General features: G+C 36.3%; 54 protein-coding genes, 3 pseudogenes and 1 other annotated feature (1 of these 58 only partly in view). Of the genes and pseudogenes, 36 read left to right on the top strand and 21 right to left on the bottom strand.

Annotated features, from left to right (window positions below; all coding sequences use genetic code 11):
• A protein-coding gene (locus ADM90_RS20010) for a gamma carbonic anhydrase (RefSeq protein WP_053996656.1) crosses the window boundary here: on the bottom strand, window positions 1-92 show its start. Its footprint begins 421 nt before the window's first position; only the first 92 of its 513 coding nucleotides appear in the window; its start codon is at window positions 90-92; the stop codon falls past the left edge of the window.
• Between the two features lie 135 nt (window positions 93-227).
• Here ADM90_RS20010 and ADM90_RS20005 point away from each other — a divergent pair, with 135 nt between their 5' ends.
• Both ADM90_RS20005 and ADM90_RS20000 read left to right on the top strand, forming a co-directional pair.
• The gene (locus tag ADM90_RS20005) at window positions 228-1,034 is read left to right on the top strand and encodes an alpha/beta hydrolase (protein WP_053996655.1); all 807 of its coding nucleotides are present in this window, start codon (window positions 228-230) and stop codon (window positions 1,032-1,034) included.
• Window positions 1,035-1,159: 125 nt separating this feature from the next.
• On the top strand, window positions 1,160-2,698 hold the full coding sequence (locus tag ADM90_RS20000; RefSeq protein ID WP_053996654.1) for an alanine/glycine:cation symporter family protein: 1,539 nt from the start codon (window positions 1,160-1,162) through the stop codon (window positions 2,696-2,698).
• 81 nt (window positions 2,699-2,779) lie between these two features.
• On the opposite strand, the gene ADM90_RS19995 is transcribed toward ADM90_RS20000, so the two are convergent.
• A complete protein-coding gene (locus ADM90_RS19995) occupies window positions 2,780-3,370 on the bottom strand; it encodes a class I SAM-dependent methyltransferase (RefSeq protein ID WP_053996653.1) in 591 nt (196 codons plus the stop codon).
• A complete protein-coding gene (locus tag ADM90_RS19990; protein WP_053996652.1) occupies window positions 3,367-4,323 on the bottom strand; it encodes a TIGR01212 family radical SAM protein in 957 nt (318 codons plus the stop codon). The genes ADM90_RS19995 and ADM90_RS19990 overlap by 4 nt, the downstream gene beginning before the upstream one ends.
• Window positions 4,324-4,495: 172 nt before the next feature.
• Between ADM90_RS19990 and ADM90_RS19985 the strand changes: the two genes are divergently transcribed.
• From ADM90_RS19985 to leuS, 4 genes are all read left to right on the top strand, one after another.
• Window positions 4,496-5,674 carry an MDR family MFS transporter gene (locus ADM90_RS19985; RefSeq protein ID WP_053996651.1) on the top strand — a complete coding sequence of 393 codons (1,179 nt, stop codon included), beginning with the start codon at window positions 4,496-4,498 and terminating at the stop codon, window positions 5,672-5,674.
• Between the two features lie 219 nt (window positions 5,675-5,893).
• The gene (locus ADM90_RS19980; RefSeq protein WP_053996650.1) at window positions 5,894-6,241 is read left to right on the top strand and encodes an ArsR/SmtB family transcription factor; all 348 of its coding nucleotides are present in this window, start codon (window positions 5,894-5,896) and stop codon (window positions 6,239-6,241) included.
• A 56-nt stretch (window positions 6,242-6,297) separates the two neighbouring features.
• Entirely contained in the window at window positions 6,298-8,040 is a 1,743-nt protein-coding gene (locus ADM90_RS19975) for a SulP family inorganic anion transporter (RefSeq protein ID WP_053996649.1), read from the top strand.
• Between the two features lie 65 nt (window positions 8,041-8,105).
• Window positions 8,106-8,314 (top strand) — a binding site (T-box leader).
• A gap of 83 nt (window positions 8,315-8,397) precedes the next feature.
• Window positions 8,398-10,815 carry a leucine--tRNA ligase gene (gene leuS / locus ADM90_RS19970; RefSeq protein WP_053996648.1) on the top strand — a complete coding sequence of 806 codons (2,418 nt, stop codon included), beginning with the start codon at window positions 8,398-8,400 and terminating at the stop codon, window positions 10,813-10,815.
• A 66-nt stretch (window positions 10,816-10,881) separates the two neighbouring features.
• Here the strand turns inward: leuS and ADM90_RS19965 are convergent, their stop codons facing one another.
• A complete protein-coding gene (locus tag ADM90_RS19965; RefSeq protein WP_053996647.1) occupies window positions 10,882-12,063 on the bottom strand; it encodes a NupC/NupG family nucleoside CNT transporter in 1,182 nt (393 codons plus the stop codon).
• Between the two features lie 333 nt (window positions 12,064-12,396).
• Here ADM90_RS19965 and ADM90_RS19960 point away from each other — a divergent pair, with 333 nt between their 5' ends.
• Window positions 12,397-12,918, top strand: coding sequence for a sigma-70 family RNA polymerase sigma factor (locus ADM90_RS19960; RefSeq protein WP_053996646.1), 522 nt, complete (start codon window positions 12,397-12,399; stop codon window positions 12,916-12,918).
• Window positions 12,905-13,843, top strand: coding sequence for a DUF4181 domain-containing protein (locus tag ADM90_RS19955; protein WP_053996645.1), 939 nt, complete (start codon window positions 12,905-12,907; stop codon window positions 13,841-13,843). Before ADM90_RS19960 ends, ADM90_RS19955 begins: the two co-directional genes overlap by 14 nt.
• Window positions 13,844-13,869: 26 nt before the next feature.
• Here ADM90_RS19955 and ADM90_RS19950 read toward each other — a convergent pair whose 3' ends face one another.
• From ADM90_RS19950 to ADM90_RS19920, 7 genes are all read right to left on the bottom strand, one after another.
• Window positions 13,870-15,066, bottom strand: coding sequence for an MFS transporter (locus ADM90_RS19950; RefSeq protein WP_053996644.1), 1,197 nt, complete (start codon window positions 15,064-15,066; stop codon window positions 13,870-13,872).
• A gap of 12 nt (window positions 15,067-15,078) precedes the next feature.
• The gene (locus ADM90_RS19945) at window positions 15,079-16,347 is read right to left on the bottom strand and encodes a TRAP transporter large permease (RefSeq protein ID WP_053996643.1); all 1,269 of its coding nucleotides are present in this window, start codon (window positions 16,345-16,347) and stop codon (window positions 15,079-15,081) included.
• Window positions 16,328-16,825, bottom strand: coding sequence for a TRAP transporter small permease (locus ADM90_RS19940; protein WP_053996642.1), 498 nt, complete (start codon window positions 16,823-16,825; stop codon window positions 16,328-16,330). Before ADM90_RS19940 ends, ADM90_RS19945 begins: the two co-directional genes overlap by 20 nt.
• A gap of 223 nt (window positions 16,826-17,048) precedes the next feature.
• A complete protein-coding gene (locus ADM90_RS19935; protein WP_053996641.1) occupies window positions 17,049-18,095 on the bottom strand; it encodes a DctP family TRAP transporter solute-binding subunit in 1,047 nt (348 codons plus the stop codon).
• A 57-nt stretch (window positions 18,096-18,152) separates the two neighbouring features.
• Window positions 18,153-19,196: a DctP family TRAP transporter solute-binding subunit gene (locus ADM90_RS19930; RefSeq protein WP_053996640.1), complete on the bottom strand. Its 1,044-nt coding sequence runs from the start codon at window positions 19,194-19,196 to the stop codon at window positions 18,153-18,155.
• Window positions 19,197-19,432: 236 nt separating this feature from the next.
• Complete coding sequence (locus ADM90_RS19925) at window positions 19,433-20,101, bottom strand: response regulator (protein WP_053996639.1); 669 nt, start codon at window positions 20,099-20,101, stop codon at window positions 19,433-19,435.
• Complete coding sequence (locus ADM90_RS19920; protein WP_162838613.1) at window positions 20,098-21,669, bottom strand: ATP-binding protein; 1,572 nt, start codon at window positions 21,667-21,669, stop codon at window positions 20,098-20,100. The genes ADM90_RS19925 and ADM90_RS19920 overlap by 4 nt, the downstream gene beginning before the upstream one ends.
• 893 nt (window positions 21,670-22,562) lie before the next feature.
• Between ADM90_RS19920 and ADM90_RS19915 the strand changes: the two genes are divergently transcribed.
• On the top strand, window positions 22,563-23,834 hold the full coding sequence (locus ADM90_RS19915; protein ID WP_053996638.1) for an L-lactate MFS transporter: 1,272 nt from the start codon (window positions 22,563-22,565) through the stop codon (window positions 23,832-23,834).
• A 217-nt stretch (window positions 23,835-24,051) separates the two neighbouring features.
• Window positions 24,052-24,744 carry an AIM24 family protein gene (locus ADM90_RS19910; protein ID WP_053996637.1) on the top strand — a complete coding sequence of 231 codons (693 nt, stop codon included), beginning with the start codon at window positions 24,052-24,054 and terminating at the stop codon, window positions 24,742-24,744.
• A gap of 37 nt (window positions 24,745-24,781) precedes the next feature.
• Here ADM90_RS19910 and ADM90_RS19905 read toward each other — a convergent pair whose 3' ends face one another.
• Complete coding sequence (locus tag ADM90_RS19905; protein WP_053996636.1) at window positions 24,782-26,032, bottom strand: BaiN/RdsA family NAD(P)/FAD-dependent oxidoreductase; 1,251 nt, start codon at window positions 26,030-26,032, stop codon at window positions 24,782-24,784.
• A gap of 260 nt (window positions 26,033-26,292) precedes the next feature.
• On the opposite strand from ADM90_RS19905, the gene asnB reads away from it, so the two are divergent.
• From asnB to ADM90_RS19885, 4 genes are all read left to right on the top strand, one after another.
• Window positions 26,293-28,140 (top strand): asparagine synthase (glutamine-hydrolyzing), encoded by a 1,848-nt coding sequence (asnB, locus tag ADM90_RS19900; RefSeq protein ID WP_053996635.1) that lies wholly within the window; start codon window positions 26,293-26,295, stop codon window positions 28,138-28,140.
• A 199-nt stretch (window positions 28,141-28,339) separates the two neighbouring features.
• Window positions 28,340-29,953 carry a putative polysaccharide biosynthesis protein gene (locus tag ADM90_RS19895; RefSeq protein WP_083448629.1) on the top strand — a complete coding sequence of 538 codons (1,614 nt, stop codon included), beginning with the start codon at window positions 28,340-28,342 and terminating at the stop codon, window positions 29,951-29,953.
• Between the two features lie 10 nt (window positions 29,954-29,963).
• Window positions 29,964-30,677: a pseudouridine synthase gene (locus tag ADM90_RS19890; protein ID WP_053996633.1), complete on the top strand. Its 714-nt coding sequence runs from the start codon at window positions 29,964-29,966 to the stop codon at window positions 30,675-30,677.
• A 154-nt stretch (window positions 30,678-30,831) separates the two neighbouring features.
• Entirely contained in the window at window positions 30,832-32,328 is a 1,497-nt protein-coding gene (locus ADM90_RS19885) for a GGDEF domain-containing protein (protein WP_053996632.1), read from the top strand.
• A gap of 58 nt (window positions 32,329-32,386) precedes the next feature.
• Here the strand turns inward: ADM90_RS19885 and ADM90_RS19880 are convergent.
• The 3 genes and pseudogenes from ADM90_RS19880 to ADM90_RS19870 all read right to left on the bottom strand — a co-directional run.
• Window positions 32,387-32,662 (bottom strand): annotated as a pseudogene (locus ADM90_RS19880) (MDR family MFS transporter); the annotation flags it as partial.
• Between the two features lie 814 nt (window positions 32,663-33,476).
• On the bottom strand, window positions 33,477-33,866 hold the full coding sequence (locus ADM90_RS19875) for a Rieske (2Fe-2S) protein (RefSeq protein ID WP_053996630.1): 390 nt from the start codon (window positions 33,864-33,866) through the stop codon (window positions 33,477-33,479).
• Window positions 33,844-34,944, bottom strand: coding sequence for an amidohydrolase family protein (locus ADM90_RS19870; protein WP_053996629.1), 1,101 nt, complete (start codon window positions 34,942-34,944; stop codon window positions 33,844-33,846). The genes ADM90_RS19875 and ADM90_RS19870 overlap by 23 nt, the downstream gene beginning before the upstream one ends.
• A 238-nt stretch (window positions 34,945-35,182) precedes the next feature.
• Here ADM90_RS19870 and ADM90_RS19865 point away from each other — a divergent pair, with 238 nt between their 5' ends.
• From ADM90_RS19865 to ADM90_RS19830, 8 genes are all read left to right on the top strand, one after another.
• Complete coding sequence (locus ADM90_RS19865; protein WP_053996628.1) at window positions 35,183-36,418, top strand: ATP-grasp domain-containing protein; 1,236 nt, start codon at window positions 35,183-35,185, stop codon at window positions 36,416-36,418.
• Between the two features lie 13 nt (window positions 36,419-36,431).
• The gene (locus ADM90_RS19860; RefSeq protein ID WP_053996627.1) at window positions 36,432-36,638 is read left to right on the top strand and encodes a hypothetical protein; all 207 of its coding nucleotides are present in this window, start codon (window positions 36,432-36,434) and stop codon (window positions 36,636-36,638) included.
• A gap of 57 nt (window positions 36,639-36,695) precedes the next feature.
• A complete protein-coding gene (locus tag ADM90_RS19855; protein WP_053993818.1) occupies window positions 36,696-38,126 on the top strand; it encodes an IS4 family transposase in 1,431 nt (476 codons plus the stop codon).
• 114 nt (window positions 38,127-38,240) lie between these two features.
• Window positions 38,241-39,317 (top strand): ATP-grasp domain-containing protein, encoded by a 1,077-nt coding sequence (locus ADM90_RS19850; RefSeq protein ID WP_161804096.1) that lies wholly within the window; start codon window positions 38,241-38,243, stop codon window positions 39,315-39,317.
• 30 nt (window positions 39,318-39,347) lie between these two features.
• Window positions 39,348-40,325 (top strand): 2,3-diaminopropionate biosynthesis protein SbnA, encoded by a 978-nt coding sequence (gene sbnA / locus ADM90_RS19845; protein WP_053996625.1) that lies wholly within the window; start codon window positions 39,348-39,350, stop codon window positions 40,323-40,325.
• Window positions 40,322-41,347, top strand: a complete 1,026-nt coding sequence (gene sbnB, locus ADM90_RS19840; RefSeq protein ID WP_053996624.1) for a 2,3-diaminopropionate biosynthesis protein SbnB — start codon at window positions 40,322-40,324, stop codon at window positions 41,345-41,347. Before sbnA ends, sbnB begins: the two co-directional genes overlap by 4 nt.
• A 10-nt stretch (window positions 41,348-41,357) precedes the next feature.
• On the top strand, window positions 41,358-41,600 hold the full coding sequence (locus ADM90_RS19835) for a hypothetical protein (RefSeq protein ID WP_053996623.1): 243 nt from the start codon (window positions 41,358-41,360) through the stop codon (window positions 41,598-41,600).
• Entirely contained in the window at window positions 41,585-41,905 is a 321-nt protein-coding gene (locus tag ADM90_RS19830; RefSeq protein WP_053996622.1) for a hypothetical protein, read from the top strand. The genes ADM90_RS19835 and ADM90_RS19830 overlap by 16 nt, the downstream gene beginning before the upstream one ends.
• A gap of 49 nt (window positions 41,906-41,954) precedes the next feature.
• Here the strand turns inward: ADM90_RS19830 and tnpC are convergent, their stop codons facing one another.
• From tnpC to tnpA, 3 genes are read right to left on the bottom strand one after another with little or no spacing between them, the layout of a single operon-like run.
• On the bottom strand, window positions 41,955-43,550 hold the full coding sequence (gene tnpC, locus ADM90_RS19825) for an IS66 family transposase (protein WP_053996621.1): 1,596 nt from the start codon (window positions 43,548-43,550) through the stop codon (window positions 41,955-41,957).
• A 47-nt stretch (window positions 43,551-43,597) separates the two neighbouring features.
• On the bottom strand, window positions 43,598-43,954 hold the full coding sequence (gene tnpB, locus ADM90_RS19820; RefSeq protein ID WP_053994328.1) for an IS66 family insertion sequence element accessory protein TnpB: 357 nt from the start codon (window positions 43,952-43,954) through the stop codon (window positions 43,598-43,600).
• Window positions 43,944-44,267 (bottom strand): IS66 family insertion sequence element accessory protein TnpA, encoded by a 324-nt coding sequence (gene tnpA / locus ADM90_RS19815; protein WP_053993084.1) that lies wholly within the window; start codon window positions 44,265-44,267, stop codon window positions 43,944-43,946. Before tnpA ends, tnpB begins: the two co-directional genes overlap by 11 nt.
• 72 nt (window positions 44,268-44,339) lie before the next feature.
• On the opposite strand from tnpA, the gene ADM90_RS19810 reads away from it, so the two are divergent.
• The 8 genes from ADM90_RS19810 to ADM90_RS19775 are packed head-to-tail and all read left to right on the top strand — an operon-like array spanning window position 44,340 to window position 51,032.
• A complete protein-coding gene (locus tag ADM90_RS19810) occupies window positions 44,340-44,936 on the top strand; it encodes a hypothetical protein (RefSeq protein ID WP_053996620.1) in 597 nt (198 codons plus the stop codon).
• A gap of 14 nt (window positions 44,937-44,950) precedes the next feature.
• The gene (locus ADM90_RS19805) at window positions 44,951-45,235 is read left to right on the top strand and encodes a hypothetical protein (RefSeq protein ID WP_053996619.1); all 285 of its coding nucleotides are present in this window, start codon (window positions 44,951-44,953) and stop codon (window positions 45,233-45,235) included.
• Window positions 45,228-45,974 carry an HpcH/HpaI aldolase/citrate lyase family protein gene (locus tag ADM90_RS19800; RefSeq protein WP_053996618.1) on the top strand — a complete coding sequence of 249 codons (747 nt, stop codon included), beginning with the start codon at window positions 45,228-45,230 and terminating at the stop codon, window positions 45,972-45,974. Before ADM90_RS19805 ends, ADM90_RS19800 begins: the two co-directional genes overlap by 8 nt.
• Window positions 45,959-47,182, top strand: a complete 1,224-nt coding sequence (locus ADM90_RS19795; RefSeq protein ID WP_053996617.1) for an aminoacyl--tRNA ligase-related protein — start codon at window positions 45,959-45,961, stop codon at window positions 47,180-47,182. The genes ADM90_RS19800 and ADM90_RS19795 overlap by 16 nt, the downstream gene beginning before the upstream one ends.
• On the top strand, window positions 47,157-48,068 hold the full coding sequence (locus tag ADM90_RS19790; RefSeq protein WP_053996616.1) for a triphosphoribosyl-dephospho-CoA synthase: 912 nt from the start codon (window positions 47,157-47,159) through the stop codon (window positions 48,066-48,068). Before ADM90_RS19795 ends, ADM90_RS19790 begins: the two co-directional genes overlap by 26 nt.
• Entirely contained in the window at window positions 48,055-48,546 is a 492-nt protein-coding gene (citX, locus tag ADM90_RS19785) for a citrate lyase holo-[acyl-carrier protein] synthase (protein WP_053996615.1), read from the top strand. The genes ADM90_RS19790 and citX overlap by 14 nt, the downstream gene beginning before the upstream one ends.
• 39 nt (window positions 48,547-48,585) lie before the next feature.
• Window positions 48,586-49,803, top strand: coding sequence for an MFS transporter (locus ADM90_RS19780; protein WP_083448626.1), 1,218 nt, complete (start codon window positions 48,586-48,588; stop codon window positions 49,801-49,803).
• Window positions 49,800-51,032 carry an ATP-grasp domain-containing protein gene (locus ADM90_RS19775; RefSeq protein ID WP_053996613.1) on the top strand — a complete coding sequence of 411 codons (1,233 nt, stop codon included), beginning with the start codon at window positions 49,800-49,802 and terminating at the stop codon, window positions 51,030-51,032. Before ADM90_RS19780 ends, ADM90_RS19775 begins: the two co-directional genes overlap by 4 nt.
• 148 nt (window positions 51,033-51,180) lie before the next feature.
• Here ADM90_RS19775 and ADM90_RS19770 read toward each other — a convergent pair whose 3' ends face one another.
• From ADM90_RS19770 to ADM90_RS19760, 3 genes and pseudogenes are all read right to left on the bottom strand, one after another.
• Window positions 51,181-51,714, bottom strand: coding sequence for a GNAT family N-acetyltransferase (locus ADM90_RS19770; RefSeq protein WP_053996612.1), 534 nt, complete (start codon window positions 51,712-51,714; stop codon window positions 51,181-51,183).
• Between the two features lie 157 nt (window positions 51,715-51,871).
• A pseudogene (locus ADM90_RS19765) lies at window positions 51,872-52,054 on the bottom strand (MDR family MFS transporter); the annotation flags it as partial.
• A 202-nt stretch (window positions 52,055-52,256) separates the two neighbouring features.
• Entirely contained in the window at window positions 52,257-52,478 is a 222-nt protein-coding gene (locus tag ADM90_RS19760) for a DeoR family transcriptional regulator (protein ID WP_053996610.1), read from the bottom strand.
• Window positions 52,479-52,835: 357 nt separating this feature from the next.
• On the opposite strand from ADM90_RS19760, the gene pepV reads away from it, so the two are divergent.
• The 6 genes and pseudogenes from pepV to ADM90_RS25240 all read left to right on the top strand — a co-directional run.
• Window positions 52,836-54,242: a dipeptidase PepV gene (gene pepV, locus ADM90_RS19755; RefSeq protein WP_053996609.1), complete on the top strand. Its 1,407-nt coding sequence runs from the start codon at window positions 52,836-52,838 to the stop codon at window positions 54,240-54,242.
• 27 nt (window positions 54,243-54,269) lie between these two features.
• Complete coding sequence (gene dat / locus ADM90_RS19750; RefSeq protein ID WP_053996608.1) at window positions 54,270-55,124, top strand: D-amino-acid transaminase; 855 nt, start codon at window positions 54,270-54,272, stop codon at window positions 55,122-55,124.
• Window positions 55,125-55,329: 205 nt separating this feature from the next.
• The gene (locus ADM90_RS19745) at window positions 55,330-56,334 is read left to right on the top strand and encodes an NERD domain-containing protein (protein WP_053996607.1); all 1,005 of its coding nucleotides are present in this window, start codon (window positions 55,330-55,332) and stop codon (window positions 56,332-56,334) included.
• Window positions 56,335-56,336: 2 nt separating this feature from the next.
• Window positions 56,337-56,921 carry a diacylglycerol/lipid kinase family protein gene (locus ADM90_RS19740; RefSeq protein WP_083448625.1) on the top strand — a complete coding sequence of 195 codons (585 nt, stop codon included), beginning with the start codon at window positions 56,337-56,339 and terminating at the stop codon, window positions 56,919-56,921.
• A 32-nt stretch (window positions 56,922-56,953) separates the two neighbouring features.
• Window positions 56,954-57,046 (top strand): annotated as a pseudogene (locus tag ADM90_RS24075) (transposase); the annotation flags it as partial.
• Window positions 57,047-57,057: 11 nt separating this feature from the next.
• A partial coding sequence (locus tag ADM90_RS25240; protein ID WP_412176998.1) for an RNA-guided endonuclease TnpB family protein occupies window positions 57,058-57,671 on the top strand: 614 nt, incomplete at its 3' end.

Here is a 57,671-nt window from a genome sequence, read left to right as displayed (position 1 = left end):
CCAATCGTTACGTCCCCAGTAACCGTGGCGTAATCAGCAATAAAAACAGATGGATCGATCTTTGGCATTTTATCTTTGAATGGATAAATCATGAAAATCGCCTCTTTTCTTTCTATAGATGTAGTATTATCGTATCAAATACACATCTTTATGAAAATATAAAATTAAAATGTACCATGGATGTCGATATAATTATTATGTAATTATTTTTTAGGAGGACTATGTGAATGTGGAAATGGGAAGCTGATGGACAAGCAAAGGCTGTAATTGCTATTCTTCATGGTGCTTATGAGAATCACCGTTGGTATGCATGGCTTATAGAAAAACTAAGAATGGAAGGCTTCCACATAGTCATGGGAGATTTGCCGAATCATGGGGTAAATACAGGATTTGGTCGTGTCCATGATGAGGATTTTAAATTGTACAATAAATATACAAGAAATTTGATTGAAAATGCTTTTTCATATAATTTACCGACCTTTTTAATTGGTCATGGGCTTGGAGCGACATTAATCCTTCATACAATGTATAAAAAGCAATATGAATGTGCGGGTCTTATCTTAACATCGCCTTGGTTGCAGTTAAAGCTATTACCAGGTAAATTAACGAATGCCTTAACAAGCTTAAGTACCTTAACAGCCAATATCAAGATGACGCATCCGATTACAATTGAACAACTAACGCGTCATGTTGAAGGAAGAGAAGAAATGAAGGATGAAAGACCATTTGTATCAGTTGTGACAGTGAAATGGTATCGCGAGCTACAGCAAATGATGCGAAATTTAGTGTTTATGCCAAAGGAAGAATTTCCTAATGTACCTATATTAATGATGACGGCAGCAAAGGATAGCATTACAGAAACGCGACAAACACGAAATTGGCTTCATCAGCAGGCATTTACAGAATTTCAGTTTAAAGAATGGGAAAATTGTTATCATAATTTATTTCATGAAGTAGAGCGTGATGAAATTTTTATGTATACGCGTGATTTCCTTAACAATGGTCTTCGAAGAATTGGTTATATCATTGAGTAATTTTCAATATGCTAGTTACTACCATATCTACTTGAATATTGTTACTTGAATATAATATTGCAATTTTCGGAAAATTGTAATACTATAATGATTCAAAGTAATATTATTTGAATTGGGGGAGTAATATGGAAGTAATTGTTGAGAAATTAAATGGTATTTTATGGGGTCCATGGTTTATTTACGGAATCTTGTTGATTGGACTTTTTTTCTCTGTTATTACTAAGTTTCTGCAAGTTAGGCATATTAAAGATATGTTTGTCTTAATGTTTAAAGGTGAGAAATCAGAAAAAGGGATTTCATCCTTCCAGGCGATGTCCATCGCTTTATCAGGCCGTGTAGGTACAGGTAATATTGCTGGTACAGCAACAGCAATCGGAATGGGTGGTCCTGGTGCAGTCTTTTGGATGTGGGCGATCGCTTTTATTGGCGCGGCAACTGCTTATGTAGAGTCCACATTAGCACAGATTTATAAAGAAGAGAAAGATACGGAATATCGTGGTGGACCAGCCTTTTATCTCGAAAAAGGTACAGGCCAAAAATGGTTTGGGGTTTTATTTGCAGTTGTAGCAGTCATCGCTATGCTAATCTTAATGCCTGGTGTACAGTCAAACGCCATTTCAGTGGCTGTAGAAAATGCTTTTGGTTTAGCGCCTTGGATTACAGGTGTTATTATTGTTGTGCTATTAGGTGCTATTATTATCGGTGGGGTTAAATCAATTGCGAATGCGGCACAAGTTATCGTACCATTTATGGCTGCAGCCTATATAATTATGGCGTTTATTATCATTGCGATGAACATTGCAGAAATTCCATCCGTTATTGCATTAATTTTCTCAAGTGCATTTGGTGCACAAGAAATCTTTGGGGGAATTATTGGCTCTGCTATTGCATGGGGTGTAAAACGTGGTATTTACTCAAATGAGGCAGGTCAAGGAACAGGGGCTCACCCTGCAGCGGCAGCAGAAGTATCACATCCTGCAAAACAAGGGATTGTACAAGCGGCTTCTGTATATATCGATACATTATTAATTTGTTCGGCTACAGCATTTATGATTTTATTTACTGGAATGTACAATGTCCATGATGAAAAGGCAGATAAAATTGTTGTGGAGCATGACGCAAAGGAATACGAAATTTACCCAACGATTTTCACAGGTGAGTTTGGGAAAGATGAGTATTCAGGCGATGCACAAATTTCCTTTGCACAATCCATTAAAGAGGGTGCAGCTTATACACAATCTGCAGTAGATGACGCATTACCAGGATTTGGTGGTCCATTCGTAGCGGTGGCATTATTCTTCTTTGCTTTCACAACCATCATGGCTTATTATTATATTGCAGAAACAAATGTTGCCTACCTCTTATCAGGCTCTGCTGAAAAAATAGGTATTTGGCTTGCGAAGATTGCTATTTTAGTAGCGGCTTTCTACGGTACAATCCGTACATCTGATTTAGCATGGGCTATGGGGGATGTAGGTCTTGGCTTAATGGTTTGGACCAATGTGATCGGAATTTTAATTGTTATGAAACCAGCCATCGTTGCTTTAAAAGATTACGAGAAGCAGAAAAAAGAAGGCAAAGATCCTGTCTTTGATCCTCGTAAGCTAGGCATCAAAGGTGCAGATTTCTGGGTGGATTATAATGAAAAGCGCAAAAATAAATAATTAATCTAAAAAGCTATCTATTAGTTCACACAATGCTAATAGATAGCTTTTTATAACATTTATCGAAATAAAAGCCTGAAATCATTGAACGATTTCAGGCTTCGGATATTCTTTCACTTTTTCTAAGGCAATGACAAAAGGCGGGTCATTTTGCTGATTAAGAAACTCATATTTTAAGACATGGATATATTTTTGTGGAAGCTGACGAACATAGTCCATAACCATATCTCGTTCCTCTTTCCCACCAGGATGCCCATGATAAATGACGAGCACAATTAAGCCGCCAACTTTTAAAAGCTTGAGTAAATCTTGCAGTGCTTGGAGAGTGGTTGTTGGCCTTGTAATAATAGTATGGTTACTACCAGGTAGATAGCCAAGATTAAAAATGGCTGCAGCTACGGGCTTATGGACAAAGTTGGCGACTTCCTCATGGCCTTTATTGAGCACAAGTGCACGATGCTCTAAGCCATGATCTAAAAGGCGAAGAAGTGTTGTATCGACTGCTTCCTTTTGAATATCAAAGGCATAAACTTGCCCATCATCTCCAACAAGCTGTGCTAAAAACAATGTATCATGTCCATTTCCAGCAGTGGCATCTACCACTGTATCCCCCTCGTGCACACTATCTTTTAAGAGCTGCTGTGCATATTGTAAAACACGTTGTAGTTTCATTTCGCAACCTCTGTTTGGTAAAATTTCCCTTGCCAGCTACCACGACGTTCCAGCTCAGCATCAATGCCATTTAATACTTCCCACTTATTAACGCTCCACATCGGTCCAATCATTAAATCGATCGGTCCATCTCCTGTAATGCGATGAATCACGATATCAGACGGTAGAATTTCTAATTGGTCAGCCACAAGCTTTGTATAAACATCCTGATCTAAAAATTCTAGCATTCCTTTTTCATATTGCTTCACCATTGGGGTTCCTTTTAATAGATGAAGTAAGTGAATTTTGATCCCTTGGACATCTAGTTTAGCTACGGCTCTTGCGGTTTCCATCATCATGTCATAGTCCTCGAGAGGTAGACCATTAATAATATGAGAACAAACACGAATCCCATGCTTCCGCAGCTTGTCAACACCCTCTACATAGGTTGCATAATCATGGGCGCGATTAATAAGATTCGCTGTTTTTTCATGCACGGTTTGAAGGCCAAGCTCGATCCATAAATATGTGCGCTCGTTTAATTCCGCTAAATATTCAACAACATCATCAGGTAAACAATCAGGGCGAGTAGCAATGGACAATCCAACAACACCGTCTTGTGCTAAAGCCGCCTCAAATTTTTCCTTTAATACAGGTAGTGGCGCATGTGTATTTGTATAGGCTTGAAAGTAGGCCATATATTTGCCATCCTTCCATTTCTGATGCATTTTATCTCGAATTTCCGCAAATTGCACATCGATGGGATCTACCTTATTGCCTGCGAAATCGCCAGAGCCTGCCGCACTGCAAAATGTACAGCCCCCAAAAGCAACTGTGCCATCACGATTTGGACAGTCAAAGCCCGCATCTAATGCGACTTTAAATACCTTATGACCAAATTGGTCGCGCAAGTAACGATTCCATGTATAGTATCTTTTCCCCTCAGAAGGAAAAGGAAAATTGATTTCTGTCATTTATTTCACTCCCCTAACGCCTTATTTTATCATGAGCATGTCGTTCCGTCATGAGGAAAGGCAAGACTTCTATATAAATACTTGTAAAAAGGGTAATCTTATTTTTCTTGTACTTTTAACGATTTCAGCATACACTAACTATTTAGAGAAGCGAAATAATGGAGGTCATTCTATGCCAAAGAGTGTTTGGTTTTTAATTATTGGAATGCTTGTCAACACAACAGGCAACTCCTTTTTATGGCCTTTAAATGCCATTTATATACATGATTATTTAGGGAAGTCTCTTGCGATGGCAGGCTTTGTTTTAATGTTAAATTCTGCTGCTGGTGTATTGGGTAATCTATTAGGCGGCTATTTATTTGATAGAATTGGTGGCTATAAATCCATCATGCTTGGCATTCTTTTAACAATAGCATCTTTAATCGGCTTAACCATCTGGCATGGTTGGCCACATTACGTATGGTTTTTAGCAATACTCGGCTTTAGTGGGGGCATCGTTTTCCCCGGGATGTTCGCATTAGCAGGTACCGCCTGGCCGGAAGGGGGACGCAAGGCATTTAATGCGATCTATTTGGCTCAAAATGTTGGCGTTGCAGTAGGACCTGCACTCGCAGGTGTGGTTGCTGATTATCAATTTGACTACGTTTTTAAGGTCAATTTAGGCATGTATATTTTATTCTTTTTTATCGCCTTATTTACATTTAAACGATTAGAAGCAGGCAGTATCGCACCCAAGAATGTGGTCAGTGAAAGCAACCGCATCATTAACAAGGCACCGTTCTATGCATTATTAATCATCAGTTCTTCTTCGGTATTATGCTGGTTAGCTTATTCGCAATGGAGCGCAACCATTTCATCTTATACGCAGGATTTAGGGCTAGGATTAAAGCAATATAGTTTACTGTGGACGATTAATGGTCTCCTAATTGTTATCGGGCAGCCACTTATTGCCCCGCTTGTGAAGCGTTGGGAGCATCATTTAAAGCGTCAGCTTGTATTTGGCGTCATCCTCATTGCCTTATCCTTTGGCATGATTGCCTTTGCCAGTGATTTTAAAATGTTTGGTGCAGCAATGATTGTGTTAACATTTGGCGAAATGTTTTATACACCCGCGTTACCAACGATTGCAAATCAGCTTGCTCCCAAGGGAAGGCAAGGCTTCTATCAGGGAATTATTAATAGCGCAGCAACAGCAGGGCGCATGATTGGGCCATTATTTGGTGGTATTATGGTAGACCAATTTGGCATGATTCCACTTGTTCTAATCTTGGTCGTCATCGTCTTGTTTGCCATTATTCCCTGTCTTATTTATGACTATCCTTTAAAAAAGGAAGCAATAGGAGTAGATTAATTTAGAAAGCAAAAAACGGCGTTTACCTACGCGTTTTTTGCTTATTTTTTATGAGTCAACGCCAAAATACATGCTTGCTATTTATATAGAAGGTAATGGAATAGGTAAGCAAGCACCCGTTTTGAAGAAGAGCTTTTTTGTTATTGAAAATTAGCAATAACGAGTGTAAAATCATACATATTCAGATATTTGAATATGTAGTTATATGGAGGGATTTTGGTGGAAGAGGGCTTGCAGCAGTTTAAGGCAGATTTTTTTAAGGCATTAGCGCACCCATTACGAATAAGAATATTAGAGTTACTAGTAGATGGCCAGAAAAGTGTCAATGAAATTCAGGATTGCTTAGATAAAGAGGGTTCCGCTGTTTCTCAGCAGTTAAGTGTATTACGTGCCAAAAATATTGTTTATGGTGTCAAAGAAGGTAAAAAAGTTTACTATTCTTTAAGTGATCCCATGATCGGTGAATTGCTTGGTGTAGCAAAGGATATTTTTAATAACCATTTAATTAACACGATTACGAGATTAGAGGAAATGACCATTAATGAAAGTGACGAGGAGAATACGTAAGCCGAATAATATGAAAAAACAATGCTTTGCTTATTATGTCGAAGGGAAGATTATGTATGAAGTCACTGTTGACAGGGCGCTTTGAAGGGTATTCCGTTCATCATGTAAAGAAGGACTTATTATCGGGAATTATTGTTGGGATTGTCGCTATTCCACTTGCGATGTCTTTTGCCATTGCATCAGGTGTGAAGCCTGAATATGGCATTTATACCGCCTGTATTGCAGGTATTCTTATTGCTATTTTTGGTGGCTCAAAATATCAAATTGGTGGACCAACAGGGGCGTTTGTTCCTATTCTTTTAGGAATCGTCCTTACCTATGGCTATGAGGATTTATTACTAGCTGGGTTAATGGCAGGAGTTTTACTGTGTTTAATGGGCATTTTTAAGCTAGGAACCTTAATTAAATTTATTCCTCGTCCTGTCACAGTTGGTTTTACAGCAGGTATAGCGGTTATTATTTTTATCGGGCAAATTGCTAACTTTTTAGGATTGAGCAATATCACGCGACATGAGTATTTGATTAACAATATCCAAGAAATTATGAAGCAAATTGGCACTACTAATATATATAGCATTGTAACGGCTGCTATTTGTCTTATAACGATTTTGATTACACCGAAATTTTTTCCAAAGATCCCAGGTGCGCTAGCAGGTATTATTGTTTCAACGCTTGTGGCAACAGTGTTATTTTCAGACCAAATAGCAACGATTGCCACTGCCTATGGTCAAATTCCAAATACATTGCCAAGCTTTGCGATGCCCCATATTACACTGGAACGAATCCAGCAGCTGATTGGACCTGCATTTGTTATTGCAATGCTTGGTGGTATAGAATCGCTATTATCGGCAGTTGTAGCAGATGGCATGACAAATAGTAAGCATAATAGTAATCGTGAGCTTGTTGGACAAGGGATTGCCAATATTGTGACACCCTTGTTTGGAGGAATTCCAGCAACGGGTGCAATTGCACGTACAGCAACAAATATTAAAACAGGTGCGGTCTCGCCAATGTCAGGCATTATACATGGTGTTTTTGTGTTAGTGACATTACTAGTATTAGCCCCCTATGCCTCTCATATCCCTTTAGCAAGTATGGCGCCTGTATTAATGGTTGTCGCTTGGAATATGAGCGAACGTCATCATTTCGCACATATCGTTAAATTAAAATCAGGAGATTCGCTTGTTTTACTTATTACCTTTTTATTAACAGTGTTTACGAGCCTTACATTAGCCGTTGAGGTAGGACTTGTATTAGCTGTGCTATTATTTGCGAAGCGTATGAGTGAGAAGCTTGTTGTAACAAAGGTATTACCAGACCATTCAAACAAAAGTGCAAAGGTGCGACCACATGTCGTTCATCAGCAGCATGATTGTCCACAAATAAAAATTTATACGATTGAAGGGCCGTTGTTCTTTGGTGCTGCACAGATGTTTGAAGAAACCATCAACAGCTCGCTACAGCAGCACTCCAAAGTGTTAATTTTACGAATGGGGAAAGTGCCCTTTATGGATTCCACTGGTGAGGCATATTTTAATAATATTGTTGATAACTTTACAGCACAGGGTGGTACGATTTTTGTAACAGGTGTACAAGAAGAATTACAACTAGCTCTGTTGCGTACGGGGATTTATGATAAAATTGGTGCGCATCATTTTTATCAACATACAGGGGAAGCCATTACAAAAGCTTTAACATATTTGGATGCACATCAATGCCAGGGCTGTCAACATTTTGCTTTCCGTGAATGTGCTGATTTATCAGAAAATAAAGAAAAAGAGACATTCCTTGTACAGTAGTGGCTAACCACTGAACAAGGGCTTGTACTTTTTAGCACTTTCCATTAGAATAAATGCAATATCATGTAAAGACAGTGATGAGGAATAGTAGATTTGAGGTTCTTTTTAGAGAGCTAGCGGTTGGTGAAAGCTAGTAGGAAAGCAAATTGAACTCACCTTCTGAGTCTGCCCGTGTGAAAAACATGTGCCGTTTCTTCTGCGTTAAAGAGGCTTGAGCCGAGTGTAATCACTAATTTGGGTGGTACCGCGGGAGTGCAATTCTCTCGTCCCTTCTATCATAAGAAAGGGGCGAGTTTTTTTATTTTTTAAATATTTTGTCAATTCTACTGATAAGTCGTCTATTAAGGAGGAAAAAGAATGAGTTTTAATCATCAACAAATTGAGAGCAAATGGCAAAGATATTGGGCTGATCACAACACCTTTAAAACGGAAAATGAGAATGATAAGCCTAAATTCTATGCCTTAGATATGTTTCCTTATCCATCGGGTGCAGGACTTCATGTAGGGCATCCAGAGGGCTATACAGCAACGGATATTCTTTCTCGCTTTAAACGTATGCAGGGCTATAATGTCTTACATCCAATGGGCTGGGATGCATTTGGCTTACCAGCTGAGCAATATGCACTTGATACAGGCAATGATCCAGCAGAATTTACAGCAAAAAATATTGCGACATTTAAGCGTCAAATTCAAGAGCTAGGCTTTAGCTATGATTGGGATCGTGAAATTAATACAACAGACCCTAGCTATTATAAATGGACACAATGGATTTTTATTCAGCTTTATAAAAAAGGCTTAGCTTATATTGATGAAGTAGCTGTTAACTGGTGTCCAGCACTTGGCACAGTATTAGCTAATGAAGAAGTTATTGATGGAAAATCAGAGCGTGGTGGGCATCCTGTAGAGCGTCGCCCAATGAAGCAATGGATGCTAAAAATTACGGCTTATGCAGATCGTCTAATTGATGATTTGGAGGAAGTGGATTGGCCAGAATCTATTAAAGATATGCAGCGCAACTGGATTGGCCGTTCAGAGGGAGCAGAAGTACTATTTAATATTGATGGCACAGATGACAGCTTCACCGTATTTACAACTCGTCCTGATACATTATTTGGCGCTACATATTGTGTGCTTGCCCCTGAACATAAATTGGTAGAACAAATAACGACGGCTGAGCAACGTCAAGCGGTTGAGACTTATTTAGAAAATGTCAAAATGAAATCTGATTTAGAGCGTACAGATTTAGCAAAAGAGAAAACAGGCGTATTTACAGGTGCTTATGCTATCAATCCGATTAATGGCAAAAAAGTGCCGATTTGGATTGCTGACTATGTATTAGTGTCTTATGGTACAGGGGCGATTATGGCGGTTCCAGCACATGATGAGCGCGACTATGAATTTGCGACAGCATTTGGCTTAGAGATTATTGCGGTGCTTGAGGGCGGCGATATTAGCAAAGAGGCATTCACAGGTGATGGTCCACATATTAACTCAGAATTCCTCAATGGCTTAAACAAGGCAGATGGTATTGCAAAGGCAATTGAATGGTTAGCGGAAAAAGGTGTTGGGGAGAAGAAAATTTCTTACCGTCTGCGCGACTGGCTATTTTCTCGTCAACGTTACTGGGGTGAGCCGATTCCTATGATTCATTGGGAAGATGGCACAACAACAGCAGTGCCAGAATCAGAATTACCGTTAATGCTGCCAAAAACAGATAATATTCGTCCATCTGGTACTGGTGAATCACCCTTAGCCAATATTGCAGATTGGGTAAATGTTGTAGACCCTGAAACAGGTAAAAAAGGGCGTCGTGAAACAAATACGATGCCACAATGGGCAGGCTCAAGCTGGTACTTCTTACGCTATATCGACCCAACAAACACAGAAGCGATTGCAGACCCAGAGCTACTAAAACGCTGGTTGCCTGTTGATATTTATATTGGTGGAGCAGAGCATGCGGTACTCCATTTACTATACGCTCGCTTCTGGCATAAAGTGTTATACGATTTAGGGGTTGTTCATACAAAAGAGCCATTCCAAAAATTATTTAACCAAGGAATGATTCTAGGTGAGGGCAATGAAAAAATGTCTAAATCGAAGGGCAATGTTGTGAATCCAGATGAGATTATTGCATCACATGGTGCGGATACATTACGTTTATATGAAATGTTTATGGGTCCATTAGAGGCCTCTGTTGCGTGGTCTACAAATGGCTTAGACGGGGCACGTCGCTTCTTAGATCGTATTTGGCGTTTATTTGTTAATGAGGAAACAGGTGCACTGTCAGTAAAAATTCAAGCGTCTAACGATCAAACGCTTGAAAAATCATATCACCAAACAGTGAAAAAGGTAACAGAGGATTATGAGGGCATCCGCTTTAATACAGCGATTTCACAAATGATGGTCTTTATTAATGATTGCTATAAAGCTGATGTAATTCCAACAGCTTATGCAGAAGGCTTTGTGAAAATGCTAGCACCAATCGCACCGCATATTGCAGAGGAGCTATGGCAGCTACTTGGTCATGAAACAACACTTACGTATGAGCAATGGCCAACATATGATGAGGCGAAATTGGTAGATGATGAAGTGGAAATCGCTGTTCAAGTAGCGGGTAAAGTACGTGCGAAAATTGTTGTTGCGAAAGATGCTTCCAAAGAGGACATTGAAAAAGTAGCACTTGCTGATAGTAAAGTACAGGAATATATGGCAGGGAAAAACTTAGTAAAGATTATCGTGATTCCAGGTAAGCTTGTGAATATTGTTGTGAAATAAAAATAACATGTCCACCACCCAACATGAATTAGGTGGTGGACATGTTTTATAGTATTGAGATGTAACTTAAATAATTAAACCAACAACAATAGCTGTTAAGATACTGACAAGTGTTGCGCCGTAGAGTAATTTTAAGCCAAAGCGAGCAACGATATTTCCTTGCCTTTCATTCAAGCCCTTTACGGCTCCAGCGATAATGCCGATAGATGAAAAGTTTGCAAAGGATACAAGAAAGACAGAAATAATGCCCAATGTACGCTCACTCAAGGAATCAGTGATCTCTCCAAGGCTAATCATCGCGACAAATTCATTTGTCACTAATTTCGTTGCCATAATGCCGCCAGCAGTAATCGCATCTGCCCATGGCACACCCATTAAGAAAGCGATGGGGGCAAAGATATAGCCTAATATTTCTTGGAAAGACACACCAATTACTATATCGAATAAGGAATTAATGCCATCCATTAAGGCGACAAAACCGATAAGCATAGCACCAACAATAATGGCGACTTTAAAGCCATCCATAATATATTCTCCAAGCATTTGGAAGAAAGCTTGCTTCTGCTCATCCTCAATTGTTAAAATATCCTCATTTTCTTCAACCTTATATGGATTAATAATGGAAACAATAATAAATCCACCAAATAAGTTTAAGACAATAGCTGTGACAACATATTTTGGCTCAATCATTGTCATATAGGCGCCAACCACTGACATCGAAACAGTTGACATAGCGGAAGCACATAATGTATACATACGCTGTGGGCTAAGCTTATCTAATTGCTTTTTCACTGTAATAAAAACTTCAGACTGACCGACCATTGCAGAGGCAACAGCATTGTAGGACTCCAATTTCCCCATGCCATTAATCTTACTTAGTAAGAAGCCAACCCATGTCATAAAGAACGGCAGAATTTTAAAATGCTGCAAAATGCCAATTAAGGCAGATATAAAGACAATCGGTAATAATACAGTGAGAAAGAAAGGAGACTCTCCTTCATTCGTTAACCCTCCAAAAACAAATGAAATACCCGCATTTGCGTATGATAATAAATGGTCAAAGACATTTGTAATGGCTTTAATTAGCACATAGCCAATTGTTGTATTAAGAAGTAGAGCTGCCAAGAGAAATTGAATCACTAACATCAGCAAAATATTTTTATATTTTATTTCTTTTTTGTTTTTACTTACTAACAGCGCTAAAGCAAAAACAAATAGTAATCCACAAAAGGATATTAAGTACCTCATAAGTTCCTCCATCAGTATAGATAATAATTGTGAGTGCTCGAATTCATAACTATCACTCATAACATACGCCAATTTCAATTATTGAATAGTTAGAGTATTTTATTAGTCAGACGTCAGACAAACAATCTCACTATACCAGTTTTTTTACTTGTACTTCAAGAGATAAGGGAAAAATATGCTCACCGTATAGAAACTTTTTTTAGTGTGTGAAGCTTTTGCGATATTATGTTTGTTGATTTCAATAAACTTACTGTACTAAAAGTAATTATTTTTTGTTTTTATGAAACCAGCTATTAAGTAACTACGACTATAGAGTGAACAGGAGGTGTTTGGGTGAGTGAGCATTTAGCAGCCGTTATGGAGGAACATGGGGAATATTGTTTGCGTGTTGCCTATCTATATGTAAGGGATTGGGCGATGGCTGAGGAAATTGTGCAGGATGTATTTCTTGCCTATTATCATCAGCAAGAACGTTTTGAGCAAAGAGCATCCTTAAAAACATACTTAGTGAAAATTACTGTACATAAAAGTCATGATTATCTTCGAAGCTGGAAAAATAAACGACATCTCTTATTGGAAAAATTCCATATTGGTGTAAGTAAACGCACACCAGAGAAAGCGTTAGTGGAAATAGATGAGCGTAAAACATTGACAAACGTATTATTTCAGATTCCTATTTTATACAGGGAAGTGGTCATTCTTTATTATTATCAGGAATTAAAAATTCGAGAAATTGCAGATATTCTTAGAAGCACAGAAAGTACGGTGAAAACAAGATTGCATCGAGCAAGAAAAATGCTATATGAGCTACTAGATGAGCATGAATGGGAGGTGTTAGAGGATGACAGCTTTTAAAAATAAGTTAGATAAGGAGCTTGGCGAAGCACCAAGATTTTCAAAAGCTTTACAAAAGGATATTTTGGAGCAGGCTCGACAAAACAAGCAATCAACAAAGAATTGGCAATATCCAATTATTATGGCTGGGGCAATTGTGCTGTTCTTCTTGTTAATCATAACAGAGCCGTTTAAGCAGACCGATAATGGTCAACAGGCTTCCGTTATTGAATTGGCACAGCAACACGAGATTACAATGTATACAGTAGCTCAAAATGGAAAAGAAACATCATTTCAAGCTGGCAGACCAGGTTGGGTAATAGGGCAGGATATTTTTAAAACTACCGCAGATACGGAGGTATTACAGCAATTATTACAACAGGCTACTGCCACACAGGTACAGGAGTATGATTTATTTGGCTTTAATACGATGGATATATGGGTAGCCTTTGAGAGTGGGCAGGCTGTCAAGTTAAAAATTATGGTTAACGATCAACAATTACTGCTAAAGGATTACACACATCAATCCGTCTATCTTGTCAATGATCCAGAGATGATAGCTACATTTTTAGTCCATATTGATGAAAATAAAAAGGAATTCACGATGGGCAATCTCTTTACATTTCTTATTGTTTTGCTGTTGGGCACATGGTTAATTGAAAAATTGGTAAGGAAAAAATTTAATATACCAAAGGGCTATGCGAATACCGCACATCAACGCGCTACACGAATAATTAAGATTTGTAATACAGTCATACCAATAATGATGCTACTAACCAATTGGTTTCTCTATACAGCAGTAATTGGTAGCTACCTTATCATTACTGTGACTAGCTCTATTTTTATAGATTATCACTATGGTAGAGAGGAAAAAAGACATTACTTATCAATTGCTTGGGTTATAATAGCTATCCCTGCGCTCATTCTGCTTCTGATGTACATTTAATAAATAAAAGATGCCTTAAAATAACTTTAGGGCATCTTTTTGTGTAAGGTGTAATTTAAAAAGAATAGATAAATAATAGGCAGCAGAACTGTAATGATGACGATACCGTGCCATTTAAAATGTAGCCATATTGGACTAAGTAGGGTGCTTCCAGCAGCAACACCAATATAATACGAAACAAGGTATAAGCTTGAGGCAAGTCCCTTTTGGTGGCTGGCTGTTCGACTTACAGTTGCAGATGTTAGGGAATGTGTTGTGAAAAAACCTAAACAGGCAATACAAAGCCCAACAACAATGAGCGCAAGGGAGGTGCTTACTGTACATAAGATACCACCTACTAATAAAAGCACACCGATTGTTCTAATTTTAGCAATACCTACTTTATTGGCAAGGGCATTGGCAATCGGAGAGCCAATAATACCTAAGCCATAGGCTAAAAAAATAAAGGAAATCATTTTTAAGGATAGTAAAAATGGTGGTTCTACTAAATAGTAGGGAATAAACGACCACATACCTGTAAATGATAATTGCAAAATAATGCCGAAGCCAAAAAGAAGTAATAAGTAGGGATTTTTTAAATGCAGCCAAAATCCATATAAATCTTCTCGGATAAAACGACGATGGATTGTAAAGTTTCTTGATTTAGGAAGTGTTAACCAAACAAGAATAAAAATGATACTACCAAAAAAGGCTAAACAGAGAAAGGCTATCTCCCAAGATTTATTTTCTGTTAGATAGCCCATCATCAAACGCCCAATTGTTCCACCTAGCGCATTACAGGAAATATAAAGCGCTGTCGCAAGCCCCATTGATTGTGGGTGGATTTCTTCACTAATATAGGCAAGTGCTGCTGCGGGAACGCCTGCAATAGCAAAGCCTTGAATAAAACGTAAAAAAATAATAACCGCAAATGAATCTGTTAATGGCATTAAAAGAAAAGGAATAATCGTTAAAAGAATGGAAAATCGAACAAATGGTAAACGTCCATAACGATCAGATAAAAACCCTAAAACCATTAATCCAATAATGATAGAAAGCGTCGTCATAGACATGGATAGACTTGCATAGGAAACAGAAATTTGAAATTGCTCTGTAAAAAAGGGAAGCAGGGGCTGTACCGAGTACATTGCTGCAAAGACAAACACCGAAGCTCCACCTAAGCTCATAACAATTACCCAAAATTGTCGGTCTTTCATGGAATACCCTTTTGCGAAATTTCCCATAAGAAACACCTCTTACTTCATTTGCTCTGGTAACCATAGTGATAATTGTGGGATTAACACAACTAGGGCTAAAAAGATAATCATTAAAATAATGAATGGAATAACGCCTTTTACAACCTCACCAAGCTTCTCCTTAGCAATACCACTTACAACAAAGAGATTTAGTCCTACTGGTGGCGTAATCATACCTAACTCCATATTAATCGTCATGATAATTGCAAAATGTAATAGATTAATATCAAAGTGTGCAAGAATTGGTAAAAGAATTGGCAAAGTGATTAAAATAATCGAAACGGCCTCTAGGAACATACCCATCACAAAGAATAAAATATTAACGATAATCATAAAGATCCATTTGTTCAAATCACTTTCAGCAATCCACGCACCAACTTGCTGTGGCACTTGTGCATTTGTTAAATATAAGCCGAATAATGAAGCCGCACCAATAATTAAGAAAATCATCGCTGTAATATTAATGGATTCTACTAAAACCTCGCGGAAATCCTTTAGCTTCATTTCACGATAGATAAATAATGATACAATAAGACCATAGAACACGGCAATCACTGCTGATTCTGTTGGTGTTACAACTCCTGAATAAATCGTTCCTAAAATTAGGAATGGTAAAAATGCGCCCCAAATCGCTTTTAAGGATTTACGACCACGCTCTCCCCAAGAAGCTGGCTCATCGCCTTTAAAGCCATTACGTTTTGCATAAACAATGGCAGCAACGATTAAAATACCTGTTAAACCTAGGCCAGGAATAATACCAGCCATAAATAATTCACCAATAGATTGCTCTGAGGTAATCCCATAAATGATTAATGGAACACTTGGTGGAATTAAAATACCTAATGTACCACCAGCAGCTACCAGCCCCATCGAGTAACGTTTTTTATAGCCTGCTGAAATCATGGCAGGAATCATAATAGAGCCAATTGCCGCGGCTGTAGCAGGTGAAGAACCTGAAATCGCTGCGAAAATAGCACAGGCAACAATGGTTACAACTGCAAGCCCGCCTGGAAGATGTCCAATCCATGCACGTAAAGCCTCGATCAGATATTTTGAAATACCACCACGTGCCATTAATACCCCAGCAAGAACAAAGCCTGGAATCGCCATCATTGGGAAGGAGTCAAGGGCAGTGAAAACGCGCTGTGGAATCATATTCATATTAAAATCAATTTGGAAGAATACCAAAATTGTTGACAGTGCTAAGCTAATCGCGACAGGTACTCGTAAAAATAGTAATAAAAAGAAACTAAGTAAGAGGATTAGCATATTCTTCATCCTTTCCCCGTAGAATATTCACTAATCTTTCTACGAACCTTAGTAAAAATAAAATACCTGAAAGCGGTAATACTAAATAGACAATCCACATTGGTATGCCAATATCAAGTGATACCATGCCTGATGTATAACGATTTTCGACTAATACAAAACCGTAATAAGTGTAAATAACACAAAAAGCAATGCTTAAGCCTGTTGCTACTAAATCTAGTAGACGCTTCATTGAAGGCTTTAATTTGTCATATAAAATATCTACTTGGATATGTTGATTATGTTTTAAGGCTAAGCCAAAGCCCAAAAATGTTCCCCAAATAATTGCATAACGAGCTAATTCCTCTACCCAGGCTTGTGGTTCATTAAATATGTAACGCATAAGGACACCGTAAAAAATAAGCACGATACCTGCTACGAAAAAAATACCAGCAAGGATTTCTTCCAAGTAACCCCAGAGCTTATATAAGGCTTTCATTGTATTGCCTCCTTTAGTTAAAGTTTAAAACGGGTGCTTTATTTGCTGTATCCTAGCACCCGTTTATACAAGATGAATGTAAGCGATTTATAAAAAAGAATCTGCAGGGATTTTGTAGGATAGTTAGATAATCAGTTTTCTATATATTCTGATTATTTTTGATGCTTATCCGTAAAAATATAGCAGATTCTTATTATTAAAAAACGTCAATTAGAATAAAAAGTTATTTTAAATCACGGATACCATTAATTAATTCTTCTGTAATCACATCAGTAAATTCTTCATATACAGGTTCAAGCTGATTCTTAATTGCTTCTTTTTGAGCATCAGTTAACTCTGTTACTTCGATGCCAGAGTTTTTAATATTTTCAAAGGATTTTTCATTTTCTTCCGTTGCTAACTCCCAAGCTAATGTAGTTGCTTCATCTAAGGATTCCTCCACTGCTGCTAATAAATCAGTAGGGATACCTTCCCAGAATGTTTTATTGACAAAGATCGCGTAGTCTAGGCGACCATGGGCAGATACTGAAAGATAGTTTTGTACTTCTTGATATTTTTGCGTATCAAAATTATTAAATGGATTTTCTGCGCCATCTACTGTTCCTTGCTGTAATGCTGCATATGTTTCACCAAAAGCAATTGTTGCAGAGCCAGCATTTAATGCTTTAAATTGTGCTTCTAATACTTTTCCTGCCTGTGCACGGAATTTTAAACCTTTAAAATCTTCGACATTGACAAGTGGACGCTGATTGTTTGAGAAATGCTTAAAGCCATTTTCCCAGAAAGCTAAGCCTTTAATATCGTTTGCTGCTAATTGATCAGATTCTAAAATTGTTTTCGCTAAATCCGAATTAAAGAACTTACGAACATGCTCTTGATTTTCAAAAAGATACGGCATATCAACATATTGCCAACGTGGATCGATTTTCACCATTTTTGTTACAGAAGGAGCAATCATATGAACATTTCCAGATACAAGTGCATCTAATTCATCGTTATCACCATATAACTGAGAAGAAGGGTAAACTTCTACCTTCACTTTACCTTCTGTTTTTTCATCTACTAATTTTGCGAATGCATCCGCTGCTTTCCCTTTCACACTATCAATCGATGTTACATGTGAAAATTTAATCACAAGTGGTTTTTCTTTTGTATAACCACCATCACCTTCCGCTGCTGGAGCAGAGGTTTCTTTTTTGTCACTGCCACCACAGGCTGCTAATGCAAGCACGAGTACAGCCATAAGCGTCATAAGAAGCCATTTTTTCATTACATATCCCCCTAAATGTTATGTTTATAGTTAAAAGGTTTCCCTTCTGAACCCAAGTTAGTGCTGTGATTGATTTTTCGGAAGTGCTTCAATATATTTTTTGCCATAGTTATCGGCATAATAGCGATAAACAGGGTCAAATGTAGATGCCCATTCCTCCATGTCCTTATTAGATAAACGATGAATTTGAATACAATCACATGCTTCCATTTCGTCTAGGCGCTCTGCCGTTAAATCTTCTGCAAGCTGCCACTCCCATTCTTGTACTTCCTCTAATGTCTCAATAAGTAGTGTTTGCACATCTTTTGGTAGCGAGTTCCAAAACTCATGATTCATTAATAATAGGTAGCCTAGATAGCCATGGTTACTAATAGTTAAATAGTCTTGGAGCGAATATAAATTTTTACTTGTAATATTTGTAAGTGTATTTTCCTGACCATCAACATTCCCTTTTTGTAGTTGATGAAAAACAGTATTAAAATCAATACGTTTTGGATAGGCACCCACAATAGAGAATTGTTCAGCTAAAATATCGCTGGGCATAATTCTGACACGTAAGCCCTGTAAATCTTGCACAGTTTTAATAGGACGAATGCTATTGCTAAGCTGCTTAAACCCGCTATCCCAAACCCCCATTGGCCATAAATTATGGGCATTTAATTTGGTCATTAAAGTTTGACCAACGTGACTCTCAACATATGTATGAACTTCATCTGCATTTTGAAATGCATAAGGTAAATCCATAACAGACCATTCAGGTACAAGTGTTGTAATTTTTGAAATAGCAGGGGCAATCATTTGAATATCGCCACGTAATAGCGCGTTTAGCTCCTCGCCATCCTTATAAAGAACACCATTCGGAAACACTTGAACTTCAATATAACCATTACTCCGTTCTTTCACTAGCTCTGCAAACTTTAAAGCTGCCATGCCTTTAGGTGTGTTTTCACCAACTACATGCGAAAAGCGAATAACGATTTGTTCTTCATGACTTAACTGCTCATTATCAGTAGGGTAAACGTCTTCTTGACATGAAACTAACAAAATTGTCAGCAAAATGAGAACGCTACCAGAAATATATATTAAACGATTGATCCACATATAAATTCACTCCTAATTCTTTAAGATGTGAACAGTTTTGATTGTAGCCTATTTCGATAAATACTCAATATTATGGTTTTAATGGACATTTTGGTATTTATGGTATATAACAATTCATTATTTTAATAAACTGTTACAAAACAGATATATTCCTAAATATAGAAAAAGAATCTGTCTTTTTCTTTGGGATAGTAAATAAAAGAGATTTTAATCTCCAAGAAAAAGGCAGATTCTTACTATTTAATAGAATAATATTTTGTTGGACGGCCCACTGCTCCATACTGTAATTCAATTTTGACAGTTCCCTTTGTTGCTAAAAAATCTAAATATTTTCGTACAGTTACTCTCGCCATCCCTACATTTTGAGCAAGCTGCTCAGAGGTAATGGCTGTTTGATGTGTTGTTAAATAATCAAGAATTTGTTGCATGGTTAGTATATTCAAGCCTTTTGGAAGCTCTAAAGATTCGTGCTGAATACCAAGCCATTGATCGATATCCTCTTGACGGAATGTTTGCGAGCTTTGGAGCTTTTTAGTAGAGCTTTTATATTGTTGTAAGGCTTTTTCAAAGCGTTCGAAACGAAATGGCTTAATCAGATAATCGATAGCTCCTAATCGAAGTGCTTCTTGTACTGTTGGCGCATCTCTTGCGGCAGTAATCATAATAATATCAGAGGGCACACGCTCTGCACGAAGCTTTAAAAATAGTTCCATCCCTGTCATATCTGGTAAAAACATATCTAGTAAAATGAGGTTTGGCTGTTTTTTTATAATTTGGTGATAGGCATCATGTCCACTTACGGATTCACCTACAAGCTGAAAACCATTTAATCTCGTTAAAAAACCTTTATTTACCTCGAGTACCATTGGATCATCTTCTACGATAAATACGGAAAGATTACTCATTGTTCTTCAGTCACCCCTATTTCGATTGTAATTATTGTTCCAACATTGACGGTTGATTCTACTTGAATAATTCCATTGTTCGATTCTACAATTTGTTTAACAAGGGCAAGCCCAATACCATGTCCACTTTTTCCTTTTGTACTAAAGCCGTAATCAAAAATTTGCTGTGCGCTGCCAGCAATTCCTTTACCACTATCCTGTACTTCAATAAATAGGTGCTGCTTATCACCAATTAATGTAAGATGAACATCCTTATGTGTACGGTCAAAGCAGGCTTCCATAGCATTGTCCAATAAATTACCAATAATCGTTACCATATCTCCGCTGGAAAAACCACTGATAAAATCCAAAAGCATTGAGCTGTCATCAATGCTCAACTCTACACCAAGCTCTTTCGCACGTGAAAATTTACCAAGTAATAATCCTTGAATAGAGTAGTCTTGAATCTTATCATGTAAGCTTTGAATAATTTCTTCCTCATCTGTTATTTCATCAATAATTAAGCTTAGAGCATCCTCATCTCGTTCCAATTGAATTAATCCTGCAATGCTATGTAAACGGTTCATATATTCGTGCTGTTGGGCACGTAATGAATCCACCAGTATTTTGATACCTGTTAATTCCTCGGCTAGCATATTGGCCTCTTTTCGATCTGTCAGCATAATAAGATAGCCAGCATTTCGTTCCATAATGCGTATAGGGAAGGTACGCACTAAATACATTTGGTCAAACATTAAAAGTGGTCGATAGGCCTCATGCTGCTGCAGCATATCTTCTGCCAACCAAGTTCCTTGAAATAAAGCTTTTCTCGAAATTTGCTGTCCAAAGAAATGCGTATATTGCCTTGCGAGTCCATTAATAAAGGTGACATTTGCATGTTCGTCTGTAGCTAAAATACCAATGTCCATGGCTTGAATAATACCAGAGCGTTCTTCCACTAAACGAGCTATTTCATATGGCTCCAAGTTAAGTGTTTGTCGCTTTAAGTGATTAGCTACCCAGACAGATCCACCTAAACCAATGGCTAGCCCCCAAAACAGAGACATTAATATGTCCAATTGATATTCATCTACAAGGTCATACCATTTTGGAACGAGAAGTCCAACAGTAATAACGCCAACCTGCTTTGTACCATCTTCATCCATAATAGGGACAAAGGCTCTTATTGAATAGCCTAAAACGCCGTGTGCTTTTGAGATATATTCATGTTGTGAAAATGCTTCAATTTCATCGCCTCCCTCAAAAACTGTGCCAAGTCGTTTTTCAGAGGGATGAGAGTAGCGAATACGATTCATATCAATAATCACAATGTAATCGACATCTGTTGTTAGGCGAATACGCTCTGCAATTGGTTGAATAACGTCAAAACCTGTAGGCTTCCCCACATTATTTTGAACATCTGTAAGCTGGGATACAGTTCTTGCAATAGCAATGGCTCGTGCACCAAATTCTTTTTCGAGAGCGACAGCAAGGTTATGAATCATAATCGCTCCACTTGTAGCAATCGAGAAAATAACAATAATAAATGAAAAAATAAACATTTTTAATCGTAACGAAATATTTTTCATAGGACGATGGATACTCCTTTAAGCAAGTTATCACCTCTATTAGATATACAAGAAAAACAAATGAAGAAATTCATTCTATTATAAATTAACATAAATCATTTACTTGTTGTAATACAATATTCATAGAAAAGACTATTTTAAATTGTGTAATATAACAGTTTTCTGCTATGAACAGCAATGTAATTCTTTAGCTTTCTAAAATTTGTATGGTGAGTATAAGCTTGTAGCAATAGTAGGAGAGGGCTTCTGCCGCTCAAATTACAACTACTCGTTTAATAAAATAGGTATCTATTATTTGGAAGTTTTACATTGACAGAGGTTTAAAAATATATATTTGAATAATAAAAAGATTAAAACAAAAATTAGTTATGAGCGAATATACAAAGCATATATTCGAATTATTTTCCTGTAAATTCGTTAAAAAGTGAATAAATGAATTCTTGTGGAGGGTTGCCTTTATTTTATCTCAATAAAAATGATGTATTTGTGGATTAAAATTCTCTCTTATTCTTAATATTTCTTATTTGAAATTTTTGTATGAAGAGGAAATATACATGATATTAAAATTAGATAAGATAAGCAAAGTGCTATGTAATGTGAAAATATACACAAATTTAATTATTTTAATATAATCAATTGATATTTATACAATACATTAGGAAAATAATATTAGCTAAATGATGCTATGATTTTTCTTAGATAAACACGGTTATACTTAGGCGTTGTGAGGTTTTGGTGATAGAGGACAGTGATTTTAAAATAAAATACTTTTTGGAGAAATAATATTTTTTAGAAAAATATCTTGCATTTGAATAATTCTTAGTGGTAAATTGTTTTACATGGACGTTCATAGAATTTTCACAGGTAGCAAAAGAGGGGAGAAATGAGAATTTATGAATAAAAATAGATGGTTAATTGCATTATCTGCCATTGCGATTCACCTTTCAATCGGTGGAGCCTATGCATATAGTGTATATAAGATACCAATTGTTACAGAGATGGGATGGAGTGAAACCGATGTAACGGTTGCCTTTACCATTATGATGGGGCTAGCAGGTTTTGCGGCTGCATTATTTGGTAGCTTAGTAGAAAAAATGGGACCACGTAAATCTGCGATGGTGGCAGCTGTCTTATTTGGAGCAGGACAAGCTGGTGCAGGTGTAGCGATTGCAATGGATTCTGTCGTAATGTACTGGTTAACATATGGCGTTTTAAGTGGATTAGGTATGGGGATTGGTTATATTGCGCCTGTATCGACACTTGTAAAATGGTTCCCAGATCGCCGTGGTTTAGCTACAGGTATGGCTGTACTTGGATTTGGCTCAGGTGCGCTGATCACAGCACCCGTTGCAGCTAATTTAATGGAGGCAGTGGGTATTTCTACTACATACTTTATTTTAGGGGCAAGTTATTTCACGTTAATGATTTTAGGGGCTTCCTATATCGCACCGCCTAAGCCTGGTTATATGCCAGCAACTATGAAGACTGCTGCTGATAGTGGCAAAGCGGTTGTCAAAAAAGATTTAGCTGTAATGTCAGCACGTGAAGCTGTGAAAACAAAGCATTTTTGGATGCTATGGTCGATGCACTTAGTCAATGTAACAGCAGGTATTATGATGATCTCTGTTGCTTCTCCAATGGCACAGGAAATTGTTGGTCTATCAGTGGCAGGAGCTGCAGCAATGGTAGGAATTATGGGATTATTTAATGGCGGTGGCCGTTTAATCTGGGCTGCTGTATCTGACTATATTGGTCGTTCAAATGTTTTCGTTATTTTCTTTACAGCACAGTTAATTACATTTATCGTTTTACCTCATACGACAAACGTTATCCTTTTCCAAGCACTTATTTTCTTAGTTGTTAGTTGCTATGGTGGTGGCTTCTCAAACTTACCTGCGTTTGCAAGTGATTTATTTGGCACAAAGCAACTTGGTGTGATTCATGGTTATTTATTAACAACTTGGTCATTAGGTGGTATTTTTGGACCGCTGTTGGTCAACACGATTAAAAATTCATATGGAAGCTATATTCCTGTATTCTATGTATTTGCAGGGCTAATTGCTGCTTCATTAATTATCTCCATTACACTACGTGCGAATGTGCGTAAACAAATCGCTTTAAAAGCAGCGTCGCAAAACGTTGGGGATGTTTCAACAACACAATAAATCTTTCAGGGACTATATAGATGTCATTTCACATAGGACATTTATATAGTCTTTTTTGCTAATCTTTGTTATATAACAATCTTTATTTAATATATAACAGTGTAGATTTGCTGTCAATCGTCTTCAGGGAAATAAAGAGATTTCATGCATTGAATATGAAAAATTGAATCTTTTTATACAAAACAACGTATATAAGGTAAATAGGGAGGGATTTAGAATGGGGAAATTTTCTTTAAACGAGTTTGTGCGTAAAACACAGCAGGATGATCAGGAAAATGATTATTTCGAGCTAGAAACGGAGCGCGTGTTAGAGGTTAATCTAAATGGTGATGTATGGTCTAAAATGGGCGCGATGATTTCCTATACAGGTGATATTAAATTTGAACGTGAGCGTGTGCTAGAACATGGGCTTGGCAAAATGTTTAAAAAGGCGTTAACAGGTGAAGGCACGCAACTTATGAAAGCGAGCGGAAAAGGTCGACTTTATTTAGCAGATCAAGGAAAGAAAATCACCGTTTTTGATTTAAATAAGGAAAGCATCTGTGTCAACGGCAATGATTTATTGGCATTTGAACCAAGCATTGAGTGGGATATACGGTTAATGCGCAAGATGGCTGGGATTATGTCAGGTGGGTTATTTAATGTCACATTACAAGGAACAGGAAAAGTAGCGATTACCACGCATTTTGAACCTTTAACATTATTGGTGAAGCCGGGCGAGACGGTATATACCGACCCACACGCAACGGTTGCATGGTCAGGTAATTTAACGCCTGAGTTTAAAACAGATATTAGCTTCCGTACATTTATCGGCCGTGGTAGTGGCGAATCCATTCAAATGGCTTTTTCAGGTGAGGGCTTTGTTATTATCCAGCCATTTGAAGAAGTTTATATGTCAGGTGAAAGCTAAAAAAGCGTGTCCATTATTTTTAGGACACGCTTATTTATTATAACGCTGCATGCATACCTGCAATTCTTCCTGTCACAAGAGCGGAGGTGATATTATAGCCGCCTGTATAACCATGAATATCAAGGATTTCACCACAGAAGAACAAGCCTTTCTTTTTCTTAGAAGCCATTGTTTTCGGCTCGATTTCTTTGACAGAGATGCCACCACCTGTTACAAAAGCCTTATCGAGAGATTGTGTACCGCTAACGGTGAATGTAAAGTTGACAAGAAGGCGTGCCAATTGACGTATTTTTTCTTGGGACACTTCAGTACCCGTCATTTGCACATCAATTTTTGCGCGCTGACATAAAAATAATAGCCAGCGTTCAGGAGCAATACCTTTCCACACATTTTTTACAGCCTTTTTTGGATCGTCCTTTATCAGTTTGTTTAAGGATTGCAGGCAAGTTTCTTCATTATGATCAACAAGCGTTTGAATACGCATCATCACGGGCTCATAGCCTGTTTTCATTAATTCCTTTACGACAAATTGACTACAGCGTAAAACAGCAGGTCCGCTTAAACCAAAATGGGTAAACAGCATATCCATTTGATGGGTAACAAGCACCTTGCCTTTTTTGTTCAAAACAGAAACAGCGACATCACGTAATGCTAGCCCTTGTAGCTCACGCGCTTGAATAAAATCCTCCTTCGAGAGTACAGGGACCTCTGTTGGAAATAATGTTGTTACGGTATGGCCCGCACGTTCTGCCCAAGGGTAACCATCGCCTGTTGAGCCTGTCTGTGGTACAGCTTTCCCGCCAACAGCCACGATGACTGCTTGGCTACGAATTTCTGAGCCATCTGCAAGCCGCACACCTAAAATTTTTTCATCATCCATTACAAGCTTACTAACGGCTGTATGCAAACGAACCTCGACATGCAGATGCTGAAGCTGACGAATTAATGCATCCACAACATCTTGTGCACGGTTAGATAGAGGGAACATACGTCCATGATCCTCTTCCTTTAGAGCCACACCAAGCCCTTCAAAAAATGCGATAATATCTTCATTATTATAAACTGTAAATGGACTATAGAGAAAACGACCATTGCCAGGGATATGCTTGACGATTTCTTCAACAGGCAAACGATTTGTTACATTACAGCGCCCACCGCCAGAAATGGCTAATTTCTTGCCAAGCTTTGCGCCTTTTTCTAGCAGCAAAACCTTCTTGTTACGCTCGCCAGCAGCAATCGCCGCCATTAAACCAGAAGGGCCACCACCGATTACAATTACGTCATACATAGTTAGAAACTCACTTTCTGTGTAAATTAGGAACCTTTCCTATTATACATGAAGTCTATAGAGGAGGGGGCTTCTTTCACATTGAAAAGAATAGAAAAGTACTTTATAATTCTTTATCTCTTCTCTTAATGTAAAGAGACATTTATAGTACAATGAAACACAAACAATTTGTTATACAATTGGATTGCTAGCATGAAATAAATGTCTTTTCGTGCTATTATGGTAAAGGTTATGCACTAAATTATGAGGTGAAAAATAGAATGTGCGGATTTATAGGTTATATTAATGGAACAAATGTGATTGATCATCATCAAACAATAGAAAATATGATGAATACAATTATTCACCGCGGACCAGATAGCGGTGGTATTCATAGTGACGATAAAGTAACATTAGGTTTCCGTCGATTAAGTATTATTGATTTATCAGAGGTAGCGAATCAACCATTATATAGTGAAGACGGCAATATTGTGCTTGTTTTTAATGGAGAAATTTTTAACTTTCAGGAGCTGCGTGCAGACCTGATTGAAAAAGGTCATACATTTAAAACACAGTCAGATAGTGAAGTTCTTATTTATGGCTATGTTGAATATGGTGTAGATTTTGTGAAAAAGCTACGTGGGATGTTTGCCTTCTGTATTTGGGATAAAAAGAATGATCTACAGTTTATTGCGCGTGATGGCTTTGGCATTAAACCATTGTATTACTCTGAGCATACAACAGACGGCACATTTATTTTCGGGTCGGAAATTAAATCATTTTTACCGCACCCTTCCTTTATTAAAGAATTAAATAAAAAGGCATTGCGTCCTTATTTAACATTCCAATATTCTTCAATGGATGAAACATTCTTTAAAGGCGTTTTTAAATTGCCACCAGCTCACTATATGCTGATTCAAAATGGTCAAAAGCAGCTTGTCCAATATTGGGATAAAAAATTCCATGCACAAGAAGCGCCAATTGACAAATATATTACAGATATCCGTTCAACTGTTAAAGAATCTGTGGAGGCGCATAAAATTAGTGACGTAAAGGTTGGTTCATTCCTCTCAGGTGGGATTGATTCAAGTTATATTACATCCTTATTACGTCCTGATAAGTCCTTTTCAGTTGGCTTTGCAGACTATGAGGATATGTTTAATGAAACACATCATGCTAAAGCATTATCAGATGAATTAAATATTCAAAATGAACGTAAATATATTACAGCAGATGAATGCTTTGAGGCTTTACCAACAATTCAATGGCATATGGATGAGCCTCAGTCCAACCCATCCTCTGTGCCACTTTACTTCTTATCTGAGCTTGCCTCTAAGGATGTAACAGTCGTGCTATCAGGTGAAGGCGCTGATGAAATTTTTGGTGGCTATTCTTGGTATCAAAACTCAGGGAAAATGCAAAAATATGAAAAGCTTCCATTTGGTCTTCGAAAAAAGCTAAGCAGTATGGCAGAGGCGCTACCGAAAAACTCTTATACAAACTTCCTTGTTAAAGGTGGTCAAACTGTAGAGGAACGTTTTATAGGGGAAGCGGTTGTATGGGATGAAGTAGACGCTATTCATGTGTTAAAGCCAGATTATAAAAATGCACCATCTGTTAAATCGATTACCAAGCGTATTTATGATGAAGTACCAGGTGATGACGATGTGACAAAAATGCAATACTTAGATTTAAATCTTTGGATGCCCGGCGATATTTTATTAAAGGCAGATAAAATGAGTATGGCACATTCTATTGAGCTACGTGTACCATTTTTAGATAAAGAAGTGATGGAATTAGCAAAAAATATTCCATCGAGATACCGTGTCAATGATATCGATACAAAATATGTACTACGTCAGGCTGCACATCAAGAATTACCAGAGGAATGGGCAAAGCGTCCTAAGCTTGGATTCCCGGTACCGATTCGTCACTGGTTGCGCGAAGAAAAATACTACAGTATGGTTAAAGAAATGTTTACAACTGACTTTGCCAATGAGTTCTTCGAAACACAACAATTAGTGAGCTATTTAGATGAGCATTATACAGGGAAGGCAAACCGTGCGCGTTATATTTGGACAGCCTATGTATTTTTAGTGTGGTATAAAAAGTTCTTTGTGGACATGTAATAGTGAGGCACTGTAATCGGTGGGGATTGTCATAATCCTCACCGATTATTTTAAGCCCTTTTTTGCAGTAAACTTTTTCAACGATTTATAGGTTCCATTTTCTAAAATTATGGTAAGATTACAATTGGTTTACTTATCACAGAACGATGTAAAAATGTTACGATAAGAATATTGATTTTACAATGAATGGATGGGTATGATGTCCAATTTAATGAAAGGTACTGCGATATTAACAATGGGGATGTTTTTATCGAAGGTACTCGGATTAATTTATATTTTTCCGTTTTATGCAATTGTCGGCGAGAAGAACATTGCGCTTTACCAATATGCATACATTCCCTACTCGATTATGCTGGCAATCGCCATTTCTGGTGCGCCAATAGCCGTCTCTAAATTTGTTTCCAAATATAATGCAATGGGGGATTATCAATCAGGTCGCAAGCTGATGAAATCCGGCATACTGATTATGATGGCGACAGGCTTTGCAGCATTTATTGCCCTCTTTCTACTTGCAACCCCAATAGCAGGGCTAGTTATTAAGAGTGAGGAGCAGGTCTTTACAGTTGAACAGATTGCTTCAGTAATACGATGGGTTAGCTTTGCCTTAATCGTAGTACCATTTATGAGTCTATGGCGTGGCTTCTTCCAAGGTTACGACAAAATGGAGCCTACCGCCGTTTCCCAATTGGTGGAACAAATTGTGCGAATTGTTGTGTTACTTGGTGGATCGTTCCTAGTGGTTATTGTGTTTAAAGGAAAACCAGAGACAGCCATCTCCTTTGCTGTGTTTGCTGCATTTATCGGGGCAATCGGTGGATTAGGTGTTCTTTATTATTACTGGAAAAAATATCAGCCTGAATTTAACTTATTACGTAGCCAAAGTGTGACTTCTACACAGCTACCAATATCCAATATTTATAAAGAAGTGATTACCTATTCGATTCCAATGGTATTTGTCGGGGTAGCCAATCCATTATTCCAATTAGTTGATATGCTGACGTTTAACGGAGCTATGACGTCTATTGGATTAGCAGAGGTAACAGATACTTATTTATCAATGATCAACTTTATGACCCATAAGGTTGTGATTATTCCTGTTATGCTAGCAACAGGCTTCTCGATGGCACTTGTTCCAACTATCACTAAGTACTTTACGCAAGGTGAGTATTTAGCATTACGTCATGCAATGGATAAAACGTATCAAATTTTAATTTTTATTACATTGCCAGCGGTAGCAGGTATTTCACTATTAGCCAATGAAATTTACTTTATGCTGTATTCTGAAAGTGAAATGGGTGCTACCATTTTAGCGCATTATGCACCTGTGGCAATTTTATTTGCCTTATTCCAAGTCACAGCAGCTTTGCTACAAGGCATTGACTTTCAAAAGTGGATTGTGCTTAGCTTACTATCAGGAATTTTGGTGAAGCTAGCGCTAAATATTCCATTAATCCGTTGGTTAGAGGCAGATGGTGCGATTGTTGCAACAGCTATAGGCTATAGTGTATCTATACTAATTAATATATTAGTGCTACGCCAAACGTTGAATTATCGATCCGACGTAGTGGTGCGCCGCGTAGCATTAATTGTTCTCTTAACAATCACAATGGCTATTAATGTGTTGCTTGTACACAAGCTATTGGAAGTAACAATGGGACCTGTTGATAGTAAACTTTCGGCATTATTAGTTTCTATTATTTGTGCAGGTGTCGGTATAGTCGTGTATGGCTTCCTGTCATTGCGTTTAGGACTAGCACAAAAATTACTGGGTGAACGATTAACACGCATTACAAGCAAACTGGGAATTAAATAGGAGTGGTACGGTGCGTTTAGATAAATTACTAGCAAATATGGGCTATGGTTCTCGTAAGGAAGTAAAGCAGCTGTTAAAACAAAAAGCTGTAACCGTAGATGATGATTATGTGAAGGATGCAGCATTACATGTAGATCCTGATAAGCAGGTTGTTGCTGTCTATGGAGAGCATGTTGTTTATACAGAGTTTGTTTATTTTATGATGAATAAACCACCAGGTGTTATTTCTGCAACAGAAGATTTACGAGAGGAAACGGTGATTGATTTATTAGAGCCTTTACACCAGCATTTTCAACCTTTTCCTGTTGGGCGACTAGATAAAGATACGGAAGGCTTATTATTATTAACCAACGATGGCGTATTAGCGCATAATTTATTATCACCGAAAAAGCATGTACCAAAGGTTTATTATGCGCAGATTGATGGTGTAGTAACAGCAGAGGACGCTGAGAAATTTGCTGCTGGCGTCGAGCTAGATGATGGTTATCTAACAAAGCCAGGCAAGCTCGTCATTTTAAGGTCTGCCCAGCAATCGGAAATCGAGCTTACGATACAGGAAGGAAAGTTTCATCAGGTTAAGCGCATGTTTGAGGCTGTTGGCAAGCATGTAACATACCTAAAGCGTCTATCGATGGGATCTCTAACATTAGATGACAGTCTAGCATTAGGTGAATATCGAGCGTTAACGCCAGAAGAGCTAGATCATCTACAAAGTCAACAGTAACAGTTCCTCGATGCTATCTGATTAGCATCGAGGGATTTTTTGTATACAGTATATGAAGAGTCACTGTATAATATAAAATATGTTATGGTGGTATAGCCATAGAAGAAACCAGTTTCTAAAAAATGATGGCGAAAGTAAATAGAGGACAATGATAATGAAAAACCTACGTATTAAATTATTACTATCTTTAATAACTTTTGCAGTTATACTTGTGGCTGTTGTTTCATATGTAAACAGGCAAATATTAGTAGCAGATATAGAAAAACAAATGGCTATTAATCGAGGCTTAATTGAAAGTCATATTTTGACAGATATGCAAGCGGTAGATTCAGCACAGTTTTATTTTGATGAAAATAGCTCAGATAAGTTAGAGCAGGAACTGAGAAAATTAGCCACCTACTATCGAGAGAACCCGAACATTGCTACTTGGGACCTAGAACAAATAAAAGATAGCATTGGAATGGATATATACATATTAGATCAAACGAATACGGTCGTTTACACAACATTTTACAAGGATCTAGGCTTGAGCTTTGCTAAATGCTGTCAACGTTTTTCTACATTATTGGATGAGCGACGTGCTAGTGGTGAATTTTATACAGATGGCATCGATATTTCAACAACTACTGGAGAATACCGAAAGTATGGCTATCTCGCCACGCACGATAAAAAATATATACTAGAGCTTGGGATGAATTTATTGGATGATCCCATCTTTCAAACCTTTAATTTTGAAAAAACTGCAAATTATTTAATAGGAAAATACACCGATTTAATGGATATTCAAACGATTAATGCAGGTGGTGTATTTTTTAGTAATTCTAAGGCTAAAAGAATTACAGTGCAGGATCAATCAGAGCTGTTTCAGCAGTATTTTGGGCTTGCGTTAAAAAAGATGAAGCCTGTTGAATATCAAAAGACCTTGGATCATGGTCTTACCGAAACACATCTTTTTTTACCCTATGAAGCGGAAGCGGTAAGAGGGGAGTCCTCCAAAAGAATTGTCTATGTAAAGTATGGTAATTTTACAAAATTGGAGGCGCTTCAAAAAAACACGCAGCAATTTTGGTTTACACTGACGATTGCTTTGTTAACCTCCTTTATCATGCTATTAGTGATTAATAAAATTTTATCCAAAACGATGCAGCTTGCCACGTTTGATCCGTTAACAGGTGTTTATAATCGAGCAACTTATCTCAGAAAGTTTGATAAATTAATAAGAAAACAGAAAAACAAGACACCAGGATTATTGTTGGTAGATTTAGATAACTTTAAACAAGTCAATGATCAATTTGGCCATGTCGAAGGGGATACGATCCTGATTGAAACAGCTAGAATTTTAAAGCAGGTAGTAAAAAACAATGGCTTTGTCGTACGGTTTGGAGGAGATGAATTTGCCGTTGTTCTGTATGATACGACAGAGCTTCATATGCAGCAAATCGCCAATGCCATTTTAACACAAATACGAGCAGCTCGATATAGAGGTAAGCAATGGTCTGTATTATCGGTCAGCTTGGGCGGTGCTGTTTATCATCGTGAAGATACGGAAACAACTCTTTTTAAACGGGCAGATCACGCACTCTATCAATCTAAACATGCTGGAAAAGACCAATATTCTAGCTATGCAGAAGTCGCTGCCACCAAAGAATAATAGAAAGCTCCATTCTACGGATCGTTATATGACTAATCCAATAGAAGTGGAGCTTTTTTTAATGGACAACCTTTTTTGCTCTATAAAATAAGCAACTGCACAGTACAAGGATAGCGATAATCGGAAACAGCGCATCCGTATAATGGGTTAATAGCCATCCACCAATAATAGGACCAAGAAAGCCTCCTAAATTTCTAAACTGTGCAGCTCCTAGATAAGTGGCTTTTTGTGTATCAGGTGCAATTTCATCAATCATCACATTCATTGTTGGAAAGGCGAAGATTTCGCCGATTGTAAAAATAATCATTGCTATAATATAGAGTACATAATTATTGGCAAATCCAAATAGTCACGCGTGTTGATTAACCAAAATTATAAAGCCTACCCATTGTTAGACTCTACAGCCATTCCACTAACTCCTTGATTTCTAAACCCCATTCAATCGGCACTTCATCATAAAGAAGTAGGCAGAGAAAGCCTGCGAATGACAAGGGTTTACAGTATGTTCCTTTGTGTCCTTGCGCATGAAGATATTTGAGTAGAAAGTATACGATCAATGCTGCGAACAGCAGATTGAACACCACGTTTTTGGTCGTGCTGAATAGAACTGGTACATTCAGATTCTGCTTTATCCAACGAAAGAAGGACTCGATTATTCAATGTGATTTGTGCATATCGGCAATTTCCTCTGCTGTCATGCCCATCAGGCTTATGATGACGCTAAATCTTCTACCTTCATAATCCAAGAACTGCACAACGCGATGCTATTTTCTGTCTTTTTTTGTGATGTTCCGAGCTTGCAAGTAAAATCAGCGGTCACATTGGTGCCTATCGGACGGCTTCATGAAGTGATTTCTTTCGGTTCAGTTGGATGTTATCCTGGAATATCCAAATCATTAAAAATCTATATGAAAATATTTTTATAACCTAAAATTTTAATGTTTCTACTCTGTGTGCTCATCTAAAACTAGATATTTTGAATCCGGAAGTTCTTTAACTAAGACTGGATTCAAAATATAGTTATCAGAAACTAATTTTGATTTAACTTTAAACAAGCGGCTTGCTGTATGTTTCTCATGTATGTACAATTGGTGTATATTTTTAAATTTTACATAAAGTTGTTTTTAATTTTTTACACTTTACCTTTCCTATATATGAACAAAGATATATTCATTTTCAATTGTAACAGGATAAGTTTCAACTGGATCTTTCTCGATGGTAACCTTATAAGCTTTTGTTCGGCATTTTAATGGGTTAAAAATGGAGTTACCGTTTAATAAATCAAATTCCCAACCGTGCCATGGACATCTCAGAATTTCACCATCTCTTATATATTCGAGTTCTCTGTTTTTTTTAACCACTGTCATGCCCTCTACTCTGCCTTCGCATAAAGGGGCTCCTTGATGAGGACATGAATTTTTAATTGCTGTATATTTTCCTTTTACGTTAAATAATCCTATGTTTCTTCCTTCGATGGTCAATAACTTTCTTTCGCCAGATTTTAAATCTTCTACTTTACAAACTTTGTAGGGTTTCACTTTTTTCTCCTTCTAAGTTTAAGTCTTTGTTAGGAAGTTTATATAATCTTCTTGCAGTTTCGGAGAAAACAGGATCAATTAAATGTTTTGGAATTGAGCGCATTATATAATCAGGAGCGTCAAAATCCCAATGGGAATAATCACTAGAAAACATTAAAGTATTTTGAGCATCAAGAGCTTCAAGCATAGTCCACATATGCTGTTTGTTGTCGGGTACTTCTAACGGCTGTGTTGTAACTCTTACATTTTCAGTGAAGTATTCAAAAGGTCTCTTTTTCATCCATGGTACTTCTTCACGTAGAGCTTTGTATTCAGCATCCAAACGCCACAACACAGGAGGGATCCAGGAAACTCCGCCTTCAACTAGCACAACTTTTAATCTCGGAAATCTTTCAAAAACGCCTTCTGTAATAAAACTAACTAAATGCGACATATAGCCAGTGCAAAGTAGCGTATGATACTCAATAAAAGATGCAGGATATCCTAAGGTGTTAGAATCGTTTATCCCAACGCCATCGGTACCTGGATGAAGTGCAAAAGGTAAATCATATTTTTCGCACATTTCATATATCGGATAAAACTGCCTATGACCAAAAGGAGCTCTTGAACCAGAGTCTACCATCACCTGTACCATGTGTGGATGATTGGCGCATCTTTCGATTTCCTTAGCAGCTGCGATCGGGTCTTGCGGATTCACTAGGATAGATCCTTTAAATCTACCTTGTTTGTTGTTTTTTTCTAACCATTTGTCCATAAGCCAGTCATTAAAACCGATACAAATATTATTTGCCATGTCTATAAACGGATTAGAGCTTACAAATGCACGGGGTAAAAGAATTCCATATTCTACATTATATCTGTCCATATGTTCTTCCATTACAATATCAGGATTAGAGGCAATCCAATCATTACCAGATATTTTTACATCTAACCGAGATTCTTGAACCGGTTGACTATAATATTTATAACTGTCAAATGTGTATCTCCTTCTGTAAGGCATTGGAATATAAGATTTTATTTCATCTTCACTTTTTGGCATAGGATGGATATCTGTATCAATTATTTGTGGCAATTTCATAATTCACTCAACTCCTAAATTTAGTTATATTATCAAATTAAAGAATAATATAAACTAAATGTAAAATACTAGTGTTTTTTTATAAATAAGAAAAATTAACCATATTTTTTAATGAATGTATAAATTGATCACAAAAAACAGGTTTATTTACCCTTATGTTTTTTGAACTTTTTATATTAAAGTTTAAATATGGCAGTTTTAGTAAATTGTTAAAGAGTTAATTTGGAGGATTTTAATCTTGAACTTATTAATGATTTCAGTCAATCGTTCATTTCTGAATTTTCTGAAGGGGTATCCTGAGAAAATTAATGTTTATGTTTTGGAGGAAGATGAAATAGTAGAAGCTAATCCTGAAAAGTACAGTAATAGTATGATAACTGAATTAAGAACAGGTAATTATCAACAAAATATCCAATTTATTGATGTATTAAATGATTGGTACAAGACAGTAAAATTTGATGCTGTTGTTCCCGGGTCTGAGTATAGTGTTCACGCTGCACATTTGTTTGCAAAAAGTATTGGTTTGAAAACTAGTGGGACTAAAGCGATTGATGGATTCACTAATAAACTTAACTTACGACGCCTTTGTTCTAATTTAAATATTCTTCAGCCAAAATTTTCACAAATTAATACTTTAAACGATTTATGCACATTTTTTACGGGTACTCCTATTGTTTTAAAACCTGCTAATAGGCAAGCATCAATGGGCGTGATATTTATTAACAAAGAGGAAGATTTACACAGCGCGTGGGTAGAATCAAAAAATTCAATTGAAGATAATAAAGTTGTTGTTCATTCGAGAGAACTACAATGGGAGTATATTGCAGAGGAATTTATTGATGGAATTGAGGTTTCTGTCGAATCAATTGTGAAAGATAACAATTCTGTTTTTCACAATGTAACTTTAAAAAAGACAATTCATAACAGCAATAGTAAATACTTCGCTGAAACAGGTCATATTGTACCAGCAGATATTCCCTTTAGCCAGTATTCGCAATTGATTAAATCGAAGAACGAATTAATTAAAAATTTGGATGTTGGTTTTGGATTATTGCATTCAGAATGGAAAATTAACGAGTCAGGTGCTTACTTAATAGAATGTGCAGGAAGGGCACCTGGAGACATGATTCCTGAATTAATTTATGAGTCTTATAAATTTAATATTTATGAAGCATATTTAAAATCTTTATTAAATAAGGAAATAGAAAATCCCGGAAAAAACACATACATTAGTTCCATTAATTATTTTGAGTTAAAAAAAGGAAGATTGATCGAAATAAGAGGGAAAAGCTATTTAGCTAATCATCCTAGCGTTGTTAGTTATAATTTTAATGTAAAAGAAGGTGATGAAATAAAGGAAATCACCAATTCCTGGAATAGACTGGGATATTTTCTTGTTAAAGCAAAAACACATGAGGAGTTAAAACAAATAGTACAAGATATAAATAAGAATGTTGAATTTATGATTGTTTAGGAGTGGAGTTATTATGTTAAATGCTTTACTGGTGGGATTTAATCCGAGAATTATAAAAGCACTTGAAAAAACAAAGTATAATCTTAATTTATATGTAATCGAAGAAAGGGAATTGTTCGAAAAAAATTATATAGATTTTTGTTCTCCTATTTTGAAAAAAACTTTATTCGGGGAATATCACATATCCATCAAGCTAAGCACATCAATACCCCAAAAATGAAAAAAACGTTATTCTTTCTTTAACAGCAGTAGTTTACAAGAAAGGATGGCGTTTTTGATGAATCGAATCCTATCCAATGAACTGAATCTTTTTGCACAAGAGTTACGTGCGTGTTTATCTCCAACCGTGCTAAAAGACATTGCGAAACGCGTTGGCTTTGTAAAGCGCGCGAGTAAGTATCAAGCGAGTGAACTCATTGCCCTTTGTGTCTGGTTGAGTCAGGAAATTGGCAGTACATCCCTTACACAATTGTGTAGTCGGCTAGAAGCTTCAACTGGCGTATTGATGAGTGCAGAAGGTTTGAATCAACGCTTTAACCAGGCAGCTGTCGCTTATCTTAGAGAGGTCTTTCGCACGCTGCTTGCACAAAAGCTCTGTGCCAACCAATCACTCCCCGACACCTTGATGTCTCGGTTTAAGCGAATCCGTATTTTAGATGCGACCGTGTTTCAACTGCCAGATGCGTTCGCTCGTGAGTATCAAGGATCGGGTGGCAGTAGTAACACGGCGGGTGTAAAAATCCAATTGGAATACGACTTACTCAGTGGTCAATTTCTGAACGTACATGTTGGACCAGGAAAAAACAATGATAAAACGTACGGAACCATCTGTCTTCAAACGGTCGAGGCCGGCGATGTATGCCTGCGCGATCTTGGCTACTTCGATTTAGGCGACTTACAGGTCATTCATGAGAAAAAGGCGTACTATATCTCACGGCTGAAGCTCAATACACGGATTTATATCAAGAACCCTGCGCCAGAAACGTTCAAAAATGGGACGTTGAAAAAGCATACCGAATATATTCAACTCGATATGGCACAAATGATGGCTGAACTTACGCCTGGTGAAACAATTGAAATTCAGGAGGCTTACATTGGGCAAAATCAAAAGCTACCAGCACGTGTCATTATGCATCGTTTAACCGACGACCAAACGCAAACACGCTTGAAAAACCAAGCCATTCGTGAAAAGAAGAAGGGCATTGTCATGAAGGAGAAAAGTAAACGCTTAATGGGCATGAACGTCTACATCACGAACACATCACCTAAAGAAGTCCCAACGAAGGACGTGCATGCCCTGTATTCGCTTCGCTGGCAGATTGAAATTTTATTTAAAACGTGGAAGTCTTTTTTTGAAATTCATGCCTGTAAAACGATGAAAAGAGAACGCTTAGAATGCCATTTATACGGACAGCTCATTGCCATTCTCCTGTGTTCTTCGACGATGTTTCAAATGCGACAGCTCCTGCTCGAAAAGAAAAAGCAGGAGCTGAGTGAATACAAGGCGATTTATATGATTAAAGATTACTTTCCGTTATTCTTCCGAGCGATGGCAGCCGGTGCAGAAGAACTGGTAAAAATTTTGCATCGCTTGTATCAGCTACTCTCAAAGAACGGTCGGAAGTGTCATCGAGCTAAAAAGATGACGGTCTTTGATATTTTAGGTGTTGTGTATGAAACGACGGTGAAGCCTAGACAAGCTGCCTAGCGAAAAAAAACGCTTTTTTCGAGGCTTATTTGGCATGCTTGTTTTTCGTGCACTGGTTAGTTATCAGAAAGAAACGATTCGAATCTAGCTAGTTACGTTGTTAGATTGATGGGGATGGGGGAATATCAACAATCTTTGGATTGTATGAATGAAGCTGTTAATTTATCTAAAAAAATAAAAATTGATGCAGTAATGCCAGGAAGGGAATATGCTGTATCCTGTGTCAATGAAATTGCTAAAAAACTAAATTTACCTAGATTAGGAGATACAGCAGCAAAGTGTTTAACGAATAAATTTGAACTAAGGAAAAAGGGAGAAGAAATCGGTATTCCTCAACCTCTGTATCAAAAAATTAGTAGTTTAACTGAATTAGAATCTGCTAAAATGCAATTTCCTTATGTTTTAAAGCCTTCTAATAGACAGGCTAGTGTAGGTGTAGTAAAGGTAAAAAAAACTAGCGAGATTAAAGAGACTTGGAATAAAACAATAAATGCTAGCGAGAAAGGAGTTTTAGTTACAGACCGTTCCTTCAATTGGGAATATCAAATAGAAGAATTTTTAGAAGGTTATGAGATTAGTGTAGAAACGTTCGTTCGTAAAGGGGAAGTTGTTTTTCAAAATGTAACCAATAAAATAACAACTAGCTCAGATTATTTTGTTGAACTCGGTCATACTGTACCCGCAACAATAAACGAAGAAACTAGAGAGAGATTAATAGAACTAAAGAAATATTTAGCCAAAGGATTAGAAGTTTCTGACGGTATATTGCATTCAGAGTGGATTGTTACTAAGGAAGGTCCTAAATTGATTGAATGTGCAGGAAGAGCTCCAGGCGACAATATAACTGACCTTATTAGCGAAGCTTACCATTTTAATTTTTTTGAAGCATATTTAAGCATTCTTATTGGAAAAGATGATACTGATATTACTCATCATGCTAAATTTTGGGCAGCAATAAGGTTTTTTAACCCTGGGTCAGGGGAGCTAAAATACGTCAAAGGGTTGGATTTCTTAAAAAAACTGCCAAACATTATAAAATATGATATATCAGTAGAGCCAGGTCAGAAGTTATCAGAAATCACTAGCTCATGGGATCGAATCGGTTTTTATATGGTTCAAGGAGATAGTGTAAATGAAGTTGAAGAAATTATTAAAAAAATTGAGAAAAATATACAATTTAAATTAGTTTAGATAAAAATATAATTTTTAGGAGGTTAATAATTGATTTATTATGATGTACTGGAGCTAATTGGGAGTACGCCGATTGTTAAATTAAAAAATATAACCGGATTAGATTCTGCTCAAATCTTTTTAAAATTAGAAGGGTATAATCCCGGAGGAAGTATGAAAGACAGGGTAGCTAAAGCAATAATTGAGAATGCTGAAGTTGAAGGTAAATTAGAAAAAGGGGGTACCATTATTGAGTCTTCATCGGGTAATTTAGCGATTGGTTTGGCGATTATGTCAAAGCAAAAAGGCTATCGAATGATTGCAGTAGTGGATCCTAAAATCTCCCACGTTAATTTAAGTTTAATTAAAGCCTATGGTGGAGAAGTTTATATGGTTAATGAACCAGACTCTGAAGGCAATTACTTAAAGAAAAGAATAGAAACTGCAAAAAGACTCTCTGAAGAAATTAATAATTGTTTTTGGCCTAATCAATATAATAATTATAATAATCCGAAAGCTCATGAGGAAAATACAGCTTTAGAAATATTCAATGATTTTCAAGGAGATTTAAATTGGCTAGTAGCCCCGGTAGGAACAGCTGGTTTAGCTACAGGTTGCGCACTCGGACTTAAAAAATTAATTAAAGATTTGAAAGTTTTAGCTGTAGATGCGGTTGGTTCAGTAACATTTGGAACGCAACCAGGTAAAAGACTGCAAACGGGTATAGGGGCTGCTATCGTACCTCAAAACGTTCGTCCTGAATTATATGATCAAGTTGAGCATGTTGATGATGAAAACGCCTTTTACATGACAAGAAGGTTAGCTATGGAGGAGGGATTACTTGTGGGGGGATCAACAGGCTCAGCTGTTCATGCTGCTCTAGAACTTTCAAGACGGCTTAATAAAAGTGAAAAAATTTTAGTTATTTCTCCTGATAGAGGAGATCGGTACTTTAACACAATTTTTTCAAATGAGTGGTTAGAAAGAAATGGGATATTTTTGAAGGGGAAGGGGTTAACTGTAGTATGAATAGAGTAGATTTTTTATATCTATCACAAGAAGACATAATTAAAGCAGGTGGATTAGATTTTAACATTTTTATTGATACTCTTGAAAAAATACTTGGTACTCATGCTAAAGGGGATTTTGTTCAACCCCTTAAACCTTATTTAAAAAGAAAAGAACAAACACATGTTGCAGATAGAATAATTGCTATGCCCAGTTATGTTGGTGGAGATTTCGATATCTCAGGGATAAAGTGGATATCAAGTGCTTCCCAAAATCCTGTAAAGTATAATCTCCCAAGAGCATCCGGAGTAATTATTTTAAATGATTCAGAAAAAGGGATTCCCGTCGCGGTTATGGATGCTACTCTTATAAATCTAATGCGAACAGCTGCTGTTTCAGGTGTAGCTACAAAGTATTTAGCAAGGGAAAATTCAAGAAAGATTGGCATTATAGGTGCCGGTATTATCGGTAAAATGCAAGTGAAGGCTGTACATAATGTCATTCCAGAAATTAATGAAATAAAGGTTTATGATCTAAATAAAGAAAGGGCGATTCATTGGTCTAATACATTGGAGAAGGAAATTGGAGTGAAAATTATAATTGCTAAATCAGCTCAAGATGCTTTACAAAATGCTGATATTATTATTACATCTACAACAGCGGAAGAAGGATATATAGAAGGGGACTGGATCAAAAAAGGTTCTTTATTCTTAAACGTATCACTTAACGATCCGAAATTCGATGTTATTCTGAAAGCTGATAAAATTATTGTGGATGACTGGGAACAATGTAATCGGAAAGATAAGGTTTTAAATAAGATGTATAAACAGAAATTAATCTCCGAGCAGGATATTCATGCAGAATTAGGCGAGATTGTTCTAAAACAAAAAACTGGAAGAATAAGTGAAGATGAAATTATTTTCTTTAACCCAATGGGAATGTCTGTAGAGGATATAGGGAGTGCATATACAATTTATAAACGTGCAAAAGATCTTGGAATAGGCACGACCTTATCTTTATGGGAAAAACCGATCGGTGTGTAGGGGATAAACTATGTTAAATTTAATTAATGAAAATGAAGCTATTATTAAAGAAAGTCTCGGACTAATTAATAAGAAAGTTTATAATTTAATTTCTTTAGTGGAAAGTGAAAATACTTTAAAAACTGGAAGATTTCCATTTGTCACCCGAGAGGGTAAGTGGATTTTTAAAGATAGTTGGGCAAATGGTTTTTTTATTGGAGAAATGTTACTTCTTTATAGAATTACAAAGGAAAAAAATTGCTATCATATATAGATAAGTATATTTGGAGTATTGAGAAATATAAGTCAAATGGTAATTTCCAAGACATTGGATATCTAATGCTTTATTCTTTTGCTTTAGCTTTTGACGTTACAGGTCGAGAAGAATACAAAAAGGTGGCACTTGAAGCAGCAAATTCTTTATTTGCCTCTTTAAAAGAAGGAAATTATTTAATTTGTAATTGGCTTGAAAACGGAGAAAGTTATGCCGGAGTAGATTCTTTTATGAACATTGGTTTATGGATATGGGCATACGACCAAACAAGGGAGCCGAAATATATATCGGCAGTGACTAGGTAAGCGTAAAATAATGCCCACCTAGTTTTTCAGGTGGGCATTGGTGTATTCTTTACTTAACTTTATCAGGAATACGGCATTCCTTTGGAATGGTTTTTGACCACGGAAGGAACTGATCAAGTGCTTCCTGATCATCTAGATCTATTTGTGGTAATTGTTCAAAAAGATAGTTTAAGTAGCTCATGGGATTTAACCGGTTCTCTTTGGCAGTTTCTACAATGCTATAGATAATGGCACTGGCAGTTGCACCTCTCATAGATTGGGAAAACAGCCACGATTTCCTTCCCATAACGAATGGTTTAATAGAACGCTCCGCTCTATTATTATCTATTTCAAGACGCCCATCTTTCATAAAGGTAATAAGTTTAGGCCATTGGTTTAAACTATAGTTAATTGCTTCACCTAGTTTGCTTTTTGGTGGAACTTGAGGGCGTTTTGATTTTAGCCATGCTAAAAAAGCATCCAACACGGGTTGACTGCGTTTTTGACGTTCTTCTTTCCGTTGTTCTGGGCTACAATTTTTGATTTCCTCATCTATCTGTTTCTCAATTTTAAATAATTGATTACAGTATTGGAGTCCTTCAGCCGCTAGAGTTGTAGATTTATCTACATTGGCAGGCAACGATTTGAGCGTTTCATCGAACTTTCTTCGTGCGTGAGCTAGACATCCAACTAACTCCACATTCTTCAAATCGTGGTATCCTGCATAACCATCGACATGAAGGTATCCCGAAAACCCCTTAAGAAATGCCTTTGGGTGCTTACTGTGGCGCGAAGTCTGGTAATCGTATAAAACAATCGGTGTTATGTCACGGCCAGATCGGTATAACCACATATAGGATTTGGAATTTGCAGCCTTTCCGGGTTCTGCTAAAACTTGAACTGTTGTTTCGTCTGCGTGCAGACGGTCAAGTTGAAGTAGAAGCTCATGCAAGCGATTGTAAAGCGGTGAGAGCCACTTCATTGAACCATATATTACCCAGTTGGCAATCGTTTGGCGTGATAGAAAGACACCAAGTCGTTCAAATTGTTTTTCAATTCGGTACAATGGCATTCCTTCTACGTATTTTTGATTCATGATATATGCCATTGAAGAAGGCGAAGCGAGACTTTTTGGAAAAACTGCCGCAGGCATTTTAGCTGTGACAATCGGTGTTTCGATTCCTTCACGTTCACATTTACGACAGCTGTAAATATGTTGAATATGCTCCACGACTTTCACTTGAGCAGGGATAATCCTTAATTCTCGTCGCGTTTCCGTACTCATTTCATGCACAGTTTCACCGCAACACAAACAGACCTGCTCTTCTTCGGATAAACGATAATGAATCGTTTCCGTAGGCAAGTTTTCAAGTTTCGCATCTCGTTGTCCTACATACTTCTTTCGATTATACGTAATCGTTTCAAGCGTAGGTTCTTCCACTTTTACATCCGCTGTGATTTCAGCTTCATTAAAAAGAGATAGTTCGATTTGATCCGGATTTGTTTTTTCACTAGATGTCCCGAATTTCTTTTGTTGGCTTAGTCGGAATTGTTCTTCCAACCATTTTACTTTTGCCTCTAGGACTTCTTTTTGTTTTTCTAAATCCGCATTTTTTGCTGCGAGTTCTTCAATTGTATCTTGTAGTTCATGCGTATTTTTTTCCATGAAAATAGAATACCATAAAGAGAGGTGACATGGATTGTCAACTCTCTTTAAATGATAAATTTTGCATCCATTTTTTGATGTGCTTGTTTTTGTTCTAATGGAAGTCCATCAAGCAACCAATTTAATTGGCGAGGACTAATGCATTGAGGGTTGGATGTTTGTTCGTCTGGCCATTGAAAAATGCCTTTTTCAAGACGGCGATAATACAACCAAAACCCATTATGATCCCAATGGAGAATCTTTAACTTATCTCGTTTGCGATTACAGAAGACAAATAGATTGGAAGAGAAAGGATCCAGTTGAAAACTCATTTGAACAATCGCTGCCAATCCATCGATCGACTTTCGCAAATCTGTTGAACCCGTCGCTAAATAGACTCGTTCAATGGGTGTTTTACTTAACATGTGACTGAAGAACCTGAAGCACTTCATTAAAAAGTGCATGATTGAAGCCTTCTTTAATTTCAATTGAAACATCTCCTACCTTAACTGTTAAAGTAGATGTTTCTTCAATCGAATTGGATGAATCGATGGCAACCCATTGTGTAAGAGGATAAGCGACGTGAGTCGGTTCAGTATCCAATCGTTTCATCCAGCTATACATACTTTGGACACCTACTTGATTTTGTTTACACCAAGCTTTTACACTTGGCACTCCACTGGATCTACAGGCATCGATGCGTTCTTGCCACATCTGTTTTCGTTCCTCTGGTGACATAAAAAACCTCCTAACAATTGATGTTAATGTGATTATCACAAAACTCGGCAATTATTAGAAGGTGTGTAGTATTTGGCGCTTACGGAGCCGAAATATATATCGGCAGTGACTAGAGTCGTTGATCATGGTATAAGAACATTGGTATTACCCGACGGTAGGACATGTGAATATGCCAAAGTTGATCAGTTAACCGGTACTTTACAAACAATATATAATAAAAACGCTTTAGATTATGACACAGTATGGTCAAGAGGGCATGCTTGGACTATTTATGGGTTAATAAAAGCATACTCTTTTTGTAAAAACGATACCTACTTTGAAGTGATTAATAAAGTTACAAATATATATATAAATCAGACAAAATGGGATTTAATACCTAATTGGGATCTTTTTGCAAATAAAGATGATATCTTGGATACTTCTGCAGCTGCAGCCGTATGTTCTGCTTTTATCAAATTTGGAAAAGTAGAGAAAGATCTAAAATATTTGAATTTAGGAAAAACAATATTAAATACTTTGCTTACAAATGATTACCTTTCTTCAAAAAAAAGTCATCAAGGGATTTTATTACATGCAAGTACGCCTTTAAGAATAACTTCTAAACCCGGAGAATCTCAAATATGGGGAGATTATTTTTTACTTGAGGCGTTAAATCAAATAATGAAATAAAAGGGTGTATATTTATGATGGTGAATGTTGGATCTATTGATTCAAGTGATTTAATGATTAACGTTGAGTTAAATAGTAATAAAGGCATGCTTAAGATTACTAACTTAGTTCCAGAAATTGAAGATGTGTTAATAATTGAATTAGTTCTACCAATAATTAATGAATTCAATTTACAGAATCTTAAAATAAAAATCTTTTATAACGGAGCAAATGGTTGGGTTATTAGAAGTCGTTTTGAAGCTTTATCTATATTAATTAAAGAACAAAATCTTGTACGAGAAGGTGAACTCCTTGTCTGAAGTAACAGTTTGGGAAAGGCTTAATTTTTATGTACCTGCATATAAACCCGGAAACATCGAGTATGCTTTAAATTTTAATATTAAGAACTTGGTAATATGCCTTGAAGATGGAACTCCTGAGGAAAAAAAACTGGAAGCCAGAGTGTTATTAAAAAATGCATTAAAAGATTTAGGTGAAGTAGACAAAAACTTTACAATTCGAATAAATAGTGTATATACAAAACATTGGAAAGATGACTTACTAGCTATTATTCCTTATGGTCCAAACAGAATAAGAATACCTATGGTAAATAAGCCAGAGGATATACTTTTAATTGTAGATTTCATAAACTCTATTTTTCCAGAACAGAAGAGTTTTCCTTTTTTTGAAATAATGATCGAAAGTGTAGAGGGTTTGAAAAATATTGAAGCTTTAGTGCAAGCTAGTGATAAAATTTATGCTTTAACAATTGGTGGAGAAGATTTATTAAATGATTTTATAAAACTCGGCTATAAAAATCCTAAGCAAGAAGTAATTAATGCTAAAAAACACCTTTGCCGCGTTGCTAAGGCTTACGAACTTTTAAGCTTTGATACAACTTTTATGGATTACAAAAATAAAGTAGGTTTTGAAGAAGATTGTAAAAAATCGATTAGTTATGGTTTTTCTGGAAGATCATTAATGCATCCAGACCAGATAGAAGTAGCTTTTGAATTATATGGAATAGTAAAGGAGTTAAAAAAATGTTTAAAACCTTAGAAAAATCTTTAGATAGGCCTCTTTCAGATCTAGAATTGAAAAAGTTTAAACATACAATTTTGAACAATGTTGATATAGTTAAGGTTCACATTGATCCAGTAACAAAGAAAAGGTTAACAGCTTACTTTGTTTTCAATAAAAACGAAGAAGTCATTAAAAACCAGTTGAATTCTTTTCTTAATAAATGGAATGAAGATTTGTCTAAAAAAGAAAATAGTAAGAATAATGTCAACTTAATAAATGTTAATGAACCACCAATTCAAAAACTAAATAGTTGTTGCAGTAATTCCAATAACTCTAATATATCAAATGAGCTTTTAGAGAAAAAATGGATCACAATTTTAAAAGGAAGGGATATAGGTTATACCGAGGAGATTGTTAGTCTTCTTAATTTCTTTGATAAAAGTTATCAAGATCTTGTTATATCCGAGATGAGTGATTCTCATAAAATCAATAAGGTAGGTTTCTCATCTTTAATTCCTAAATACTACATGGAGAAATTAGGATATTTTTCAAATTCTCCGGAACATTTGTTTTTCGCTTCTCATCTTAGTTTAGATTCAATTGAGAAGTTTACAGAGGAAAGTAAGGCATTGGGAGGGCATTTACCTCAAGAAGAAGTTTTTTTTGAATCGCCAGAATATGTACTACAAAGTGCTCCTTGCTTTAAAGTTTATTTTAGTCTTGAAGACGAAATCTTAAATGAAAATAAAATTTTTAATTTAAAAGGACATTGTTTTAGGAATGAAATAAAAAATACCTATTTGCTTGAAAGGCTTCTTAATTTTACACAGAGAGAATTTGTATTCATAGGCAGCCCAGAATTTGTAGTGGAAGGTAGAGACAAATCGCTTGAACTTACTATTGAATGGATGAGAAAAATGGGCATTTCTGGACGTTGCGAATTAGCAAATGACCCCTTTTTTATTAATGATGATCAAAAACAAAAATTTAATATTCCTTCTAAAATTAAGTACGAAGTAAGAGCGGATATTCCTTATAAAGATGATTCTATTTCCATTGCATCATTCGATACTCATGGGGATTTTTTCTCTAGGACATTTAACTTTAAGTTAGATAATAGTGAAAATACTTGGTCTGGATGTATTGGTTTAGGAATTGAAAGATGTGTTTGGAGTTTTCTGCAACAATATGGATTAGACAAAGAGAAGTGGCCCACTTATGTACGACAAAACTATAATAAATAATGAAGAATTTTTTGTAGAGTGGTTGGCCAATAAGTTCTGTTATTCATCAATTTTAGAAGCCATAGTTTGGCCATCACCTGGTCTGGTGAATTTATTTGACAATGGAAGTCATAATGATATGGATGTTAAAATATTCCTGAATAGTTCAATTTTTCTTAAGAAATATTTTAAACAGGCAGCTGTTATAGGCTATAAAAATCATCACCAAATCGATAAAATATTTCCACATTTACGTGAAGTAGGGAAACAAGCAGAGAAAGAAATGTTTTTATTAAATAAAGGCGTCAATACTCATAAAGGAACTATCTTTTTGGGATTGTTAGTTTGTGCTGCTGCATCTATTGTTTATAAAAATACAAAAGAACTTTCCCCAGTTTCAATCTGTGACCAAACAAGTATAATATCGAAGAAATATTTAGAGAAGGACTTAGAATATGAAGGGAAGAACCTTACAACTGGACTGAAAGCTTATAAAGAATATGGCTTCACAGGGATTAGGGGCCAGGTCATAGATGGTCTGGCTATAATCCACAATTTTAGTTTACCCATTTTAAAAGAAAGTTTAATAAATGGCTTATCTTTACGTCTCTCCCTTGTACAAACTTTAATATCATTGATTTCTAGGTTAGATGATACGACTATTCTTAATAGAAAATTTGAAGTAGATAGAATCCACTTTGCAAAAAAATGGGCATTAAAAGTGTTAGAAGCTGGAGGTATTTATACTAAGGAAGGTAAAAAATTGATAAAAGTAATGAATGAAGAGTTTAAACAATGTTCTATCAGTCCCGGAGGATCAGCTGATCTACTTATTATTACAGCTTCATTATATTTCTGGAATGAAGAACTTCCAGAGGTGCAAGAAATCTTAAATGAAATTAGTTGATATTTTAAAAGATAGGGAAGAATTATCGTCAATTAGGAAATGTTACCTTAATGAGATTGATTCTACACTTTTGCAGATCACTTTAAACATTCCGGGAGAAAATAAAAATATACCTGAGGTTTTATTTCTTTTCAGTGAAGCTTTAAATTCAATACGAAGCCTTTTTTTAAGTGATGATATCAAGTTTAAAATTTTATATTTGTCGGAAAGTTATGTTGGCCCCACTAGCTTTATAATGGTTGATTGTAATGCAAAGGATGTAAAAAATATGTGCTTAGGGTTAGAGGATACCCACCCCTTAAGTAAATATTGGGATTTAGATGTATTTAATAGGGAAGGAATGAAGGTAAGTAGGGATCCTGAAAGAGCAAAGAAATGTTTTATTTGTGAAAAAAAAGCTAAAATATGCGTATTTATGCAGTCACATTCTATTGAAGAATTATTGAATCAATTATCTTTTGATATAGCAAATTATTAAAAATGGGTGATCAAAATTAAAATATTCAACCGTTTAAAAATGCCATTACCAATATTCCATATTTGTCTTAACTACTTTACAACTCATATTGGATTTTTTTCTATTATGCCAATATTGACCATATATTTAATAAATATAAAAGGGTTTTCTGTCACTGACTCAGCCTTAATGGTTTCTATATTTACTGTAGCTTATAAAAGTGCAAGGTTTTTTGTTGGCCCATTACTAGATAACATAAATCCTAAAACAAGTATTGTCTTTGGATGTATGTTATCTGGCATCTGTTTAAGTTTGATAGGATTAGTAAATTCTTTTTTTATGATAGTAATATTATTAATACTTTCTGGATTCGGGTTTTCAGCTAGAGGTTTAGCTGGAAGTACTTCAGTTTCATTTATAGGGGATCAGGATGGTAAAGGAATTCTATACTTTGGAAATATTAATGTTTTTGTTAATATTGCATCTATGATCGGTCCTTTTATTGGAACATACTTGTATACTTCAGGTAATTCAGATTTTATTTTTCCAATAATAGGGGGATTCTATATTGTTTCAGGTATACACATATATCTTTTTTTAAAATCTATTGATGTTTCTGAAAAGAATAATTCAAAAACAACATTTTTTAGTGGTTATAAAACAGCCTTAAAAAATAAACCATTTATGTTGTTTTTAATAATTAATTTATTTGGAGCTTTCTTATATGGTCAATTATTTACAACTTTCCCCTTTTATGTGTCAAAAAAATATGGTCAGGAAGAGCTTTTAGGATTATTATATTTAATAAACGGTTTGCTTGTTGTAGTACTACAAATCCCTATAAGTAATATGCTTCATAAATTTTTCCCAAAAAAGGAAGAATATTATTTAGTAAGTGCTTATTTTATTTTTGGTATATCATTTTTATTTGCATCAATTGACATTGGATTATATTTTTTATATATTGCAATCGCATTTTTTTCAATAGCTGAGATATTTTTTACTCCTACTGTTAGTTCAATCGTTTCTAAGCATGTTACTAACAATTTAAGGACAACTTACTTTAGTTTGATAGGTTTATCAACTGCATTTGGTGAAGGTTTAGGAGCTTTTGCTGGACTAAAGCTACTATATTTATTTGATCAAGTCGCTAAAGCTAACTATTACTGGGTTGTTATTACCCTGTTTGCTTTTTTTTCTTCAATAATAGTTTTACTTTATAAAATAAGAGAGTCCTATACTAATAGTAAAGAAGGGATTAGTGAAGATATATCATGAAAAAAACAATTTTGATGATTGGAATTAATGGTAGATTTATCAGTAGTTTAGAGAAATCTGAAACTAAATTTGAATTAATTCTTATTGAGGAAGAGGACGTTTTTAAAACAAGGACAAAAAAATTGGAATCCCCTCTTATAAGGAAAATTATTTTAGCCCCATATCAGCAATCAAATGAAGCCCTAACAATTATAGATAGTGTATTTAAAAAGTATGATATAGATGCTGTAGTGCCAGGAGTGGAGTACGCAGTAGGTATAGCAGGGGAAATAGCCCGGAAATTTTCACTAAATTATCTTGGAGAAAAATCAATAAGTTATTTAACTGATAAATATATGCTTAGAACAATTTGCGAGGAGTATCTTTTACCACAACCAAACTTTGTTAAAGTGACTAGTGTTAAAGATATCGAAGATTTTTTTGATAATAAACCTATAGTGATTAAACCAGCTAACAGGCAAGCAAGTGTCGGTGTGATAAAGGTTCAAACTAGAGATGAAATTCCTGAGGCCTTTGAAAAAATGATTGGTTCTAATGAAGGTAGAATAACTGCCAAAAGGAATATGAAATGGACGTATTTAGCAGAAGAGTTCCAAGATGGTTTTGAGGTAAGTGTTGAAACTTTAATAAAAGACGGGGAAGTTTTATTTCATAATATAACAAGCAAAGAAGTTACAGGTACTCCTTATTTTATTGAAAGCGGACATATAGTTCCCGGAATAGTAACAAAGCAACAGGAACAAGAAATTATTAAAAATCAAGAAAAATTAATAAATATATTAGTTGCACAGACGGGGATACTCCATGCTGAATGGATTGTGACGAAAGAAGGACCTAAGCTAATTGAATGCGCTGGAAGAGTCCCCGGTGACGATATCTTAACATTAATAGAGCATGCCTATGACTTTAATGTATATGAAAACTACATTAAAATGCTATGCAATATGTCTACAGCGATAAAAACATACGCTATATGTGGAACTGCAATTAAATTTTTTATGCCTAATGCCGGAATTTTGGAGGATATTAGAAATCTTGATATATTAGACAAGTATAAAAATGAGATAATAGATTTCAACATTACTGTAAATAAGGGAGATACTATACCTCTTTTAACTTCTTCATGGTCAAGGACAGCAGGATATATCATTGTCAAAAATAAAACTAATTATCAAGTTAAAGAGTTTTCGGATTATCTTACTAATAATATAAAATTTTTAGTAAGGTAAAATCAGACGTTTCTAGTGAGCTTGTAGACAAACCAAACGTTGTTAGACGAGTCTACAAGCTTTTTTATAATGTTTATTTTTCAGCCCGAATTCTGTGTTTGCTGGAATATCCGCAGAAAATCACTAATTATAAGACATTGGAGTGAATCTATTTTTGTTCACTGCGCCTTTCTTTAAGAATTGTCCATTCCCTTTTCAAAATACTCATTTCGTATAGGTTCCAAAATTCATTTTCATATCTACATACTTCCCTTAATAACCCTTCTTTTACAAACCCTGCCTTTTCGTAACAACGAATAGCAGATTCATTAAAGTCAAAAACCCCTAGGCTTACTCGATTAAGATCATATTTTTTAAAAGCTAACTCTAGAACACGCTGGATCATCATTAATCCGTACCCTTTTCCTCTTTCGGTATTATTAAATACTAATACTTTACCAATCCGAGCAGTCCTGTTTTGGAAATCGATATCTTGCAGTGCAATGTGTCCAATAGAATAATTTAAATCATTTACTGCTTTAAATATAATTCTAGTATTGTTATTTAAGTAATTATCGAGCTGTTGGGTATTTAATGGATGTTCGAAGGCACGTCCTGCCCATTGAAGCAACATTTTTTTTGAGTCTATATTGGCGATTAATTCATTATAATCATTTCTAGTAAAAGGTTGTAGTTTTATCATACAAATCCTCTCCTCCTTTTTTCTCTTGTAAGGAATATTATAACAATTTTTAAGGATAAGTGATAAAAAATGTGAATTATTAAATGTATTTTTAAAGGTACAAATGTCAACCAATCTATATACAAAAACGCTCGCTTAATTGTGTATAAAATCACTCCCCTCCTGTAGAGATCAATAGTGCTATGCCAATGGTCAACCCTATTTGTAATGGAGAGGCTTGGATTTCATTATGTAAATAAATTGCCAAAAAGGGCATTGCCATAAAGCTTGCAATCCGTGTAAAAATCGTTCCACCTAAAATAATCCAGACTAATGGATGAAACAATTTTGATAATTTCATCGAAACTCCCCCTCTCAAGATGTAGAATGTTTCGAGTTTAACGGATTATAAAGTAGCTGTAAATAGTGAAAATTATCGTAAGAGGGTAAATAACGCAAAATAAGCCTGAGATTGAGCGATTTGCCAAAACGACAAAAAAGAATGACCCCGACGAAAGGTCATTCTTTTTCCCTACTTAATGTTTTACATACAAAACATAAAACTAAGACGTTAATTTTACTTTTTTCTTCGTCGTTGTCCATCTGCCTCGACTTGGACTCATCACCAAATCGTTAAAGGCTAACACGTTCAAATCTCTTTGAACGGTGCGAGGAGTGATACTAAACTCTTCGACTAAATCCTGTGTAGACACGGTTCCTTTGTCTAAAATAAACATGTACACGTCTTTAATACGATTAAGCATTCGATCAGTAGTTGGTTTCATAAATGAACCACTCCTTCATCTTAATTCTCTTGGCAAAGACTAGCGGACGACAATATGTGCGGAGTGCACTTAGGCTTTTTAAATAGCTGCCTTAGACATCCCCTTTTCTAATTTGATGATCAGAACAATTATTCTGATAACTTTATTATATAGAAAAACTACTTGATTTTCTAGTGAATGCAAGAGAAATTTACAATTGAAATATAAAATTTATACTGTATTTTGTGGAGGTATGGGTAAATCATGCTATATATGGTAGTGTTCATCTAAGCGATTGCAAATAGTTGTTAGCAAGATAGTTGTCATCTATGTTGTAAAGTGTAGAATAATGTTATGACATTGAAGGAGGTACATCATATGGATTGGTTACAAGCTGCAAAAGACAGACAAGATGAATTAATACAGGAGCTACAGGAGCTTGTGCAAATTGATAGTGTGCTCGATGAGGAAACGGCTACTGCTGAAGTACCTTTTGGTGATGGTCCACTGCAAGCGCTAGAATGGTTATTAGCAAAGGGCCAAAAAGAAGGACTATCAACAAAAAATATTGATAACTACGCTGGCCATATTGAAATGGGTGTAGGTGAAGATTTGTTAGGGATTTTATGCCATGTTGATGTTGTGCCAATTGGTGATGAGGCAGATTGGACATATCCACCATTTAGCGGCACGGTTGCAGATGGTAAAGTATATGCGCGTGGTGCAATTGATGATAAAGGCCCTACTATTGCAGCATGGATGGCTATGAAGCTTGTGAAGGATGCAGGTATTCCATTAGAGAAAAGAGTACGTATGATTATTGGTACGGATGAAGAAACAGGATTCCGCTGTGTCGACCACTATTTTAAAAAAGAGGAAATGCCAACGATCGGCTTTGCACCAGATGCGGATTTCCCGCTCATTAATGCTGAAAAAGGCATCGCAGAGCTTGTGTTCTCTCAACATCAAACTGGCGATGCAGCAAAAGAACAGCTACTACTATTTAATGCAGGAAAGCGCCCAAATATGGTACCTGATTTTGCTAAAGCAGTGCTTCAACATGTTTCAGCATCAGTCGAACAGAATTTTCGAACATTTTTAAGCAAAAATCAGCTAGAAGGCTCTTTATTATTAGAGGGCTCTCGCTATATAATAACTATCAAAGGTAAAGCAGCGCATGCAATGGAGCCTGAAAAAGGTGTCAATGCCGCTGTTTATCTTGCGAAATTTTTACAGCAACTGTTAACGACAGAAGCAAGTAAGCAATTTGTTGATTTTATTGCAGATGTTTTTTATCAGGATCATTATGGACATCAGCTTGATTTACAATTTGAGGATGTAATGTCAGGTCCAACAACATTAAATCCAGGGGTTGTTAGCTATGATGTTCAGCGAGGTAGCAGCTTGATAATAAGTATGCGCTACGCTGTAACGTATCCATTTGATGAAAAAATAACAGCTGCCCAGCGATTAGCCGCTGAAAAGGGATTTTCATTAGATATACAAGACGACTCCAAACCACATTACGTCAGTGAGGATGATCCATTTATTCAAACATTGGCGGCCATCTACCGACGTCAAACAGGTGATACCACAACACCTTTATTGTCTACAGGTGGTGGCACGTATGCACGTGTAATGAAAAAAGGTGTGGCATTTGGCATGCTATTCCCAGGCGAGCCAGATGTTGCACATCGAGCCGATGAGTTTGTCGTGGTGGAAAATCTTGTGAAGGCAGCCGCTATCTATGCGGAAGCAATTGCCGAGCTTGCAGGAAAAAAATAAATCAGAGACGAAAAGGATGAACGAGTTATGGCATATTCATTATGGAATGATCAAATTGTTGAAGAAGGATCGATTACAGTATCACCAGAAGATAGAGGCTATCAATTTGGTGATGGCATTTATGAAGTCGTTAAAGTATATAACGGACATATGTTTACAGCACAAGAGCATATTGATCGTTTCTATGCGAGCGCCGAAAAAATTCGTCTTGTTATTCCTTACACAAAAGACGTTCTGCATAAATTATTACATGACCTCATTGAAAAAAATAATTTAGACACAGGACATGTTTATTTCCAAATTACACGCGGTGCTAATTCCCGTAATCATGTTTTCCCAGATGCAAGTGTTCCAGCTGTATTAACGGGTAATGTAAAAGCTGGTGAACGTGCATATGAAAACTTTGAAAAAGGGGTGAAGGCTACGTTTGTAGAAGATATTCGTTGGTTACGCTGTGATATTAAATCTTTAAATTTACTTGGGGCTGTACTTGCTAAGCAAGAGGCTGCTGAAAAAGGTTGCTATGAAGCGATTTTACATCGTGGAGATATCGTAACAGAATGTTCATCCGCAAATGTATACGGTATTAAAGATGGTAAGCTTTATACACATCCAGCGAATAACTTCATCTTAAATGGTATTACACGTCAAGTTATTTTAAAATGTGCAGAAGAAATTCATTTACCTGTTATTGAAGAACCAATGACAAAAGCAGATGTTTTAACAATGGATGAAGTGATTGTGTCATCTGTATCTTCTGAAATAACACCTGTGATCGATATAGATGGTCATCAAATCGGTGCTGGCGCTCCAGGGGAATGGACACGTAAATTACAACAGGCTTTTGAGGCGAAATTACCACTTGCATCAAATACAAAATAAACACATCTTGGAAGAAGAACTATTCTATATGGATAGTTCTCTTTTTAATGGTAAAATAAAAAACAGAGTAATAGAACAATTTTACATATTGAACATTGCAGTACAAATGTCGATGTAATAACTACAACTGCCTCTTTTTCGAACACAATAATTGTCATAGAAAGAGAACAAAAGATATGGTAAGGAAGAATGGGGTGACCTTTATATGGCACAATTGGTGAAATTACAAGATTATATTTCACGCTATCAAATTGATTTAGCAAGATATCCAACACAATTTGTTCGCCTAAAGAAAAATCAATGGGAGCGCATTAAGCGTCAATGGGAATTGGGGGAGGATATTAGCGAATGGCAACATGTCGACAATGAGGCAGAAACGGATGTTTTTGAAGAAAAGGAAAGGTTTTCTTTCTTGAAAAAAATATTTGCTGGACGGCAAAAAGAAATAGTAGAGGATGTAGAACAATTAGAAATCTCAACTGAACTTGTGAGCGATGAGGACACCATTCCTGAAGAAGAAACAACCTTAACATTTGAGCCTAAAATTGTCTATGCACCACAATCCATTCATGAGCTAAAACGAATGTTTATTGATCAATTTTTCCATTTTCAAATAAAATGGGCGAGCTCAACATTACGAGAGAAATCTTATGTAGATCCTCGCTTTATGCGTGACTCTTTACTACGCATGTTATTGCAAACGTTACCAGATAACTACTTATTGTTTTATTACCCGATATTACAAATAAGAAAAGCACCGATTGAACTTGATGTAGTGCTAATGTCACCGACTGAATGCATTTGTATTACGGTTTTAGAGGCTGAAAATCAAGCTGTATATGTTGGTGGCAGTGATCGTTTTTGGCTAAAAAAAGTAGGCACAAAGGATGCAAAAGTGTTGAATCCAACCATTAATTTAGGACGTATGGAATCGGTGCTGACGCAATTATTTAAACAAGATCATATTAATATGCCTATCCGCAAGGTCATCCTAACGCGTAATGGCTATTTTGACTATCCTGGCTCACCGTTTGGAGTGCGTTTTGTCGATCGTCGTAATTATGGAGAATGGATTGAGCAGTTAAGAAAAGTGTCCTCCCCTATGAAACATATGCAGATTCGTGCTGCCCAAACCATTTTAAATAATGTGCAAACAACATCCTTTAATCGCGATATTTGGCAGCAAACGAACCATTCAGCAGAGGACTAAGCATGCAAATCTTATTTATTGTCAATGAAGCTGCTGGTAATGGTAGAGGGAAGAAGGTTTGGCAACAGCTCCAACAACAGCTAACAATTGCCTATGAAGTAGCTTTTACAGCCTATGAAGGACATGGGCAAGTAATAGTCAAACACTGGGCACAGCAACATCAGGGTAAAAAACTGCTTGTAATTGTTGGGGGTGATGGCACAATTCATGAGGCAGTAAGTGCTATCGTACATAATGAATACGTTTTAATCGGTGTTGTGTGTGCTGGTTCTGGTAATGATTTTGCACGTTATTTCCCTACCTTTCGCAATGCTAGGCAAATCGAAGATTATGTAAAAACAGCTATGGTCACTACAAAGATAGATGCTGGGTTCATTGAACTTGGCGATCATCACCATAAAATCTTTGTCAATAATACAGGTATAGGGTTTGATGCATATGTGACAAAAGCTATCAATACATCTCGCATTAAGCTGTATCTCAATAAATTAGGACTAGGCAAGCTGTCATATGCTGCTGCTGTGATAAGAGGGCTATTTCGTTTTAACGGCTTTCCGAAAGAAGTCTCCCATCCTGAAGGAATGTGAAGGTTCGAATAGCACCAATAGTAGGTGGGAGGTATATTTGGTCAAGAAGCTTCTGCCTACTTCCAACAGGCGGTGTCCCAATAGATACCATCAAAAAATATATTGAAAATCAAGGTCAAAAGTGAGGTGAATTGATATGACCAAACAAAACAAAGCTTTCAAATTTCGTTTGTTGCCAAACAAAGAACAATCCGTCTTATTAGCTAAGACATTTGGTTGTGTTCGCTTTGTCTACAATAAGATGTTAGCTGAACGCAAAGAAACGTATGAAAAGTTTAAGAATGATAAAGAAGCACTTAAAAAGCAAAAGTTTCCGACTCCTGCAAAGTATAAAGGTGAATTTCCATTCCTAAAAGAAGTGGATTCACTCGCTTTAGCGAATGCACAAATGAACTTACAGACGGCTTATAAGAACTTTTTTGAAGGACATGCTGAATTTCCAAAGTTCAAAAACCGTAAAACAAAACAATCCTATACAACTAACTTTGTCAATGGAAACATCGAATGGAAAGATGGTCATATCAAGTTACCAAAACTGAAACTTGTGAAAATCAAACAGCATAGAGAAATTCCTAAGAATTACAAACTAAAATCATGTACAATCTCAAGAACAAACTCAGGAAAATATTATGTTTCTGTCCTAACAGAATACAAAAAAGACATACAGCCTAAAAAAATAGAAAATGTCGTTGGGCTGGATTTTGCTATGGCTGAATTTTACGTGAGTAGTGAGAATGAGAAAGCCAATTA

Source organism: Lysinibacillus macroides, assembly GCF_001281525.1.
Classification (GTDB): Bacteria; Bacillota; Bacilli; order Bacillales_A; family Planococcaceae; genus Lysinibacillus; species Lysinibacillus macroides.
Note: the sequence above shows the minus strand (reverse complement) of the source record. Positions and strands in the feature narration are given on the sequence as shown.

Excerpts from the sequence above, each read along its gene's own strand:
- ADM90_RS20005 (WP_053996655.1), top strand. The coding sequence starts at position 228 with ATGTGGAAATGGGAAGCTGATGGACAAGCAAAGGCTGTAATTGCTATT.
- ADM90_RS20000 (WP_053996654.1), top strand. The coding sequence starts at position 1,160 with ATGGAAGTAATTGTTGAGAAATTAAATGGTATTTTATGGGGTCCATGG.
- ADM90_RS19995 (WP_053996653.1), bottom strand. The coding sequence starts at position 3,370 with ATGAAACTACAACGTGTTTTACAATATGCACAGCAGCTCTTAAAAGAT.
- ADM90_RS19990 (WP_053996652.1), bottom strand. The coding sequence starts at position 4,323 with ATGACAGAAATCAATTTTCCTTTTCCTTCTGAGGGGAAAAGATACTAT.
- ADM90_RS19985 (WP_053996651.1), top strand. The coding sequence starts at position 4,496 with ATGCCAAAGAGTGTTTGGTTTTTAATTATTGGAATGCTTGTCAACACA.
- ADM90_RS19975 (WP_053996649.1), top strand. The coding sequence starts at position 6,298 with ATGAAGTCACTGTTGACAGGGCGCTTTGAAGGGTATTCCGTTCATCAT.
- leuS (WP_053996648.1), top strand. The coding sequence starts at position 8,398 with ATGAGTTTTAATCATCAACAAATTGAGAGCAAATGGCAAAGATATTGG.
- ADM90_RS19965 (WP_053996647.1), bottom strand. The coding sequence starts at position 12,063 with ATGAGGTACTTAATATCCTTTTGTGGATTACTATTTGTTTTTGCTTTA.
- ADM90_RS19955 (WP_053996645.1), top strand. The coding sequence starts at position 12,905 with ATGACAGCTTTTAAAAATAAGTTAGATAAGGAGCTTGGCGAAGCACCA.
- ADM90_RS19950 (WP_053996644.1), bottom strand. The coding sequence starts at position 15,066 with ATGGGAAATTTCGCAAAAGGGTATTCCATGAAAGACCGACAATTTTGG.
- ADM90_RS19945 (WP_053996643.1), bottom strand. The coding sequence starts at position 16,347 with ATGCTAATCCTCTTACTTAGTTTCTTTTTATTACTATTTTTACGAGTA.
- ADM90_RS19940 (WP_053996642.1), bottom strand. The coding sequence starts at position 16,825 with ATGAAAGCCTTATATAAGCTCTGGGGTTACTTGGAAGAAATCCTTGCT.
- ADM90_RS19935 (WP_053996641.1), bottom strand. The coding sequence starts at position 18,095 with ATGAAAAAATGGCTTCTTATGACGCTTATGGCTGTACTCGTGCTTGCA.
- ADM90_RS19930 (WP_053996640.1), bottom strand. The coding sequence starts at position 19,196 with ATGTGGATCAATCGTTTAATATATATTTCTGGTAGCGTTCTCATTTTG.
- ADM90_RS19925 (WP_053996639.1), bottom strand. The coding sequence starts at position 20,101 with ATGAGTAATCTTTCCGTATTTATCGTAGAAGATGATCCAATGGTACTC.
- ADM90_RS19920 (WP_162838613.1), bottom strand. The coding sequence starts at position 21,669 with ATGAAAAATATTTCGTTACGATTAAAAATGTTTATTTTTTCATTTATT.
- ADM90_RS19915 (WP_053996638.1), top strand. The coding sequence starts at position 22,563 with ATGAATAAAAATAGATGGTTAATTGCATTATCTGCCATTGCGATTCAC.
- ADM90_RS19910 (WP_053996637.1), top strand. The coding sequence starts at position 24,052 with ATGGGGAAATTTTCTTTAAACGAGTTTGTGCGTAAAACACAGCAGGAT.
- ADM90_RS19905 (WP_053996636.1), bottom strand. The coding sequence starts at position 26,032 with ATGTATGACGTAATTGTAATCGGTGGTGGCCCTTCTGGTTTAATGGCG.
- asnB (WP_053996635.1), top strand. The coding sequence starts at position 26,293 with ATGTGCGGATTTATAGGTTATATTAATGGAACAAATGTGATTGATCAT.
- ADM90_RS19895 (WP_083448629.1), top strand. The coding sequence starts at position 28,340 with ATGTCCAATTTAATGAAAGGTACTGCGATATTAACAATGGGGATGTTT.
- ADM90_RS19885 (WP_053996632.1), top strand. The coding sequence starts at position 30,832 with ATGAAAAACCTACGTATTAAATTATTACTATCTTTAATAACTTTTGCA.
- ADM90_RS19870 (WP_053996629.1), bottom strand. The coding sequence starts at position 34,944 with ATGAAATTGCCACAAATAATTGATACAGATATCCATCCTATGCCAAAA.
- ADM90_RS19860 (WP_053996627.1), top strand. The coding sequence starts at position 36,432 with ATGTTAAATGCTTTACTGGTGGGATTTAATCCGAGAATTATAAAAGCA.
- ADM90_RS19855 (WP_053993818.1), top strand. The coding sequence starts at position 36,696 with ATGAATCGAATCCTATCCAATGAACTGAATCTTTTTGCACAAGAGTTA.
- ADM90_RS19850 (WP_161804096.1), top strand. The coding sequence starts at position 38,241 with ATGGGGGAATATCAACAATCTTTGGATTGTATGAATGAAGCTGTTAAT.
- sbnB (WP_053996624.1), top strand. The coding sequence starts at position 40,322 with ATGAATAGAGTAGATTTTTTATATCTATCACAAGAAGACATAATTAAA.
- ADM90_RS19835 (WP_053996623.1), top strand. The coding sequence starts at position 41,358 with ATGTTAAATTTAATTAATGAAAATGAAGCTATTATTAAAGAAAGTCTC.
- tnpC (WP_053996621.1), bottom strand. The coding sequence starts at position 43,550 with ATGGAAAAAAATACGCATGAACTACAAGATACAATTGAAGAACTCGCA.
- tnpB (WP_053994328.1), bottom strand. The coding sequence starts at position 43,954 with ATGTTAAGTAAAACACCCATTGAACGAGTCTATTTAGCGACGGGTTCA.
- tnpA (WP_053993084.1), bottom strand. The coding sequence starts at position 44,267 with ATGTCACCAGAGGAACGAAAACAGATGTGGCAAGAACGCATCGATGCC.
- ADM90_RS19805 (WP_053996619.1), top strand. The coding sequence starts at position 44,951 with ATGATGGTGAATGTTGGATCTATTGATTCAAGTGATTTAATGATTAAC.
- ADM90_RS19795 (WP_053996617.1), top strand. The coding sequence starts at position 45,959 with ATGTTTAAAACCTTAGAAAAATCTTTAGATAGGCCTCTTTCAGATCTA.
- ADM90_RS19790 (WP_053996616.1), top strand. The coding sequence starts at position 47,157 with ATGTACGACAAAACTATAATAAATAATGAAGAATTTTTTGTAGAGTGG.
- citX (WP_053996615.1), top strand. The coding sequence starts at position 48,055 with ATGAAATTAGTTGATATTTTAAAAGATAGGGAAGAATTATCGTCAATT.
- ADM90_RS19780 (WP_083448626.1), top strand. The coding sequence starts at position 48,586 with ATGCCATTACCAATATTCCATATTTGTCTTAACTACTTTACAACTCAT.
- ADM90_RS19775 (WP_053996613.1), top strand. The coding sequence starts at position 49,800 with ATGAAAAAAACAATTTTGATGATTGGAATTAATGGTAGATTTATCAGT.
- ADM90_RS19770 (WP_053996612.1), bottom strand. The coding sequence starts at position 51,714 with ATGATAAAACTACAACCTTTTACTAGAAATGATTATAATGAATTAATC.
- ADM90_RS19760 (WP_053996610.1), bottom strand. The coding sequence starts at position 52,478 with ATGAAACCAACTACTGATCGAATGCTTAATCGTATTAAAGACGTGTAC.
- pepV (WP_053996609.1), top strand. The coding sequence starts at position 52,836 with ATGGATTGGTTACAAGCTGCAAAAGACAGACAAGATGAATTAATACAG.
- dat (WP_053996608.1), top strand. The coding sequence starts at position 54,270 with ATGGCATATTCATTATGGAATGATCAAATTGTTGAAGAAGGATCGATT.
- ADM90_RS19745 (WP_053996607.1), top strand. The coding sequence starts at position 55,330 with ATGGCACAATTGGTGAAATTACAAGATTATATTTCACGCTATCAAATT.
- ADM90_RS19740 (WP_083448625.1), top strand. The coding sequence starts at position 56,337 with ATGCAAATCTTATTTATTGTCAATGAAGCTGCTGGTAATGGTAGAGGG.